General features: G+C 64.2%; 52 protein-coding genes and 3 pseudogenes (2 of these 55 only partly in view). 21 read left to right on the plus strand and 34 right to left on the minus strand.

Annotation, left to right across the window (positions count from 1 at the left end; all coding sequences use genetic code 11):
• The 4 genes from B0G73_RS16370 to ftrA form a co-directional block, all read right to left on the minus strand.
• Positions 1–1,106: the 5' portion of an ABC transporter substrate-binding protein gene (locus B0G73_RS16370; protein WP_106282361.1), read on the minus strand. Its footprint begins 133 nt before the window's first position; the window shows 1,106 of its 1,239 coding nt (coding positions 1–1,106); its start codon is at positions 1,104–1,106; its stop codon lies off the left edge, out of view.
• An 85-nt stretch (positions 1,107–1,191) separates the two neighbouring features.
• Positions 1,192–2,604 (minus strand): GH1 family beta-glucosidase, encoded by a 1,413-nt coding sequence (locus tag B0G73_RS16375; protein ID WP_106282362.1) that lies wholly within the window; start codon positions 2,602–2,604, stop codon positions 1,192–1,194.
• Between the two features lie 263 nt (positions 2,605–2,867).
• Positions 2,868–4,082: a DUF2252 domain-containing protein gene (locus B0G73_RS16380; protein ID WP_106282363.1), complete on the minus strand. Its 1,215-nt coding sequence runs from the start codon at positions 4,080–4,082 to the stop codon at positions 2,868–2,870.
• A 162-nt stretch (positions 4,083–4,244) separates the two neighbouring features.
• Positions 4,245–5,210 (minus strand): transcriptional regulator FtrA, encoded by a 966-nt coding sequence (ftrA, locus tag B0G73_RS16385; RefSeq protein WP_106282364.1) that lies wholly within the window; start codon positions 5,208–5,210, stop codon positions 4,245–4,247.
• Between the two features lie 133 nt (positions 5,211–5,343).
• On the opposite strand from ftrA, the gene B0G73_RS16390 reads away from it, so the two are divergent.
• The 3 genes from B0G73_RS16390 (at position 5,344) to B0G73_RS16400 (ending at position 8,827) form a co-directional block, all read left to right on the plus strand.
• Positions 5,344–5,778, plus strand: coding sequence for a rhodanese-like domain-containing protein (locus B0G73_RS16390; RefSeq protein WP_106282365.1), 435 nt, complete (start codon positions 5,344–5,346; stop codon positions 5,776–5,778).
• Between the two features lie 80 nt (positions 5,779–5,858).
• A complete protein-coding gene (locus B0G73_RS16395; protein WP_106282366.1) occupies positions 5,859–7,928 on the plus strand; it encodes a bifunctional diguanylate cyclase/phosphodiesterase in 2,070 nt (689 codons plus the stop codon).
• Positions 7,929–8,020: 92 nt separating this feature from the next.
• Complete coding sequence (locus B0G73_RS16400; RefSeq protein WP_106282367.1) at positions 8,021–8,827, plus strand: hypothetical protein; 807 nt, start codon at positions 8,021–8,023, stop codon at positions 8,825–8,827.
• A gap of 25 nt (positions 8,828–8,852) precedes the next feature.
• On the opposite strand, the gene B0G73_RS16405 is transcribed toward B0G73_RS16400, so the two are convergent.
• The 4 genes from B0G73_RS16405 to dapA all read right to left on the minus strand — a co-directional run bounded on the left by B0G73_RS16405 (position 8,853) and on the right by dapA (position 12,053).
• Positions 8,853–9,293, minus strand: a complete 441-nt coding sequence (locus B0G73_RS16405; RefSeq protein WP_106282368.1) for a polymer-forming cytoskeletal protein — start codon at positions 9,291–9,293, stop codon at positions 8,853–8,855.
• A 136-nt stretch (positions 9,294–9,429) separates the two neighbouring features.
• A complete protein-coding gene (locus B0G73_RS16410) occupies positions 9,430–9,741 on the minus strand; it encodes a hypothetical protein (protein WP_308706144.1) in 312 nt (103 codons plus the stop codon).
• 79 nt (positions 9,742–9,820) lie between these two features.
• Entirely contained in the window at positions 9,821–10,807 is a 987-nt protein-coding gene (locus B0G73_RS16415; protein ID WP_106282547.1) for a M23 family metallopeptidase, read from the minus strand.
• A gap of 322 nt (positions 10,808–11,129) precedes the next feature.
• Positions 11,130–12,053 (minus strand): 4-hydroxy-tetrahydrodipicolinate synthase, encoded by a 924-nt coding sequence (gene dapA, locus B0G73_RS16420; RefSeq protein ID WP_106282370.1) that lies wholly within the window; start codon positions 12,051–12,053, stop codon positions 11,130–11,132.
• 385 nt (positions 12,054–12,438) lie between these two features.
• On the opposite strand from dapA, the gene B0G73_RS16425 reads away from it, so the two are divergent.
• The gene (locus B0G73_RS16425; protein WP_106282371.1) at positions 12,439–13,731 is read left to right on the plus strand and encodes an aspartate carbamoyltransferase; all 1,293 of its coding nucleotides are present in this window, start codon (positions 12,439–12,441) and stop codon (positions 13,729–13,731) included.
• A gap of 54 nt (positions 13,732–13,785) precedes the next feature.
• On the opposite strand, the gene B0G73_RS16430 is transcribed toward B0G73_RS16425, so the two are convergent.
• Both B0G73_RS16430 and B0G73_RS16435 read right to left on the minus strand, forming a co-directional pair.
• Positions 13,786–14,637 carry an alpha/beta hydrolase family protein gene (locus tag B0G73_RS16430; RefSeq protein ID WP_106282372.1) on the minus strand — a complete coding sequence of 284 codons (852 nt, stop codon included), beginning with the start codon at positions 14,635–14,637 and terminating at the stop codon, positions 13,786–13,788.
• 238 nt (positions 14,638–14,875) lie between these two features.
• Positions 14,876–15,367 (minus strand): Lrp/AsnC family transcriptional regulator, encoded by a 492-nt coding sequence (locus B0G73_RS16435; protein ID WP_106282373.1) that lies wholly within the window; start codon positions 15,365–15,367, stop codon positions 14,876–14,878.
• A 339-nt stretch (positions 15,368–15,706) separates the two neighbouring features.
• Here B0G73_RS16435 and B0G73_RS16440 point away from each other — a divergent pair, with 339 nt between their 5' ends.
• The 5 genes from B0G73_RS16440 to B0G73_RS16460 all read left to right on the plus strand — a co-directional run bounded on the left by B0G73_RS16440 (position 15,707) and on the right by B0G73_RS16460 (position 21,343).
• Positions 15,707–16,375, plus strand: coding sequence for a haloacid dehalogenase type II (locus tag B0G73_RS16440; RefSeq protein WP_106282374.1), 669 nt, complete (start codon positions 15,707–15,709; stop codon positions 16,373–16,375).
• A 240-nt stretch (positions 16,376–16,615) separates the two neighbouring features.
• Entirely contained in the window at positions 16,616–17,614 is a 999-nt protein-coding gene (locus tag B0G73_RS16445) for a phosphotransferase (RefSeq protein WP_219907277.1), read from the plus strand.
• A 126-nt stretch (positions 17,615–17,740) separates the two neighbouring features.
• A complete protein-coding gene (locus B0G73_RS16450; RefSeq protein WP_181196569.1) occupies positions 17,741–19,057 on the plus strand; it encodes an aspartate aminotransferase family protein in 1,317 nt (438 codons plus the stop codon).
• Between the two features lie 223 nt (positions 19,058–19,280).
• Positions 19,281–20,015, plus strand: coding sequence for a cupin domain-containing protein (locus tag B0G73_RS16455; protein ID WP_106282548.1), 735 nt, complete (start codon positions 19,281–19,283; stop codon positions 20,013–20,015).
• A 2-nt stretch (positions 20,016–20,017) separates the two neighbouring features.
• Positions 20,018–21,343, plus strand: coding sequence for an FAD-binding oxidoreductase (locus B0G73_RS16460; RefSeq protein WP_106282377.1), 1,326 nt, complete (start codon positions 20,018–20,020; stop codon positions 21,341–21,343).
• A 79-nt stretch (positions 21,344–21,422) separates the two neighbouring features.
• On the opposite strand, the pseudogene B0G73_RS41885 reads toward B0G73_RS16460, so the two are convergent.
• Both B0G73_RS41885 and B0G73_RS16470 read right to left on the minus strand, forming a co-directional pair.
• A pseudogene (locus B0G73_RS41885) lies at positions 21,423–21,578 on the minus strand (FAD-dependent oxidoreductase); the annotation flags it as partial.
• Between the two features lie 40 nt (positions 21,579–21,618).
• Positions 21,619–21,816: pseudogene (locus tag B0G73_RS16470) on the minus strand (RidA family protein); the annotation flags it as partial.
• On the opposite strand from B0G73_RS16470, the pseudogene B0G73_RS41230 reads away from it, so the two are divergent.
• Positions 21,800–21,910, plus strand: a pseudogene (locus B0G73_RS41230) (LysR family transcriptional regulator); the annotation flags it as partial. The pseudogenes B0G73_RS16470 and B0G73_RS41230 sit on opposite strands and share 17 nt — an antisense overlap.
• Before the next feature lie 115 nt (positions 21,911–22,025).
• On the opposite strand, the gene B0G73_RS16480 reads toward B0G73_RS41230, so the two are convergent.
• Positions 22,026–22,904, minus strand: a complete 879-nt coding sequence (locus B0G73_RS16480; RefSeq protein WP_106282379.1) for an aldo/keto reductase family oxidoreductase — start codon at positions 22,902–22,904, stop codon at positions 22,026–22,028.
• A 104-nt stretch (positions 22,905–23,008) separates the two neighbouring features.
• Here B0G73_RS16480 and B0G73_RS16485 point away from each other — a divergent pair, with 104 nt between their 5' ends.
• The gene (locus B0G73_RS16485; protein WP_106282380.1) at positions 23,009–23,908 is read left to right on the plus strand and encodes a LysR family transcriptional regulator; all 900 of its coding nucleotides are present in this window, start codon (positions 23,009–23,011) and stop codon (positions 23,906–23,908) included.
• A gap of 102 nt (positions 23,909–24,010) precedes the next feature.
• Here the strand turns inward: B0G73_RS16485 and B0G73_RS16490 are convergent, their stop codons facing one another.
• Complete coding sequence (locus B0G73_RS16490) at positions 24,011–24,352, minus strand: PleD family two-component system response regulator (RefSeq protein ID WP_258193344.1); 342 nt, start codon at positions 24,350–24,352, stop codon at positions 24,011–24,013.
• Between the two features lie 300 nt (positions 24,353–24,652).
• Here B0G73_RS16490 and B0G73_RS16495 point away from each other — a divergent pair, with 300 nt between their 5' ends.
• The 3 genes from B0G73_RS16495 (at position 24,653) to B0G73_RS16505 (ending at position 28,700) form a co-directional block, all read left to right on the plus strand.
• A complete protein-coding gene (locus B0G73_RS16495) occupies positions 24,653–25,870 on the plus strand; it encodes a sensor histidine kinase (RefSeq protein ID WP_106282382.1) in 1,218 nt (405 codons plus the stop codon).
• A 512-nt stretch (positions 25,871–26,382) separates the two neighbouring features.
• The gene (locus B0G73_RS16500; RefSeq protein ID WP_106282383.1) at positions 26,383–28,224 is read left to right on the plus strand and encodes a peptidase S10; all 1,842 of its coding nucleotides are present in this window, start codon (positions 26,383–26,385) and stop codon (positions 28,222–28,224) included.
• 71 nt (positions 28,225–28,295) lie between these two features.
• Positions 28,296–28,700: a 2-oxoglutarate dehydrogenase gene (locus B0G73_RS16505; RefSeq protein WP_106282549.1), complete on the plus strand. Its 405-nt coding sequence runs from the start codon at positions 28,296–28,298 to the stop codon at positions 28,698–28,700.
• 492 nt (positions 28,701–29,192) lie between these two features.
• Here the strand turns inward: B0G73_RS16505 and B0G73_RS16515 are convergent, their stop codons facing one another.
• From B0G73_RS16515 to B0G73_RS16540, 6 genes are all read right to left on the minus strand, one after another.
• A complete protein-coding gene (locus B0G73_RS16515; protein WP_106282385.1) occupies positions 29,193–30,299 on the minus strand; it encodes a hypothetical protein in 1,107 nt (368 codons plus the stop codon).
• Positions 30,300–30,595: 296 nt separating this feature from the next.
• The gene (lipA, locus tag B0G73_RS16520) at positions 30,596–31,582 is read right to left on the minus strand and encodes a lipoyl synthase (RefSeq protein WP_106282386.1); all 987 of its coding nucleotides are present in this window, start codon (positions 31,580–31,582) and stop codon (positions 30,596–30,598) included.
• A 1-nt stretch (position 31,583) separates the two neighbouring features.
• A complete protein-coding gene (locus tag B0G73_RS16525) occupies positions 31,584–32,696 on the minus strand; it encodes an acetoin dehydrogenase dihydrolipoyllysine-residue acetyltransferase subunit (RefSeq protein ID WP_106282387.1) in 1,113 nt (370 codons plus the stop codon).
• Positions 32,697–32,699: 3 nt separating this feature from the next.
• Positions 32,700–33,704, minus strand: coding sequence for an alpha-ketoacid dehydrogenase subunit beta (locus B0G73_RS16530; protein ID WP_106282388.1), 1,005 nt, complete (start codon positions 33,702–33,704; stop codon positions 32,700–32,702).
• 39 nt (positions 33,705–33,743) lie between these two features.
• The gene (locus tag B0G73_RS16535) at positions 33,744–34,727 is read right to left on the minus strand and encodes a thiamine pyrophosphate-dependent dehydrogenase E1 component subunit alpha (RefSeq protein ID WP_106282389.1); all 984 of its coding nucleotides are present in this window, start codon (positions 34,725–34,727) and stop codon (positions 33,744–33,746) included.
• A 40-nt stretch (positions 34,728–34,767) separates the two neighbouring features.
• Positions 34,768–35,832 (minus strand): ATP-NAD kinase family protein, encoded by a 1,065-nt coding sequence (locus tag B0G73_RS16540; RefSeq protein WP_106282390.1) that lies wholly within the window; start codon positions 35,830–35,832, stop codon positions 34,768–34,770.
• A gap of 411 nt (positions 35,833–36,243) precedes the next feature.
• Between B0G73_RS16540 and B0G73_RS16545 the strand changes: the two genes are divergently transcribed.
• Both B0G73_RS16545 and B0G73_RS16550 read left to right on the plus strand, forming a co-directional pair.
• Positions 36,244–38,232, plus strand: a complete 1,989-nt coding sequence (locus tag B0G73_RS16545; RefSeq protein ID WP_106282391.1) for a sigma-54-dependent Fis family transcriptional regulator — start codon at positions 36,244–36,246, stop codon at positions 38,230–38,232.
• 344 nt (positions 38,233–38,576) lie between these two features.
• Positions 38,577–38,957, plus strand: a complete 381-nt coding sequence (locus B0G73_RS16550; protein WP_106282392.1) for a DUF2917 domain-containing protein — start codon at positions 38,577–38,579, stop codon at positions 38,955–38,957.
• 132 nt (positions 38,958–39,089) lie between these two features.
• On the opposite strand, the gene B0G73_RS16555 is transcribed toward B0G73_RS16550, so the two are convergent.
• The 9 genes from B0G73_RS16555 to B0G73_RS16595 all read right to left on the minus strand — a co-directional run bounded on the left by B0G73_RS16555 (position 39,090) and on the right by B0G73_RS16595 (position 48,672).
• Positions 39,090–39,662 (minus strand): hypothetical protein, encoded by a 573-nt coding sequence (locus B0G73_RS16555; RefSeq protein ID WP_106282393.1) that lies wholly within the window; start codon positions 39,660–39,662, stop codon positions 39,090–39,092.
• Positions 39,663–40,174: 512 nt separating this feature from the next.
• Positions 40,175–41,377: a 3-oxoadipyl-CoA thiolase gene (gene pcaF, locus B0G73_RS16560; protein WP_106282394.1), complete on the minus strand. Its 1,203-nt coding sequence runs from the start codon at positions 41,375–41,377 to the stop codon at positions 40,175–40,177.
• A 380-nt stretch (positions 41,378–41,757) separates the two neighbouring features.
• Positions 41,758–42,738: a D-erythronate dehydrogenase gene (gene denD, locus B0G73_RS16565; RefSeq protein WP_106282395.1), complete on the minus strand. Its 981-nt coding sequence runs from the start codon at positions 42,736–42,738 to the stop codon at positions 41,758–41,760.
• A gap of 16 nt (positions 42,739–42,754) precedes the next feature.
• A complete protein-coding gene (gene otnI / locus B0G73_RS16570; RefSeq protein WP_106282396.1) occupies positions 42,755–43,543 on the minus strand; it encodes a 2-oxo-tetronate isomerase in 789 nt (262 codons plus the stop codon).
• Positions 43,544–43,610: 67 nt separating this feature from the next.
• Entirely contained in the window at positions 43,611–44,948 is a 1,338-nt protein-coding gene (locus tag B0G73_RS16575) for an MFS transporter (protein ID WP_106282397.1), read from the minus strand.
• Positions 44,949–45,025: 77 nt separating this feature from the next.
• Complete coding sequence (locus B0G73_RS16580; protein ID WP_106282398.1) at positions 45,026–45,688, minus strand: aldolase; 663 nt, start codon at positions 45,686–45,688, stop codon at positions 45,026–45,028.
• Entirely contained in the window at positions 45,685–46,995 is a 1,311-nt protein-coding gene (otnK, locus tag B0G73_RS16585) for a 3-oxo-tetronate kinase (RefSeq protein ID WP_106282399.1), read from the minus strand. Before otnK ends, B0G73_RS16580 begins: the two co-directional genes overlap by 4 nt.
• A gap of 13 nt (positions 46,996–47,008) precedes the next feature.
• Positions 47,009–47,899, minus strand: a complete 891-nt coding sequence (ltnD, locus tag B0G73_RS16590) for an L-threonate dehydrogenase (protein WP_106282400.1) — start codon at positions 47,897–47,899, stop codon at positions 47,009–47,011.
• A 68-nt stretch (positions 47,900–47,967) separates the two neighbouring features.
• Positions 47,968–48,672, minus strand: coding sequence for a FadR/GntR family transcriptional regulator (locus B0G73_RS16595; protein WP_106282401.1), 705 nt, complete (start codon positions 48,670–48,672; stop codon positions 47,968–47,970).
• 204 nt (positions 48,673–48,876) lie between these two features.
• On the opposite strand from B0G73_RS16595, the gene B0G73_RS16600 reads away from it, so the two are divergent.
• Entirely contained in the window at positions 48,877–49,701 is an 825-nt protein-coding gene (locus B0G73_RS16600) for an IclR family transcriptional regulator (RefSeq protein WP_106282402.1), read from the plus strand.
• Positions 49,702–49,753: 52 nt separating this feature from the next.
• On the opposite strand, the gene B0G73_RS16605 is transcribed toward B0G73_RS16600, so the two are convergent.
• On the minus strand, positions 49,754–51,055 hold the full coding sequence (locus B0G73_RS16605) for an MFS transporter (protein WP_106282403.1): 1,302 nt from the start codon (positions 51,053–51,055) through the stop codon (positions 49,754–49,756).
• A 63-nt stretch (positions 51,056–51,118) separates the two neighbouring features.
• Positions 51,119–52,309: a M20 aminoacylase family protein gene (locus tag B0G73_RS16610; RefSeq protein ID WP_106282404.1), complete on the minus strand. Its 1,191-nt coding sequence runs from the start codon at positions 52,307–52,309 to the stop codon at positions 51,119–51,121.
• 134 nt (positions 52,310–52,443) lie between these two features.
• Here B0G73_RS16610 and B0G73_RS16615 point away from each other — a divergent pair, with 134 nt between their 5' ends.
• The gene (locus B0G73_RS16615; protein ID WP_106282405.1) at positions 52,444–53,352 is read left to right on the plus strand and encodes a LysR family transcriptional regulator; all 909 of its coding nucleotides are present in this window, start codon (positions 52,444–52,446) and stop codon (positions 53,350–53,352) included.
• 6 nt (positions 53,353–53,358) lie between these two features.
• On the opposite strand, the gene phnN is transcribed toward B0G73_RS16615, so the two are convergent.
• The 3 genes from phnN to phnF are packed head-to-tail and all read right to left on the minus strand — an operon-like array spanning position 53,359 to position 55,393.
• The gene (gene phnN, locus B0G73_RS16620; protein WP_106282406.1) at positions 53,359–53,913 is read right to left on the minus strand and encodes a phosphonate metabolism protein/1,5-bisphosphokinase (PRPP-forming) PhnN; all 555 of its coding nucleotides are present in this window, start codon (positions 53,911–53,913) and stop codon (positions 53,359–53,361) included.
• A 2-nt stretch (positions 53,914–53,915) separates the two neighbouring features.
• Complete coding sequence (locus tag B0G73_RS16625; RefSeq protein WP_106282407.1) at positions 53,916–54,638, minus strand: DUF1045 domain-containing protein; 723 nt, start codon at positions 54,636–54,638, stop codon at positions 53,916–53,918.
• Positions 54,635–55,393, minus strand: coding sequence for a phosphonate metabolism transcriptional regulator PhnF (phnF, locus tag B0G73_RS16630; RefSeq protein WP_106282408.1), 759 nt, complete (start codon positions 55,391–55,393; stop codon positions 54,635–54,637). Before phnF ends, B0G73_RS16625 begins: the two co-directional genes overlap by 4 nt.
• Positions 55,394–55,574: 181 nt before the next feature.
• On the opposite strand from phnF, the gene phnG reads away from it, so the two are divergent.
• The 3 genes in view from phnG to B0G73_RS16645 are tightly spaced (each overlapping or abutting the next) and all read left to right on the plus strand, a layout consistent with a single transcriptional unit that may run on beyond the window.
• Entirely contained in the window at positions 55,575–56,072 is a 498-nt protein-coding gene (gene phnG, locus B0G73_RS16635) for a phosphonate C-P lyase system protein PhnG (protein WP_106282409.1), read from the plus strand.
• Positions 56,072–56,683, plus strand: a complete 612-nt coding sequence (gene phnH, locus B0G73_RS16640; RefSeq protein WP_106282410.1) for a phosphonate C-P lyase system protein PhnH — start codon at positions 56,072–56,074, stop codon at positions 56,681–56,683. The genes phnG and phnH overlap by 1 nt, the downstream gene beginning before the upstream one ends.
• Positions 56,683–57,259, plus strand: partial view of a carbon-phosphorus lyase complex subunit PhnI gene (locus tag B0G73_RS16645; protein ID WP_106282411.1) — the 5' portion only. The gene runs 566 nt beyond the window's last position; the window shows 577 of its 1,143 coding nt (coding positions 1–577); it begins with the start codon at positions 56,683–56,685; the stop codon falls past the right edge of the window. The genes phnH and B0G73_RS16645 overlap by 1 nt, the downstream gene beginning before the upstream one ends.

Here is a 57,259-nt window from a genome sequence, read left to right on the forward strand (position 1 = left end):
TGACGCGACTTGTCCTTCATGATCGCAATGCCCTCCTTCGCGCAGATGTCGAGGCTGCCGGCGTCCACGTCGGGACGAATCGGAATCGAGCCTTTCTTCGCGCTGAATGCAACTTGCGCCGACGGCGAGGTCATCACCGTGGCAAGCAGATTCTGCGCCTTGATCGTGGTGGGATTGTCCGTTTTCGGGAACACGAACACGTCCCCCGCGACCAGATACGGCGAGTGCGGACCGAAACCCGGGAAGCAGCCGAAGTCCTTGCCCGCGCTCTGATTGGCCGCCGAGAATTCGCCCTTGGCCCAGTCGCCCATGATCTGCACGCCCGCCTTGCCGGAAATCACGAGCGCCGTGGCATCGTTCCAGTTGCGGCCGGGCGAACCCGGGTCGACGAAATCGTGCAGACGTTTGAACGACGCCAGCACTTTCTTGAACGCGTCCGACTTCACGGCGTTCATGTCGCGATCGCGGTACACCTTCATGTAGAGATCGGCGCCGCCCACGTCCGCCAGCACCGCGTCGAAGGTGATTTTCTCCTGCCAGGGCTGGCCGCCGAGCGCGAGCGGAATCACGCCCGCGGTTTTCAGCTTGCCGAGATCGGCGATGAACTCGTCATAGCTTTTCGGCTCGCCCGCAATGCCCGCTTTCTGGAACACCGGCTTCGAGTAGAAGAACCAGGCCGGCATATGGATATCGACTGGCGCGGCATAGTAATGCCCCTTCACCTTGATGCTGTCGAGAATCGATTGCGGGAACACGCCGTTCCAGTTCTCTTTCGCGGCGACGTCGTCGACATTGTTCAGCAGGCCCTGATCGATCAGGTCGTGAAACTGCTTGGACGTATTGAACTGCGCAGCCGTGGGTGGATCGCCGCCGACGATCCGGTTGATCGCCGTGGAGCGCGCCTGATCGGCGCCGGCCACCGCGTTGTCGACCCACTGGCCGCCGGCCTTGTTATACGCATCGGCGAACTGGCGGATCGCGGCCGACTCGCCGCCCGAGGTCCACCAGTGAATCACGTTGGCCTTCAAGGGCTCCGCCTGCGCGACGACGCCATACAACGCCAGTGCCGCAACCACGCCTCGCAAGACCAGTTTTTTGCTGTTCATTCCGTCTCCTCTCGATCATGCAACCGACTTGCGCCAAACCTTGGCACCCGTGTTTCAAGTCGACATACAAACCAGCTTTCACCTGCTATTGAGTCCGTGCCTTGCGCTCCTTCAGGAATTTCGACACCAGCTCCGCGCTGCGTTTGATCGTGCGTTTCTGGGTAGCGTAATCGACATGCACGATTCCAAAGCGACGCTCGTAGCCAAAGGCCCACTCGAAGTTGTCCATCAGCGACCAGAGAAAATAGCCGCGAATCTCCACGCCGGCCTTGATCGCCTGATCGACCGCGGCGAGATGGCGTTTGAGGAACGAGATACGCTGGCTGTCCTCCACCTGAGCGTCGATCACCTTGTCGTCCGAGGCCATGCCGTTTTCCGTGATGTAGACCGGCGGCAGGTTCGCGTAAGTGGCCTTGAATCCCGTCAACAGATCGCGCAGGCCGTCCGGATACACCTCCCAACCCATCTGCGTGCGCTCCACGCCTTCGAGCGGCACATCCTTGAAGCCGTGCGCGCCGTCGCTCGCGACATTGGTGCGGAAATAATAGTTGATGCCGAGGAAGTCCAGCGGCGCGGCGATGGTTTGCATGTCGCCGGCGAGCACCAGCGGCTCGGTGCCCGGCCACAACTCGAACAAGTCCTGCGGGTAGCTGCCCTTGAGCAGCGGATCGAGAATCCACGCATTGTGCTGGACTTCGAACAGATGCGCCGCGCGCTGGTCGGCGGCGCTCTCGCTGTTGGGCGTGCCGCGTCCGACGTTGGCGACGATGCCGACTTGCGCCGCCGGATCGTTGGCACGCAACACCGGCACCGCGAGACCGTGCGCCAGCAGCAGATGATGCATGGCCTGCGTGGCGTAGCGCGCGTCGGCGAGTCCCGGCGCGTGGTGGCCGTTGCCGTAGCCGAGATACGCCGAGCACCACGGCTCGTTGAGCGTCATCCACGCATCGACGCTGCCGGTCAGTTCGCGGCTCATCAGGTCGGCGTAATCGGCGAAACGGTAGGCCGTATCGCGATTGAGCCAGCCGCCGCGATCTTCCAGATGCTGCGGCAAGTCCCAGTGATACAGCGTGACGAAGGTCGTGATGCCCTTCTCTTTCAGCCGCGCCAACAGGCGTTGGTAGAAGTCGATACCTTTGCGGTTCGGCGCGCCGGCCGCGTCCATCACGCGCGGCCAGGCGATCGAGAGCCGGTAGGCTTCAAGGCCGAGGCCGGCCAGCAGGTCGATGTCGGCTTCCCAGCGATGATAGTGATCGCAGGCCACCGCGCCGGTGTCGCCGGCCAGCACTTTGCCGGGCTTCGCCGAGAACGTGTCCCAGATGGACGGCAGGCGGCCGTCTTCGTTCACCGCGCCTTCGATCTGATACGACGCGGTGGCCGCGCCCAGCAGGAAGTTCTTGCGCCACAGCGACGAGTCCGCGGGCGGCGTGAACGGATCGGCGAGCGATGACGAATGGGGAGGGAGAACGTCGGATACAGCGGATGTGTCATTTGCCACGGATTCCTCGCTGAGGTCGTTGAACCGGGTACGGTGGAAGCCGGAACGCCCATCCCCGGGACCTGGGGTGGAAGCGCTTCCACAACACCCGCGAACGATAGCAGCGGCGGATTCGACGCAGCAATCAGGGTTTGTCTGGAGCGATGGCTGGCACGCCCGGCGCGGCGATGCGCCGGGCATTGCAAGAGCCTTTATCGGCGGCAGCGGCAATCTGTTGCAAGCCTAGCGGGCGCAATCTCACTCGCCACCAGCGCGGTGCAATTTCACGGCTTTGCGGCCAGGTTGAACGCGCCGCTGTCATACGCTTCGCAGTAGGTTTTCCAGTCCGCCACCACCCGCGCCTCACACTGCGTCGCGCTTTCCACCAACGGCAACTGCCAGTCCCGGCGATTGCCGAACGCGATCAGATCGTCGGCGATCGACGACTTCTGCCGCCCGCCGCTACGCAGATGCGCCCACGCGCTCAACTCGGCCATGCTGCCAACCACCTCTTCGAGACGCGGCAGCTTGCCGTCCCAGTCGCTCAAGGCCACGCGATCTTCGGAAGGCTGCAAACTGCGCAGCACATACGAGCGCTGATTGAATTCGACCGCATGGAGGAACGCCTGCGAGACCGCCTGATTGCGCCGCTGGATTTCGACGACGCGTTGCGCTTCCGTCTGCCACGCCGGCTGCGGCGTGCTGACCTGCGGCGCCACGGAAGACGGCAGCGCCTCTTTCAGATCGATCAGATAGTTGCCATCCGGCGAGCCTTTGCCTTCGACGAGAATCACGTAACGATCCACGCCGAGGCTCCCCGTGCCGGCAATCCGCCGCGCCACGTCGAGAATGCGGAAGAAGTCGGGATTGGGCTCGCCCGCGGCGAACTTCTGCATGAACTGCGTGACGGCGGCACGCTGCGTGTCGCTGACCGCCAGCGCTTTCTTGCCGTCCACTTTCAGCGTGCGGGTCTTGCCCTTGAGCACCGTGCGCCGGTCGAGATGCGCCACCCGCGTGCGGCTGGCAAGCGCGACGAACAGATCGCGCACCATGCCGGTCGCGGTTTCCGCTTCGATCCAGCGTGATTTGCCATTCGCAAGCGCTGCGCCATATTTTTCCAGCGCGACCTGGCACAGCGCGAGCGCCTGCGCGCGGCTCAGCTTGAGATCGCTCGCGCCGACCAGCACGCTCGTCAACAGGCGCACCAGTTCGTAGAGGTTCGGCGCGAGGCAGGCCTCGTCGAAGTCGTTGTTGTCGAAGTAGATCAGCCGGTTGTCGGCCTTGTAGCTGCCGAAATTTTCCAGATGCATGTCACCGCAGATCCACACCGGCGGCGCGTCGTCGAACACCTTGGTTTGGGGCAGGCGTTCGTAAAACAGGTGACACGTGCCGCGCAAAAACACGAACGGCGACGTGCGCATGGCTTTGTATTTCATCGCGAGCCGTTCGGGATCACGACCGGCGTTAAAGCTGGCGATCGTCCTGGCAATATCGAGCATGAATTTCCTTTGAATGCGAGCATGTCGTGCATTGCGACGGCCGACGGCGTAGACCGTGCGGCGTGGCAACGACTGTTCGACAGTAGACCACACCGCGTTGCGCAAACACCCGGTTTTGGCATTCACCTTCGACAGCGCTTGCGCGTCGCGCGCGTCTGAACGCTAAGCCGTTTCCCGCGCACCGAACTTCTTGCGGTACGCGCCCGGACTCGTCAACGCAATGCGCCGGAAGTGCCGCCGCAACGATTCCTCGGAACCGAAGCCCGCCAGTTCCGCAATGCGCGCCATCGGCAGCGGCGCCTGCGCTTCGAGCAGATCGCGCGCGATGGCCACGCGTTCGCGCACGAGCCATTCATAAGGCGCCATGCCGGTGGCATCGTGAAACTGCCGCTGCAGTGTGCGCGGGCTCATTGCCGCCCGCTCGGCGAGCGAGCGCAACGTATGCGGCAAGGCTGGATGAGTGCGCACCCAGTCCATCAATCTGGACAGACGGCCGCTGTCGTCCTGCGGCATGGGGCGCGGCACGAACTGCGCCTGGCCGCCCTCGCGATGCGGCGGCACCACGAGCCGCTGCGCGACCCGGTTGGCCACCGCGCTGCCGTGATCGCGCCGCACCAGATGCAGCAGCATGTCGAGCCCTGCCGCCGAACCCGCCGACGTGATGATCTGCCCTTCGTCGACATACAGCGCGTCCGGCTGTACATGCAAGTGTGGATAGCGCTGCTGCAATTTGTCGGCATAGCGCCAGTGAGTCGTGACGGTCTTACCGTCGAGCACGCCCGCAGCCGCGAGGACGAACACGCCGGAGCAGATCGAACAGAGGCGCGCGCCGCGCGCGTAGGCGGCGCGGATTTTCTTCAGGAGCGGTTCGGGCGGCACTTCGTCGGCATCGCGCCATCCGGGAATGACGATGGTGTCGGCGCGCTCCAGCAGCTTGAGCGTATAAGGCGCCGCAAGCGTGATGCCGCCCGCCGCCCGGATCGGCCCCGGCTCGCTTGCGCAGACCGCGAAGCGATACCAGTCCACGCCGAGTTCAGGACGCTCGAGCGCGAACAGTTCGGTCACGCAGCCGAATTCGAAGGTGCAGAGCCGGTCGTAAGCGAGCGCGACGACGAGATGATTGTGCATGGCGTGATGTTACCGGATATTGACGATTCCGCCACTTATCCGGCATGGCGCGCGGCGCCACAATGAAGGCGTCTGAACCGCGATCGCCAGGCGACCCACACACCTACTACTCCTATCGGAAACTCACGTCACCATGCCGACCCTGAACGCCGTTATCCAAACTCCCGCCGCCGACAGCGCCGCCGCGCAAGCTCACTTCCAGGCCACGCTGCAATTCGAAACGGATTGCGCCGATGTCCACGGCGCGCTCGCGAGCGGCGCGCCCGGCTTTGTGCTGCTCGATGTGCGCGGCCCCGCGCTGTTCGCGCAGGGCCATGTGCCGGGCGCGCTCAATCTGCCGCACGGCAAGATCGTGGCCTCCAGGCTCGCCGACTATCCGCCGCAAACGCTCTTCGTCACGTACTGCGCGGGGCCGCATTGCAACGGCGCCGCGCGCGGCGCGCTGCGCCTCGCCCAGTTGGGGCGGCCCGTCAAGCTCATGAGCGGCGGCATCACCGGCTGGCTCGACGAAGGCTTCGCACTGACACAAACGGCGTCCGCCGGCGAGGTGGCCAAAGCCAATGGCTGACATATTGAGAATCGATTAAATAAAAGCCTCGTGCTGTCGATAACAAGTTCAGCCGCTTCCCCTTCGCGGTTGGACTGAACATGCAGAGCTCATATAATTTTTGGCTGGTCACCATCTCGTTCGCCGTTGCGACGCTGGCGTCGTACACGGCGCTCGACCTGACCGGCCGCATTTTCCTGCTGGCGTCGGCGCGGCTTCGGCGCGTCTGGCGGCTGGGCGGCGCTGCATCGCTCGGCTGCGGCATCTGGTCGATGCACTTCATCGCCATGCTCGCCTTCTCGCTGCCGATTCCGCTCGGCTACGACCTGGCGACGACCGCCGCGTCGCTCGGGCTCGCGATCGGCGCCTCCTATCTCGCCCTGTGCGTCACGACCCGCGAGCGGCTCACGGTGGGCCGCCTGCTGGCGGGCGGCGTGCTGATGGGCTTAGGGATCGCCGGCATGCACTACACCGGCATGGCGGCCTTGCAGATGGCGCCTGGCATCCGCTATCGGCCGGGGTGGTTCGCCGGTTCGCTCGCGATCGCGATCGGCGCGTCGACCGCCGCGCTGTGGATGGCCCGCGCGCTCAGCAACGACGACGCGCGCCACGTCGTGCGCAAGCGTGTGGCTGCGGCGCTGGTGATGGGCGTGGCAATCAGCGGCATGCATTACGCCGGCATGGCCGCCGCAGACTTCCTGCCGGGCGCCATCTGCGGCGCTGCCCAAGGCGTGAACGCCACCTGGCTCGCGACTTCGGTGATCCTGCTCACCTTCGCCGTACTGATCGTTACGTTGATGCTGTCGCGCTTCGATGCGCGCAACGCCCTTCTGACCGGCGCCGTGTCCAGGCTCAACGGTCAGATCGTGCGGCTCGCCACGCTCGACACCCTGACAGGACTGCCCAACCGCAGCACGCTGACCGAGCGCATCGAACGCGCTATCCTCGGCGCGCGGCGGCAGCGCACGCTGTTCGCGATCCTCTTCATGGACCTCGACGGCTTCAAGACCATCAACGATTCGCTCGGCCACTCGGCCGGCGACCAGGTTCTGACGGCGTTCGCGCAGCGCCTGCTGCAGTGCGTCCGCGAGACCGACACCGTCGCGCGGCTGGGCGGCGACGAATTCGTGGTGCTGGCCGAAAACCTCGGTTCGCGCGAGCATGCCGGCGCGCTCGCGGAAGGTGTGCTCGAACGCATGCGCGTCGGCGTGTCAATCGACTCGCAGCCGCTGCAGGTCATGCCGAGCATCGGCATCGCCCTCTATCCGCACGACGGCGACACCGTCGAAGCGCTGTTGAAGCACGCCGACGCGGCCATGTACGAGGCCAAACGCGCGGGCCGCAGCACCTATCGATTCTTCGAACGCCGCATGAACGAGGCCGCCACGCGCACGCTGCAGATTCAGAACGCGTTGCACGACGCGCTTGCCGCTGGTCATTTTTCGCTGCACTTCCAGCCCAAGTTCGAAGGCAGCGGCAACTCGCTGGCAGGCGCCGAAGCGCTGATCCGCCTGCATCACCCGCAACTCGGCACGTTGACGCCGCTCGAGTTCATTCCGATCGCCGAGCGTTCAGGGCAAATCGTTCAGATCGGCTACTGGGTCGTGCGCGAAACCTGCCGGCAGATTCGCCAATGGGTCTCGCAAGGCCTGCCGTCGATGAAAGTGGCGATCAACCTGTCGCCGCGCCAGTTGCTGCAGCCGAACCTCGTGGCGAGCATGCTTGAAATCGTCAACGCCGAAGGCGTGGCCTGCGAGCAGATCATGTTCGAGATCACCGAAACCGTGGCCATGCAGGACGCCCCCAAGACCATCGAAATGATCCGCGAATTCCAGGCGAGCGGCTTCGAGATCGCGATCGACGATTTCGGCACCGGCTATTCGAGCCTTGCCTACCTGCAGCGTTTTCGCGTCAAGCAACTGAAGATCGACCGCTTCTTCACCAATGGCCTCGACGCGCACGGCCCGGAGGGCAGCGCGATCGTGTCGGCGATCATCGCGCTTGCGCACTCGCTGGAAATGGATGTGGTGGCCGAGGGTGTGGAAACCGAATCGCAACTCCACATGCTCAAGACGATGAGGTGCGACGAGATGCAGGGCTTCCTGCTCGGCAAGCCGCTCAACGCCGACGACTTTGGCAACCTGCTGCGGGACAGAATGGTGGCCGCATGAACCTGACGACCGTCTGAAGCGCACGGCGCGGCCGGCGTTGGACTTCGTTTCACGAGCAAAAAATAACACGCAGGCCAGGTGTTGGAGACTTCATGAAATTCGATGTAGCGACGTTTACTTCGCTGTGGTTGACCACGTTCTTGTGCTGCGCCTTGCTCACGACCGCGCTGTCGCGCATGTTCGCGCGTGTGAGCGCATTCCGCTTCTGGGCCGTCGGGTTCTATCTGCTCGCCGCGTCGTCCGCCTGCTTCACCCTGCATCTCACCTGGCGTCACGACGTGCTGCTGATCGCCGCCGCGACGCTCGCGCTGCAAAGCCGCATGCTGATTTGGGCCGGCACACGCGAACTGTTCGGCGCGCCAGCACCGTGGCGCGCCGGTCTGGCCGTCACGGCCGTGTTCTGCGCGCTCTATGCCGGCGCGTTGATCTTCAAAGTGCCGACCGTGTTGCGCGCGGTTCTGCTCGCACTATTTTTTCTGCCGGTTCGCGCCGCCACGCTGTATGAAGTGTGCCGCCGGCGCCGTCCGCACCTCGGGCCGGCCCGTCTGATCGCGATGATCGGCGGCACGATCGTTACGCTCAACACCATTGTGCCGCTCGTGCTCGTGCTGCTCGACCGCACCAATCTTTCACTGCTGCTCGGCAATCCGCAGACCACGTCGGCGCTGTACGCCGTGGTGTTCGCGGGCGATCTGCTGCTGGCGAGCGGCTTGATCGTGCTGGCTTTCAAACTGCAGATCGTCGAGCGGGACATGCTCGCCACGCTCGAACGAGTCGCCATGGAACGGCTCGCCGCGAACCGGGAATTGCGTGCGGAGCGCAATGGGCGCCCCGTGCCCGGCGACCCGCTCGGCCACGACACGCCGGCGCCGCGCCAGCCGCTGCCGGGATCGATCTGATTCGCCGCGTGGGCGCTGCGGCGCCCTAGCCGGCCTTGCGTTCGTCGAAGGCGCTGTCGGCCACCGACACCAGATGCGGCGTCGCCCCCTGCGCCGCCTGCGCCGCGTCGCGTTTGGTGAGCTTGCCGTCCACCGCCGCGCCGCAATCCATCCGCAACTGCTGGTAGTAGATGTTGCCGGTCACATGCGCATTGCTCTGCAACTCGACGAAGTGATCGGCAATCACGTCGCCGACGATCCTGCCGTTCACCACGACGTCGTAGCCGTGCACGTTGCCTTCGATCGAGCCGCGATCGCTCAGGACCAGCAGCGTCTGGCCGCCCGGCTCGCCGCTGACGTTGCCCGTCACGTGGCCGTCCATGCGCAGGCCGTCGCTGAACTGCAGGTCGCCGGTGATTCGCACGTCGTGAGCGATCAGGGTGGCGAGCTTGGTTTGCTGGATGCCGGTGGTTTTCTTCTTGAACATAACAATTTCCTCGAAATGAAACGGGTCGTCGCGTGATGTTGGGCGTGGCGACGAGCCTGGGGGCGGCTGCTTTGCGTGCCTTGCGGTTTGCAGTTCGCGGTTCGCCTGGTTCGCCTGGTTCGCCTGGTTCGCGCGGTTAGCTGCGCGGCGCGGCGGTGGTTGTGGGAGAACGCCGCTTGCTCTGGCCTCGCAGAAACTGCAATTCCGCGCTGAGCCGCGCGACCTCGGCTGCGGCGCTGTCCGCCGCCTTCTGCACCGCGGCGCGCGCCGCCGTCTCTTGCTCCAGCGCCAGCCGCGTGCGGGCCAACTCGGTCTGCTTCGTTGCTTCGTCGACGGGCGCGGGGGTGCATTGCTCAGGCGGCAAGCCGGCGCGCCTCGCGTGCCAGGCCGTGAGCGCCGCCGCGCCTGCGCATGCGCACAGGACGCACACCACGGCCCACACCGTCATGCGAAACACCACCGAGCGCGTGGGCCGAAGCGTGTAAGCGCGGTGGGTGAGACTGCGCGCGTCGCGCGGAGAGTGCCGTTTAACCATGAGCCGCGGGCGCAAACAGCGCGAGGTAAGCCACCGGGTTGACCGGCGCGCCGTCGACGAGGACTTCGAAATGCAGATGCGGGCCGGTGGAACGGCCGGTCGAGCCGACATCGGCGATGTATTGCCGCGGCAGCACCAGATCGCCGACATGCACGACGATCCGCGACGCATGGCCGTAGCGAGTCATCAGCCCGTTGCCGTGATCGATTTCGACCGCGTTGCCATAGCCCGATTTCTCGCCGGCGAAGACCACGCGGCCGCCCGCCGCCGCCAGAATCGGCGTGCCGGTTTTAGCGACCAGATCGAGCCCCGGATGAAAGCTCAACCGATGCGTAAACGGATCGGTGCGATTGCCGAACGGCGACCCGAAGCGCGCGCCGTCGGCGGGCATGCGGCCCGGAAAGGCGGCGTAGGCGAGAGCGTGATCGGCGGTCTGCTGTTCGAGCGCCGAGAGGGTCGCGGCAAGGCAATCCAGATGCTCGCCCGTGCGCCCGGCATCCGCATGGCGGCCCAGCGACGGCGTGAGGTCGCTACAGCGGCGCGGCGGCAAGGCCGGGCCGCCCTCGCCTTCGCTGTCGGTGGCGGAGCTGTCGGCTTCGGACGCCGCGGACGCCGCAGCCGGTGCGGCGGGCACCGCTGATGCGCGCGGCGCGGGCCGAGGCGTGTTCAGGCGTGCTTCGAAATCGCGCAAGTCGCCGACCTGCGCCGTGAGTCGCGCGATGCGCGGTTCGATCTGCGCCACCGACGCGTTCAGCTTGCCAAGCTGGTCGATTGCATAGTCGTGCTCGACGCGGACCGACGCCTGATCGCCGGAACCGTTGCGCGCGAACCAGTGCGCGCCGATCGCGAAGCCCGCGGCAAGCGCCAGCACGGCCGCGCCGCCGGCCGCGCTCACGGCGAGCGTCAGCGCGGTACGGCGTGTGACGAAGCCGACCGAGCCGCTGGAAAGCTGGCTGCCGGCGCGAAACACGGACGCCATCAGCGGCTCCTCGCGCGTGCCGGGCCCGCGGCGCGCGCCCACCTGTGGGCGGCACGAAGCCGGCTCGAAACCGGCAACGCACAAGGCGCGCCGGCCGTGCGACGCGTGGCGGGCGATTGCAAACGGGACAGAAGATCAGCGAACGGGGCTAACTGCATACGGCATCGACCGGCTACGCGCCGGCCGCGATAATGACAGAGGGCGCCGATTATCCCCTGGCAGCACGAAGCATCATCTCAAATACAGGACGCCAGGACGATGTGCCGCGCGCGGCGCGGATGCCGGGCACTTCATGCCCCCCGTTTCGCCATGAACGCCCCCGTCAAACCGATACTCCGGTCTCCCGCGACTCGCTCCACTCCCGTTCAACCAGGGCTTCGAGCCGCTCGACCAGCGCACCGCTGGCGCGCGTCATCGGCATGCGCAGTTCGTCGCGTATCAGGCCTTGCGCAGCCAGCAAGGCCTTGACCGGAGCGGGATTCGGTTCGGCGAACAGCGCCTGGATCAACGGCACGAGCGCGTGAAAAATGCGCCGGCCTTCGGCGAGCCGCCCCGCCGCGAGCACGCGATACATCTCGACGAAGCGCTCGGGCCGCAGATGCGCGGACGCCGCGATCGCTCCGCTGCCGCCCAGGCACAAGGTACTGAAAATATTGATGTCCTCGCCGGCAAGCACCTGCAAGCGAGCGTCGCGGATCAGCGCAAGCGTGGTGTCCGGCGAACCGGCGCAATCCTTCACCGCCTGAATCCGCCGATGCGTCGCGAGCGTGAGCAGCGTGTCGAGTTCGAGCCGCACTCCCGTTCGAGATGGAATGTCGTACAGGACGACCGGCTTCTCGCTGGCATCGGCCAGCGCCATGAAGTGCGCGACGATGCCCTCCTGCGAAGGCCGGATGTAGTACGGCGCGGCCATCAGCACGCCGGCCACCGGCAGCGCGTTCAGTTGCTCGATGCGCTCGTGCATGCGCGCCGTGTGATTGCCGGACACGCCGGCCACCACGGGCAGCGCACGCCGATCCCGCGCCAGATGGGCGGCGGCCTGCGCTTCGTCGAGAATCGTCGCCAGCACGGCGTCCTGTTCGGCGGCGTCGAGCGCGGCGGGTTCGCCGGTCGTGCCGAGCGCCACCAGTCCGGCGATCCCCGCGCCGGCATAGCGCCGCACCAGCGCGCGCAACGCGGCGTGATCGACGGCGCCGTCGGCGAACGGCGTGATGAGCGGAACCCAGATACCCGAAAAAATAGACATGTCTTTACCTCGATGACGACCGTATTGATTCCGTCAGGCGGTGCGAGGGAGGAAAGACAGGAAAGTGCCCAGGCGGGCGTTGACCGGCTGTTCCGTCGCACATCTGACGGAACAGCAAGCTCCGGTCAGATGAGCGGCTGTTTTTTGGCTTTGGCGCCGGCGTTCGAACCCAACGCGCGTGCGGCAACCGCGCTCGCGAGAGCGAGACGTGCGGAGGTCGACGGGCGGAGTCTGAGCGTGGGGCCGGAATGCATGAGACGCAGTGTAACCGCGGGCGGCGTGGCTTGGCAAAGTACATCTCGAAATTGCTTGACATCTGCAGCAGGAAAACTAATATACGCACCGCGTACATCAGCCCGCCATTTCCTCTTCCGACAGGTGCCCCATGAGCGTCCCGCAACAAGCCTTCCTACGCGATGCCATGCGTCGCCTGAACATGACGCGCGACACTTTCGCGAGCCGCATCGGCGTGTCACGCCGGGCGCTCGACACGTGGCTGCTGCCGGACGACTCGCAGGAATCGCGGGCCATGCCGGAGATCGTCGAGCGCTTCGTGTCGGAAATCGTGGTGCACGGTGAGCCGGGCGAAAAATATACGCAAAGCGTAGACGCGCAATCGCTCGCCAGCCAGATGCTGTTCGAGGGCAAGCCGCAGTTGCTCTCGGTGGATCAGTTCTCGCGCGACTCGGTGGAAGCGCTGTTTCGCGTGGCCGACATCATGCAGCCGATCGCCCGGCGCCGCAAAATCTCCCGCGTGCTGGAAGGCGCGGTGCTCGGCAATCTGTTCTTCGAGGCGAGCACGCGCACCCGCGTGAGCTTCGGCGCGGCATTCTGCCGGCTGGGCGGCTCCGTTTGCGACACCACCGGCTTCACGTTTTCGTCGATGGCCAAGGGCGAGTCGATCTACGACACCAGCCGCGTGATGAGCGGCTACGTGGACGCGCTGGTGATCCGCCATCCCGAGCAAGGCTCGGTGGCCGAATTCGCGCGCGCCACCAACGTGCCGGTCATCAACGGCGGCGACGGTCCGGGCGAGCACCCGAGCCAGGCGCTGCTCGACCTCTACACGATCCAGCGCGAGTTCTCGCGCCTGGGCAAGATCGTCGACGGTGCGCATATCGCGCTGGTCGGCGACCTCAAATACGGGCGCACCGTGCACTCGCTGGTCAAGCTGCTGGCGCTGTACCGCGGCATCAAGTTCACGCTGATCTCGCCGCCCATGCTCGAAATGCCGAGCTATATCATCGAGCAGATCTCGCGTAACGATCACGTGATCGAGCAGACCACCGATCTGACCACCGGGCTGCGCGGCGCCGACGTGGTGTACGCCACGCGCATTCAGAAAGAGCGCTTCACCGACGAATCGTTCGAAGGCTACACGCCGGATTTCCAGATCAACCAGGCGCTGGTGGACAGCGTATGCGGCGCCGATACGCTGATCATGCACCCGCTGCCGCGCGACAGCCGGCCGGGCGCGAACGATCTGAGCGTCGACCTGAATCACGATTCACGGCTGGCGATTTTCCGGCAAACCGACAACGGCATTCCGGTGCGGATGGCGATTTTCGCGGTACTGCTGGGCGTCGAGAAACTGGTCCAGCATTCCATGCGCGATGCGGCATGGCGCCCGCCCGCCTATCTCGGCCCGGACGATGCGGTGTTTCACGGCATCGATTGATGGATCAGTGGGCGGCTTTTTTAACCGGTCCGCCGCACACCAGGCACAGTCTCATCAAGCCGCGGCGCTTGCCGCCATGGCCCCGTTGCGCTTGAATGCCCCGGCGAAAAACAGCACCTGATACTGCACCGCATTGGCCCAGTACTTCCAGGTGTGGCCGCCGGGCCGCTCCGCGTAGTCGTGCGGCACGCCGAGTTCGACCAGCCGCTGATGCAGCGTGCGGTTCGACTGCACCAGCGAATCGTTGACTCCGCAGTCGATGGTGAGCGCGATATGCGCGTTGCCGAAACTGCGCGCGTTCTCGACGATCGCCTCGTTGTTCCAGAAGTCGGCATGCCGCATCGGATCGCCAAATACCTGGTCGATGCCGGGCTCATCCTCGCAGCCACGCGGATCCACCGCGCCGCTGATGCTGCCCGCGGCGCCGAATTCGTCCGGCCGGTTCAGCGCGATATGCAAGGCGCCGAAGCCGCCCATGCTCAAGCCGGTAATGGCGCGCGCCTGACGTGTCGCGATCGTGCGGAAATGCGCGTCGACGTAACCCACCACCTCGGTGCCCACATAGGTTTCGTAACGGCTGTGAGGATCGACCGGGCTGTCGATATACCAGCTTTCGTGGCCACCGTCGGGCATCACGAGGATCACGTGATAGCGGTCGGCCAGCTTGCCGATCTGCGAATTCGTGGTCCAGTCGGTGTAGTCGCCGCCCGAGCCGTGCAGCAGATAGACGACCGGAAAGCGGTCGGCCGCCTTGCCGCGCGCATATTGATCGGGCAGCACGACCGTCGCTTCGAGCGACTTATGCATGGCCGCGCTCGGAATGACGATGACCCGCGACTGAAACGCCCACGCAGGCGCCGTAAAGAGCAGCGTCAGAATGAGCCAGAACGTACGAGCTTGATTCATGGTTTGTCGCTTTTCCCTTTCCAGAAGTCCGAAGAAAACTGTCCGGCATACGGCGGCAAAATTCTGTCGACGACTCTAGCAATGGCGACTTACAACCAAATTTCAGCGAAACATACGATCTCGTCAGCTTGGCTTCGCGAGCGAGCGATCGTGCGATCGCGATCCGCTGCTGCTAGCCGCCCAGTTCGATACGATCTTCAAAATCGAGGGCGTGACCGCATGATGGGCGACGACAGCCTCACTTCGCGGTAAAGAGGGCCTCGAGACGACCGCGCTTCCTGACGATGGGCGATTCGACGATCACGTAGCTGAAGTACGTCTGGATCCCGATGTCGCGCTCGAGCAGCCCCTCGATCACGCTGTGGTAGTGCGCGATGTCGCGCGTCACGAACTTGAGCAGATAGTCGTAGCCGCCCGTCGCGTGATGGCACTCCAGGATCTCGTCGATGTCGCGAATGGCGTCGATAAAACGCACGAAGTCTTCGCGGCGATGATCCGCGAGTGTGATCTTGGCGAACACGATCTGAACATCGCCGAGCTTCTCGATCTTCAACAGCGCGCCGTAACCCGCGATGAAGCCGGCCGTCTCGAGCCGTTTGACGCGCGTGAGGCATGGGCTGGGCGACAGTCCAACAGCGTCGGACAGTTCCACGTTGGTCATGCGGCCGCGCATTTGCAACTCGGCGAGAATGCGCAAGTCCAGCCGGTCGAGTGTGCAATCCGTTTTCATCCCCGCCCTGCCTCCTTTCCGTCAGGCGCCTCCATACGAGCGCCTCGGCGTACTCCACGAACTCAATAGTAGCCCGGCACGCCCGCCCGACGATAAGACGATCCTGCTATTTGTTCCTGATTTTCCATCGCGTCACACCTCGCCGCAGGAACTGCCGTGAATCCCATCAACAACGGGTAAAAACCTGTTTTTTTCCGTCCTTAATTCGGTTTAGTAGCGAAGTCATTCCCGTTTAAATTTCATCTACCGACATTTCCATCGGTGCTTGCCTGAACTGGTGTGCGGCAAGCCCTTCATTCAAGAGTCCCTTGGGATTCGTCACTCATCGAGACTGAAGACATGATCGACTTCGAGCCGAAATTCATCACGTTCGACTGCTACGGCACCCTGGTCAACTTTCGCATGGCCGACACGGCGCGCGAAATCTACGGGAACCGCCTCCACGGCGACGCGCTGGAAAACTTCGTCAAGCTGTTCGCCGCCTATCGCCGCGACGAAGTGCTCGGCGCCTGGAAACCCTACCGCCAGGTCGTCCTGAACGCCGTGCGCCGCACCTGCGAACGCACGGGCGTGCCGTTCGCCGAAAGCGAGGCCGAAAAGTTCTACCTGGCAGTGCCGACGTGGGGCCCGCATCCAGACGTGCCGGAAGGTCTCTCGCGCCTCGCGAAGAAATACAGGCTGGTAGGCCTGACCAACGCGGACAACGCGCAGATCGCGAGCAACATCGAAAAGCTCGGGGCTCCGTTTCACGCCGTCATCACGGCCGAAGATGCCCAGGCCTACAAGCCGCGTATGCAAGGCTTCGAATACATGTTCAAGAAGCTCGACGTGCAGCCTCACGAAATCCTGCACGTCTCGTCGAGTCCGCGCTACGACCTGATGACCGCGCACGATCTCGGCATCGTGCACAAGGCGCACGTGCTGCGCGGCCATGAACCGGAAGCGCCGGAATACGGTTATACGGCGGTCAGGAGCATCGTCGAATTGGCCGAGCAGCTTGGCCTGTAAGCGATTTGCGCCTCCTTGACCGCCGTGTTCGACGGCGGCCGGGGATTCGCATCGCGCGACCGATCCGACGTCTGTCCCCAGGTCGACAGCGCGTCGGAAACGTCCTGCTCCACTGCAGTCCACCCTTCTCGCGCCGCATTGCCCATGTTCACGCCCAGCATTTCCGCAAGCTTATGCGCAACGTCCGCCGTTGCGCTCGATACCCTGTTGGGGAGCGGCCTATCGGTCAGCTTCCCACGCTTGAATACATTCGATGCGCTCGCGATCACGCGCCGCGTGTACGGCATCGACGGCGCGGCTACACGGTTTGCGACCGAGAAAGACGACACGTTCCGCATCGACGCAAGCGACGGCGCGCGATACGTGCTGAAAATCTCGAACCCCGGCGAGACGCCCGAAGAACTTGACTTGCAGGTCGCCGCGATGCGCCATGTTGCCGCCGTCGCGCCCGACTTGCCGGTGCCGCGCGTGCTGCCGGGTATCGACGGGCAATTCGTCGTACCCGTGGCGTCGCCCCCGCAGCCGTATCGTACGGCGAGGCTCTACAGCTACCTCGAAGGCATGCCGCTGGACGCGCTGCGCGGGAGCGCGGTCGATCACTACGAGATCGGTGAGATGCTGGCGCGACTGCAAGCGGCCATGGCCGGTTTCCGCCATCCGCACCAGCACCGCGTACTCGCTTGGGACGTCAAGCATCTGGCGAGTCTGACGGGGCTGCAAACACATATCGCCGATCCTTCGCATCGCGCCTTCATCAGGGAGGCGTTCGCACGCTTCGCCGCGATCGAGCCGGCCCTGCGGCACTGTCCCGCGCAGGTCGTACACAACGACTTCAACCGCTCGAACATCGTCGCCAACCCGGGCGGCCGGAGCTTCGTCAGCGGAATCATCGACTTCGGCGACACCGTGCACACCGCGGTAGCGATCGACGTCGCCACGGCGGTAATGAACCAGTTTCCGCTCGACTTCGATGCCGACGGCCCGCACGACCTGTTCGCCAACGCGCGCGACCTGCTGCGCGGCTATCTCGCGCGTGCCGAACTCAGCCGCGACGAACTGCTCCTGATCCCGCACCTGGCCATGGCGCGCGTCGCGGCGCGAGCGTTGCTGACTTCATGGCGCGCCATGCTGTTCCCGGAAAACGAAGCCTACATCCTGCGTTTCACCCGGCCGGGATGGGAGCATTTGCGCTGGTTCATGCAGCGCGACCCTGAGACTGTTTCCAACGCCTTGCTCTAGTTCTTCCATCGCACCGCTCACCTCTCCGATTCTGACCTCCCTATGAACACTACCAGCACGTCGCAGCCGGCCGCCCAAACCGAGGCCGCCGGTAGCGGCAAACCCCACGACGCACTGCGCGGCGACATGCCGAACGGCTTCAATCCGTCGTCGCTCGACCACCTCGACGCCGGCACGCAACGGCACATCACGCGCCGCTTACGGCTGCTCAGTCCGTCGTATCGATTGTTCTACGCCGAGCCCGTCAAAATCGTGCGCGGCGATAAGGTCTATCTGTACGACGACCACGGCAACGACTATCTCGATGCCTACAACAATGTCGTCTGCGTCGGGCACGCCAATCCGCGCATCGTCGATGCCGTCACCCGCCAGCTCTCGACGCTCTGCACGCATACCCGCTACATGCAGGAGCCGATCCTCGACTACGCCGAGGACCTGCTCTCGACCTTCAACACGTCGATCCGCGCGGGCCAGATGATGTTCACCTGCACCGGCTCCGAGGCCAACGACCTGGCCACGCGCATCGCGATGCAGTACACCGGCAAGACCGGCGTGATCGTGACCAGCGAGGCCTATCACGGCAACTCGCATCTCACTTCGAGCTTTTCGCCGTCGCTGGGCCGCAGGGCCTTGCTGGGTCCCTACGTGCGCACGGTGCCGGCTCCCGACTCGTACCGGATGACGCCGTCGGAGATCGGTCAGCGCATGGCCGGACAGGTCGAGTTGCAGATCGAGGACATTCGCCGTCACGGTGGCGGTCTGGCGGCGTTCATCGCCGATTCATTCTTCTCGTCGGATGGCGTGTTCGCCCACCCGACCGATGTCCTCGCGCCGGTAGCCGAGGTGGTGCGCCGCGCCGGCGGGCTGTTCATCGCGGACGAGGTGCAGTCCGGCTTCGGGCGCAGCGGTACGCATATGTGGGGGCATGAGCGCCATGGCGTCGTGCCCGACATCGTTACGCTCGGCAAACCAATGGGCAACGGCTATCCGGTGGCGGGCCTGGTCGTGCGCCCCGAAGTGGTCGCAGGCTTCGGGCAGGACATGCGCTACTTCAATACCTTCGGCGGCAATTCGGTTGCGATCGCGGCCGCGCAGGCCACGCTCGACGTGCTGCGCGACGAGCACGTGCTCGACAACGCGCAGCGGGTCGGCACGATCCTGCTTGAGGGCTTGAACGCACTGGCAAGGAAATACGAATGCATCGGCGACGTGCGCGGCACGGGCCTGTATTTCGGCGTCGAGATCGTGCGCGATCGCGCGAAGAAGGACACCGACATCGCGACGGCGCTCAAGATCGTCAACGGCTTGCGCCAGCGGCGCGTGCTGATTTCCGCGACCGGGCCGGACGCGAGTGTGCTGAAGATCCGCCCGCCGCTGGTCTTTGGCGCTAACGATGCCGACCGCCTGTTGACGGAGTTGGGTACGGTGCTTGCCGCACTGTGATCGCCGATGACCGGCCACGCGAACGTGTCCGGTTCATCGGCAAACGGCCTGATGCGAGCACGTTGGCCGCGCAGACGTGCCGGCAGTCCACCAGGCCCCCGACAAGCGTTTCTGCATTAACCGGCACTTAACGTCCGCTTGTTGGAGGGTTAATCATCCGGAGATGCTCGCGCCGCATCATTGCATGCACGAATCATCATCCGCGCAATTCATAGGAGCAGAAGTGACCACAGCATTCGTATTGCACCGCGCCGAAGGTGCGCCTGATTCGACCGCCTTCCGGAGGGGAGGTCTCGGCCAGAACGATCCATTCGTACGCCATCGCGAGATCGCGTGGGAAGGACCCGACTCGATGGCCGCGGGTCGTGTCAGCTTCATCGGCGAGCTCGACGTGGCGAGTTTTCCCCACATCGAAACCATCGTCGTCATGGAGGGTTCGCTCACGCTCGAAGCGGCCGGCATGGCGCCGCAGGTGCTGGGCCCGCAAGAGGGTGCGGTGATCGGCAGGGGTACCGCGCTTCGCTTCAGGGCGCAATCGCGCGCGCTTTTCGTGTTCTGCGCCGCGGCTAGCGAGAAGCCGACGAAGACAGGCCTCGTCCCGTTGCGCGCGCAAGCCGACTTCAAGCCATCCGCAACGCTTCCAGCAGAGGCACTACTGGGCCCGGCTCCCGAATGTCGCAGCGACAATGTGTTCACCGACGACGACGCGCAGTACAAAGCGGGTACGTGGGATTCGACGCCTTACCATCGGATCGTTCGCCCGCATCGCGTCAATGAGTTCATGCATCTCCTCGCCGGCGGCGTGCGATTCGCCGCGCCTGACGGCAGCGTGCTGTCGCTCGGCGCCGGCGACGCGCTCTTCGTGCCGCAGGGTGTGTCGATCGGATGGGAAAGCAGCGAACGCGTGGCGAAGTTCTACGTTACGCAAACTGTCCAGGCTCAAGTCGAACGAAATTGATCATGTCCCCTCCGCTGACTCACATTCAAACTTCGCCCACGCTGCCTGCCGTCGCCGACGTGGTCGTGATCGGAGGCGGCATCATCGGTGTCTTTGCTGCCTATTACATGGCCCAGCGCGGCGTTTCAGTCGCCTTGGTCGAAAAGGGAAGGATTGGCGCCGAGCAGTCGAGCCGCAATTGGGGCTGGTGCCGACAGCAAAACCGCGACGAGCGTGAATTGCCGATCGCAACCAAGAGCCTTGACCTGTGGGAACGATTTGCCGTCGAATCCGGTGAGGACACGGGGTTTCATCGCTGCGGGCTGTTGTATCTGAGCAATGACGACGCGGAGCTGGCCCGTTGGGCGAGTTGGGGCGACTTTGCGAAGACGGCGGGCGTGACGACCTACTTGCTCGACAGCAAGCAAGCCGCCGAGCGTGGGAAGGCGACCGGGCGAGCCTGGAAAGGCGGCGTCTTCTCGCCCAGTGACGGCACGGCGGACCCCGCGAAAGCCGCGCCCGCCGTGGCAACCGCACTCATGAAGCTAGGCGGCAGCGTTACGCAACACTGCGCGGCACGCGGAATCGAGTTGGAGGGCGGCCGAGTCTGCGGCGTCGTCACGGAAGCCGGAGTCATCAAGACCCGGACAGTCGTGCTTGCCGGCGGCGCGTGGGCGTCCGCATTCTGCCGCCAGCTCGGCATCCGCTTTCCCCAGGCATCGATCCGCCAATCTATCCTTAGCGTCTCGCCTGTCGAGCATCCCTTGCCGGATGCGTTGTTCACCTCCGGCGTATCGATCACCCGCCGAAACGACGGGCGCTACGCACTCGCGATCAGCGGACGGGCGCGCGTGGACGTGACGCCGCAGTTTCTGCGATTCGCCCCGCAATTCGTGCCCATGTTCGCCAAGCGTTGGCGCAACCTTCTTCCGGGCGGACTGGAAGGCGTGCGCGGCGGTCATGAGACGCTCAAGCGGTGGCGGCTCGACGCGCCCACACCCATGGAGCGGGTACGCATCCTGGATCCGAAACCCGATCTGCCTACCGTGAAGGAAACGCACCGCCGCGCCATCGAACTGTTGCCCGAACTTGGCAAAGCGAAAATCACACACGCGTGGGCAGGCTTCGTCGACAGCACACCCGACGGCGTGCCGGGTATCGGCGAAGTGCCGGGCGTACCCGGATTGATCCTGGCTGCGGGCTTTTCCGGTCACGGGTTCGGGATCGGGCCCGGCGCTGGACATCTGATCGCGGATTTGGCCACCGGTGCGACGCCGATCGTCGACCCTATCCCGTATCGGCCCGCCCGGTTTGCCCACTCGGCATGGGGCAAGGTCGCTGACTTTTAGAAGGGCGGGAGGGCGCGGTTACTGCAACAAGCGCCGTGCTACCGGGAGGATGGGCACGGCGCTCTTTTCGGATTACGCGGATTACGCGGTTCGAAGCAACGCTGCGCCAAAGCGGCCCGATACTGCCCGTGATCCCGCCGCCCACCACGACCACGTCGCAGCGTCCGCCATGCAGATCAGGCGAATTGCCGACAAATGGCTCGGACGTATCCAGCCAGTAAGAACTGAAACGCATTGCACTCTCCAACGCTCGCGCACCGATTCGATCGGACCGACTACACCCAGGCCACCGCTTCGACCTCGATCTTCAGACCGAAATGCAGCGCGGGAACCGGAACCACCGCGCGAGCGGGTCTCGCCGCTCCAGCCCAACGCGCATAGATCTCATTGAACGTCGCCCAATACTCGATATCGACGATATAAACACGAACCTGGACCAGTTTCGTGACGTCGCTGCCCGCGCCGGCCAGCGCCCTCACGCCCACGCGGCAGGGGCTGACGATCCGTCAGCGCGTGTTTCTGGAAGCCGCGAAACAAGCCTTCGATCCAGCGCCCTGGCGGAAATGATCACTCGATTGATACCGGTGAGACATCAATCGTCCGGAACATGGCAGTTATAGCCCCCGGCGGCTCGCTTTAGTTCTGCCGCGCCGGGGATAACAGGTCGAGCATGACGCCGCGACTAGAACCGTGTGGCACCGCCGATCGCGTCCAGTTCCGCGCACACCTCGGCGGACAATTTCAATTGCGACGCCTGCAGGTTTTCACGTAGATGCCCGACGCTGGACGTGCCGGGGATCAGCAGAATGTTAGGTGCCCGCTGCAACAGCCATGCGAGCGCCACTTGCATCGGCGTCGCGCCGAGTGTTTGTGCAATCTCCGAGAGCGCGGACGACTGGATCGGCGTGAACCCGCCCAGCGGAAAAAACGGCACATACGCGATGCCCTTGCGCGCGAGTTGGTCGATCAGCGCGTCGTCCTCCCGGTGAACCAGGTTGTAGTGGTTCTGCACGCAGACGATCTCCGCGATGTGCCGCGCCTCCTCGATCTGCGTCGCCGTCACGTTGCTCAAGCCGATGTGGCGCACGAGTCCACGTTGTTGCAGTTCGGCCAGCGCCGTGACCTGCTTTTCGATCGACCCTTCGGCGGGCGCGTGAATGTCGCCCATGTTCCGCATGTTGACGACCTCCAGCGCGTCGAGCCCGAGATTGCGCAGATTGTCGTGCACGCCGCGCTCGATATCGTCGGGTTCGAGCGCCGCCAGCCACGCGCCGTCGCTGCCGCGCACCGCGCCCACCTTGGTGACGATCACGAGGTCGGCGGGATAAGGATGCAGCGCTTCACGGATCAACTGGTTGGTAATGTGCGGCCCGTAAAAGTCGCTCGTATCGATGTGGTTGACGCCCGACGCCACCGCTTCGCGCAGCACCGCGAGCGCCGCGTCGCGATCCTTCGGCGGCCCGAAAACGCCGGGGCCGGCCAGTTGCATGGCGCCGTAGCCCATGCGGTGCACCGGGCGGCCGGCGAGCGGAAAGGTGTCCGTGGTGCTGAGATTCGACATGATGCGCTCCGTGGTGAGTGGTTGAACGCAAGTATGGACGCGGTTGCGCTGTTGAACAAAGCCGTCTAACGTGTACGGGTTGTTAAAAATTCTGCACAATCGTCATGGAATTAAATGATCTGGCTGCTTTCGTCTCGGTCAGCCGCGCGGGCGGCTTTCGCGACGCGGCGCGTATCAGCGGCGTATCGGCGTCGAGTTTGAGCATCGCCGTGCGCCGTCTGGAGGCCAAGCTCGGCCTGCGCCTGCTCAACCGCACCACGCGCAGCGTGGCGCCGACCGAGGCCGGTTTGCGGCTCATCGAGAAGCTGTCGCCGCTCTTCAGCGAAATGGAAGCGGCGCTGGACGTGCTGAACGTATTCCGGGACAAACCGGCCGGCACGCTCAAGCTCAACGTGCCGTCGAGCGCTGCTCGCCTCGTCTTGCCGGGCATCATCGCCGCGTTTCTGAAAACGTATCCCGACATCCGCGTCGAGGTCGTGGTCGAGGATGGTTTCGTCGACGTGCTGTCGATCGGCTGCGACGCCGGGATTCGCTATGACGAGAGGCTCGAGCAGGACATGATCGCGATTCCGATCGGGCCGCGCGTGCAACGCTTCGCCACGGCGGCGGCGCCGGGCTATCTGGACACGCACGGGCGCCCCGATCATCCCAGCGAGTTGCTTTCGCACGCCTGCCTGCGCGGTCAGTTCGCCGGCGGCGCCATGCCGATCTGGTATTTCGAGCGCGACGGCGAAGTGCTGCAGTTGAATCCATCGGGGCCGCTGCTGGTGCGGCCGGGCGCGGCGATCGATCTCGCCGTCAGCGCGGCCATCGCCGGCGTGGGTGTCGTTCACCTGTTTGAAGACATGCTGCGCCCGCATCTCGACAGCGGCGCACTGGAGCCGATTCTGGAGCCGTGGTGGCAGCGTTTTTCAGGCCCGTTCCTTTACTATCCGGGGCGTCGTCATTTGCCGGCGCCGTTGCGCGCGTTCGTCGATTTTTTGAAGGTGATCAATTCTGACTGATGCAGCGACGCGGAATAGGCAGGGCAATATTGCCGACCATCCAAAGAAACGGCACGCGCGCATCGGCAGAAATCGCCCGGTGTACCGCGCGTCCATTAGGGTTCACGGCCTCGGTTTGCACAGTTGCGCGACCGTCGTTAGAAAAAGCGTCGCGCCCACCGGCTTTCTCAAGCAGATATCCCAGTTCTTGCCCGCACTTTCGTTTGGCGGAACGGCGGTATGCACCATAATCGGAACGTTGGCGAGCGCCGGCATCGCTTTCAGCCGACGGCACAATTCGGCGCCGTCCATGAGCGGCATCATCCAGTCGGTGATGATCAGGGCGGGCACATGGGCCGCGACGCGCGCGACCGCCTCCACGCCGTTGCTCGCGCAAGCAACTTCGTAACCTTCGTTCTCGAGTATCAGGCGCCACGCCGCGAGGATTTCCGGCTCGTCGTCCACCAGCAAGATTGAGTGCATCGGGGGCCGCCGGGTTGAACGTCCGGTTGGACGTTGTTGTTACCTTCCGACAGCCCCGCAAGGGGTGTTCCACTATCCGTACCTACACCTATAAAAGATGCGAATATTCGGCTGCCACCACGTTTTCGGAGCCCGTGATGGCGGAACGCTTGCCGGCCCGGCCTATCGGTCACGGCGGCCCGGAGTATAGGCCTGCCGGACACACCATGCGCGTCCGGCCGGACGCGTCCGAATGCTGCCAGCCTTTTGTCACTTGTAGAAACTTCCTCCCACTGCGCCATCATGACCGATACACGCGTTAGCCCTTTGCGCAATTTTGCCGACTTCGTCCGCGCGGAGCGGACCCGACTGACCGAGCAATGGATGAATGCCGTCTTCGGCGACACCGATCTCGTCGAAGCGGACAAACTCACTTATCAGCAACTCGCCGATCATCTGCCGGAAATTCTCGAAGGACTATGCGTGGCGCTCGATGTCGAAGATCTCGAACGGGTCGAGACAGCCATCGAGCGCGATGCGAGAAAGCATGGCAAGGTGCGCTGGCGCCAGGGCTATCGCATCGAGGAACTGGTGCGCGAACTCGATCTCTTCCATCAGGTGCTGGCCGCGGCGCTCGAGGAATTCGCCGGTCTCGACAGCACCTTCACGCGCCGCCATGAGAGCCGGGCGCGGCGCCTGATCGCCGAAACGTTCAGCATGGTTACGCTCACGTCGATCAAGGAGGTAGTGAGTGAACGGGATCGCAAGATCGACGAGTACACCGGCCAGCTCGAACGCGCCAATCACGAACTGGTGCTGAAGCAGCGGCTGGTGAGCGACCTGTACGAGTCGCGCATGCAGATCACACGCAGCGTGGTGCACGATCTGCGCAACTTTCTGAATGCGTTTTCCATGGCGTTGCAACTGATCGCGCGCGCGCCGGCAAAAGCCGAAATGGCGTTGACGCTGGCGAACCGTCAGGCCGCCGACATGAAAGAGCTCGTCGAGCAGATGGTCGAGTACTCCGTGGTGCTCGGCGACGGCGCCCCGCTCACACTCGAACAGGTCGAGCCGCGCGAGCTATTCGATGAACTCGTCGCCTCGTCGCGTCCTTCGACCGAAGCAAAAGGACTCACGTTGCGCGCGGTGTGCGACCCCGCGTTGACCGCCGTCATTTCCAATCGTCTCAAGCTCAAACAGATTGCCGTCAATCTGCTCTCCAACGCAATCAAATACACGAAGTCGGGGCAAATCGAATTGAGCTTCGCGATGGCCGGTGCGGAGCATTGGTCGATTCGCGTCGCGGATACCGGCGTGGGTATCGCGCCATCGGATGCGGAGCGCGTGTTCGGCGAATTCGAGCGCGCCGCGGGCGACGAGATTCCCGGCACAGGCCTCGGTCTCGCTATCGTCAAGGAATTGTGCCGCGTGTTGAACGGGCAGATCGACTTTGTCTCGCGCGAAGGGGTGGGCACCCGGTTCGAGATACGCTTCCCGCTGGTGCTGGTGGAACCGCAATAGCACCATACGACCGACGAACCCCCATGGCCCACCCGATCACCCCTGCCGAATTCCCGCAGTGATCGAGCAATGCCACGCCGATTATTTATTACATTTAACAAACACAAACTTCCACTTTGTAATAATAATCGGCGAATTGAATTAATTGCGATGTAAAGACCGTGCGCACCCACCTGGCGTATGAATCCACGCACGGCTTTCCTAAGCCGTCATTACGGAAATTCGTCGCGTCCTTGACAAAAGACTACGGCGTCACCTATTTTTTATCTGCCGCCAATATACGAATATTCGATTGCGGAAAAACATGCCGGAGATAACCGGAAATTCCAATCACGATAGTTAGTCATTCTACGCATTTCGCATAGGCGGTAAATGGCTATGCATTTTTAATGCAAGTTGGTCTCCACCGCCATGTTGCGGCGATGCGTCCATAATAATTCGAACTCCGATGCATCTTCATCCGCTCTGGCGGCCTTTGTGAAAAGGTATCTGATCCACCACCGAGGATAGAGATGAAACGAGACGAGCGTCTTCGAGGCAATCGCCCTTTCCGTCAGCGCACGCTGCCGGCTCCGGGAACTCTGGCAATGGCATTCGCGGCAACGGTCATGCTGCTCGCCGGCTGTGGCGGCGGGGACGGCGGCTCGTCCTCCGGCACGGCGGTCAGCATGCAGCAGACCGCTGCGAATCAGCAACTCAGCGCGCAGGCGGCCTCGCAGGCGCCGACCGTCAATCAGACCTATATCGACCTGGTCGCGTATTCCGCCAAGGCCAACGACGGCCTCGCGCCCGCGCAGGCCTCGGAGAAAGCAGCGGTCATGCACTACCAGTGGACGTTCGGCAGAACACCGATCAACTACACGACCACCACGGGCCATCTGACGGCGGCCGACGCGAACGGCAACCCCGAGGCGAGCATGTCGTATGTGGCGTACACCGCGCCGGCCGCCAACGGTGCGGCGCGCCCCGTCACGTTCGTCTATAACGGCGGCCCGGGCTCGTCGTCGATCTGGCTGCGGCTCGGCTCGTTCGCGCCGACGCGCGTGGCCACGCCCGATCCCGTGTTCGGCAACTGGCCGAACTATCCGCTCGTCGATAACAAGGAGAGCCTGATCGACACCACGGACATGGTCTTCATCGACCCGCCCGGCACCGGACTCTCGGAAGCGATTTTGCCGAACAGGAACAAGCAGTACTGGACGACCGACGCGGACGTCAACATCATGCGCGACTTCATCCAGCGCTATCTGACGGTCAACAATCGCAGCGGTTCCCCGATCTATCTGTATGGCGAGTCGTACGGCACACCGCGCACCGACATGCTGGCGCTGGCGCTCGAATCCGCCGGCGTGCATCTGACCGGCATCGTCCTGCAATCTGCAATCCTGAACTATTTCTCCGATGCGATCGAGGCCGTCGCCATTACAGGCTCGTCGGAGGAGCTTGCGCTCGATACCGATACGCTGGCGGGCTATTTCCCCGGCTACGCGGCGGTCGCGGCGTACTACAACCAGGCCTCGCCGGCGCCGCTCAATCCGGATCTCTACGCGTTGCAGACAAGCCTGTTCGTCACGGCGGAATACAAGAAGTTCAGGCGCTACTCGCAGTCGTGGGTGCTCAGCCAACTCGGCATACCCGGCGCGTTGGGCAAGCCCGTCTTCCCCAATGCGAAAACACTCGAGTCGTGGACCCTGCCGTCGGGTTTGACCGTGCAGGCCTTGCAGGGCTATTTCAACCGCGATCCATTCTCGACGAGCCTTCTGCCCGGCACGACGATCGGCCGCTACGACGGGCGCGTGTCGCTGCCGAATTCGGACCCGCGTCTGCAAAGCGATTCCGATCCGTCCGACATCCTGATCTCGCAGCCGTTCACCACGGCACTCGCGACGCAGATGCCGGACTATCTCGGCTACACGGCGCCGAACGCGACCTACATGCCGCTAAACGACAGCATTATCGAGCTGTGGGATTTTTCGCATGACGGCCAGGCTTTGCCCGACACGATTCCCGATCTGCTCGCCGCGCTGACGCTTAATCCGCAACTCCGGGTGCTCTCGGAAAACGGCTTTCACGACCTGGCCACGCCGTTCTTCAATACCGAGAAGCAGTTGGCGCGACTGCAGACCGTGCCCGGCCTGAACCCTGATTTGCAGGTCAATTTCTTCCAGGGTGGTCACATGATCTATCTCGACGACGTCGCCCGTCCGCTGATGAAGCGCGATCTCGTACGTTTCTATCGCGGCACGCCGCTGCCCGATGCGCTCGCGCTGTGGACGCTGCCGGCCCCATGGCCCGACGAAAGTCCCGCCAGCGAGCCGACCGCCACCGCCACGGCGCAAGTGACGGCGCCCTGATGGAGCCTTCATGGAACCTGCGCGAAGCCGGTCGGATGGACCTCGTTCGCGTTATCCTATTTACTCAATCCATGCGAGTCATCATGACTTTTATCGATAAGTTACGGCGTGTCTCCCCGTTGATTGCGCTCGGCTGCCTGGTCGGCAGTGCGTATGCGTTGCCGCCGCAAGCGGTGGCGCCCGCGACGCCGCCTAACGGCGCACGCGGCGTCGACGGTCCGTTCTTTCCGCAAAACCGTGCGGCGCCGATCGCGCCGTCGACCGGCGCGGCCTTGCAGCAGCAGGCGCAACAGCGGCTCGAAGCGCGTCTTGGGGCAAACTCCGCGCTCAGCAATGGCGCGTCAGTCACCAAAGCACAGGCGCAAACCCAGGGTCTCGGCTTTGTGGCGAAGCATTTCGATCAGATCGACACGAGCCATAAAGGCAGCGTGACACTGAGCGACGTCAGGCAGTATTTGCAGCAGCAAGGGCGCTAGGCTGGAGGGTTACTACGCCGCGCGTGACAAAGAGCGCTTCGGTTCTGCCACCGGGAGCGCTCTTTTTTGCAGTGGGCGTGTCGTGCGTGGCGTAGCGCGAGTGCTGTCGGTGCCGTGAGCGCAGTAAGCGACGCGAGCGGCAATCACAACGCTATTCCGCCCTGGCACCGCCCATCGACAAACATTCGCTCATCGCGCCGCCTCTGTCGCTCAGCCCTCGCACGACCACCTCCGATGATTTGCCATCGCGTCTCGCCAACTCCGCAAGATCGAGCAACGCGGCGTAGCGAGCGGAGCATTCTTGCGACGGTTCACTCGCTCCACGTGTATCCACCGGCACGGCGAAGCGGCTCATCGCAAGCGCCGCTCCCGCGGCCACGACAACCGCTGCCAACGCGCCTGCTTTATAGAACCGCCGTGCCGGTGAATCATTGAGCGACGCTCGGCGCGCCGCAACTGTTACCCGGGATTTGACTCGCATGGCGGCACCCATCAGGACCAGTGCGCCGGCACCCAGACACGCCCGATCCAGTGGCCTGGCACCCACACGACCGGACGCGGCGCCGGCGCGACATAGACGACGCGCGGAGCGACATACACGGCATGCGGCGGGGGCGGCGGTGCGTAGACGACCGGCGGCCGCACATAAGCAACGAGCGGCGCGACCACCACTGGTGCAGGCGTCACGACAACCGGCTTCGGCGCAACCACGACAGGAGCCGGCGTCACCACAACCGGAGGCGGGGGCGGCGCAACCACCACCGGTGCAGGCGTCACCACGACCGGAGGCGGCGGCACATAGACAACCGGCGGAGCGACCACGACCGGCTTCGGCGCCACCACCACCGTCGTGCCGCCCGTCGCGACAACACCCGTGGTCGCCACCACCGTTCCACTCGACGTCACTGTGTTGCCGTGCGTGCCCGTCACGCTCGTCGAGGTCGTCACGACGCCCGGTGCGACACGCGTGGCCGAACCCGAGTGATTGACGGTGCCGCCATCCGAACCCGTCACGGTGCCCGAACGCGAGCATGTCGAGCCGGCGCAATTCGTCGACGCCGAATGGTTGACCGTGTTACCGTTAGAGCCAGTCACGGACCCCGACGACGAATACTGTCCCGGGCCGTTCTTCGTGACATCGCCGGACGTGGTCGCCGTCTTGCCGTCGGGTCCGGTAAGCGTGCCGGTATGCGAGCATGTGCCGCCGGCGCAATTGGTATCGCCTGCATGCTGGACGGAGTTGCCGTAGCGTCCCGTGGCGGTGCCCGAATTCGAGAACTGGCCCGGCGCGTTGCGCGTCACCGTGCCGGTGTTGGTCGCAAGACCGCCGTAAGGGCCGGCCACGCCGCCCGCATGCGAGCAGCTGCCACCGCCGCACGAGCCGTAGCGCGCGCCGTTATAGGTGCCGCGCGACGTGTAGGCCGTGCCGTGTTGCGACCAGGCGAATGCCGATGCGCTGCCGAGCGCGAGCACGGCGACCGTGGCGGAGAGCACGAGCTTGCGCAGCGCGCCGCGAGCGGATGAAGGGGTCGTCAAGGAGGCGGAAGCACAGACAGATGCAGCGGCGGTGGCCGGGACGACGAACGAACGATTTTTCACGATATGTCCTTCTGGGATTCGGGCCACTTCTGTCACTGCTGCGTGGCGACGAAACGGACTATAGAAGGACACGCCGACATAATCGACCGGGAAGATATGTCACCCTGTTTCACCACGAGCAAAGCCCGTGCGACAAGGGTTTGCGGACGTTTTTCGCGCCGCACGACATATTTCGACATAGATTGTTGCAGGCGAAACGGCGGACCGCGCCTGCTTTTAGAAACGGCGATTGGCGCTCCTCGCTTGTCGTGCGCGACGACAAGCGAGGCTGCCAACCCTTCTAACCGTTCTTCATATCATTGCGTTGCGCGCGCCATGGCGATATCGGCAACCTGGTCGGCCTGATAGGACGAGCGCACCAGCGGCCCCGCCACGACTTCGCGAAAACCCATCGCCAATCCCGCCTCGCGCCAGGCGTCGAACTGTTGCGGCGTCACATACCGCCGCACCGGCATATGAAAACGCGACGGCGCGAGATACTGCCCGATCGTCAGGATGTCCACGTGATGTGCACGCAGATCGCGCATCGCGTCGAGCAGGTCTTCGTCGGATTCCCCTAATCCGGCCATCAAGCCTGATTTGGTCAGCATCGCCGCGTTCGCCTGCTTGACGCGCGCGAGCAGTTGCAGCGAGCCCCGATAGTCCGAGCCCGCACGCGCGGCACGATACAAGGCAGGCACCGTCTCGAGGTTGTGATTGAACACATCGGGCCACGCGTCTGAAAACGCCTGCAACGCTCGCTCGACACGTCCGCGAAAATCCGGTGTCAGCACTTCGACCCGAATGCCCGGCACGCGCTCGCGCAGCAACGCGACGCAGCGCGCAAAATGCGCCGCGCCGCCGTCGCGCAGATCATCGCGATCCACAGACGTCACCACGACATAGCGCAGGCCGAGCGCCGCCACGGCATCGGCGAGCCGCTCGGGCTCCGCTTCGTCGAGCGGCGCGGGGCGCCCGTGCGCGACGTCGCAGAACGCACAGCGCCGCGTGCAGATACCCCCCATGATCATGAACGTCGCGGTGCGCCGCGCAAAACATTCGCCGATGTTCGGACACATGGCCTCCTCGCAGACCGAATGCAACCGGTGCTCGCGCAGGATCGCCGCAATGCCGGCGACCGTCTCGCTCATCATCGGCTTCGCGCGCAGCCACGGCGGCTTCGGCAAGACCTCGCCGTCCGCGGCCGGCACGATTTTCACCGGAATCCGCGCGAGCTTGTCAGCGCTGCGCTTGCCGTGCTGACCGAGCGCGGTGACGCTGTCGCCATGCAATGCGGCGTCCATTTCAGCGCCCCAGAAAATCGTTGAGCAGACGATTCACTTCGGACGCCGCTTCCATCTGCACCATATGCCCTTTGCCTTCGAGCACGTGAACCCGGATGTCGCCCGGCAGGCCCTGCGCATGCGCGGCCGGGATGATCTGATCGCCGGCGCCCCAGATCACGAGACTGCGCGGCGCGAGTTCCGCGAGCCGGTCCCGATAGCTCGTGCGTTGCGCGTTGCCGTCGAAGGCCGACGCCGATATCTTGCGCAGCGCCTCGGGCACGCCTTCGAGCCGCTTGTACTTGACGATGTCCTCCACCAGTTGACGCGTCACGAGACCCGGGTCGGCGAAGAGTTTGGCCAGTTGCGGCTTGAGCGCATTGCGATTGCTGCCTTCAGTGAAACCGTTGATGTAGTCGCCGTTGATTTCCGTGCCCAGTCCCGCGGCCGAAATCAACGCGAGCGACGTCACACGCCCCGGCGCTTTCGCCGCCACGGTCATTGCGATGAGTGCGCCCATCGAGTGGCCGATCAGATGCGCTTTGGCGATGCCGCGATCGTCCATAAAGGCGATCACGCTGTCCGCGAGCTCGTCGGCACTGCCGGTCTCCAGTGTCTTGCCGGATTCGCCGTGACCCGGCAGATCCAGCGCCCACACTGCCCGATGCGCGGCGAGGTCAGCGTGATTGAACAGCCAGTTGTTCAGATCGCCGCCAAAACCGTGAATCAGCAGCGCGGGCGTGCCGCCCTCGCCGAGTTTCAGATACCGCACCGTGCGCCCGCCGATTTGCGCTTTCTCCGGCTGCGGCCCACTGTCGCCATCCGCCGATGTGGGCGGCACGAAGTCGCGCTGAAATGCTTCGACTTCGGCGTCGATCTGCGCGTCCGGCGTTTCGGCGTCCGCCACCACGGCCAGCAATGCACCGATGGGCAGCGTGTCGCCCTCCTGCGCGATCTGCCGGCGTAAGATGCCCTCGAACGCACACTCGACGCCCGACGAAATCTTGTCCGTTTCCACGTCCAGAATTTCGTCACCCTTTACTACCTTGTCGCCGATGGCCTTAAGCCAACCGTTGACCTGTCCCTGCTCCATCGACAAGCCCCATTTGGGCATCGTGATCATATGGATCGGCATCGCTCAAGCCCTCACTTTCAGTACGGCCTCGGCGATCTGCGCAGCCGACGGGATATACATGTCTTCGAGCACGCCGGCAAACGGCGTGGGCGTATGCGGCGCGGTCACCATTTCGATCGGCGCCTTGAGCGAGTGGAACGCACGCTGCGCGATCAACGCGGAAATGTCGGTGGCGATCGAGCAGCGCGGATTCGCTTCGTCGACCACGACCACGCGTCCGGTGCGGTTCGCGCTCTCCAGAATCGTTTCTTCGTCGAGCGGCGAGGTTGTCCGCAAGTCGATCACCTCCACCTGGATGCCGTCCTTTGCGAGCTTTTCAGCGGCTTCGGTCGCGTAATGCACCATGCGTCCGTAGGTGACGATCGTGGCGTCGTCGCCGTCGCGCACCACGTTCGCTTCGCCGAACGGAATCGCATACGACTCTTCGGGCACCTCGCCTTCGCGGCCATATAGCAACTTGTGCTCGCAGAAAATCACCGGATCGTTGTCACGGATCGCCTGAATCAGCAGACCCTTCGCGTCATACGGCGTCGACGGGCAGACCACTTTCAGTCCGGGAATGTGCGTGAACAACGAAGTCAGCATCTGCGAATGCTGGGCCGCCGCGCGCAAGCCCGCGCCCTGCATTGCGCGAATCACGACCGGCGTCACCGCCTTGCCGCCGAACATGTAGCGGAACTTGGCGGCCTGGTTGAAAATCTGGTCGAAACACACGCCCATGAAATCGATGAACATCAACTCCGCGACCGGCCGCATGCCGCAGGCCGCCGCGCCGACCGCCGCGCCGACATAGCCGCCTTCGGAAAGCGGCGTGTCCAGCACGCGGCCCGGATACTTGTGAAAGAGTCCCTTCGTGACGCCGAGAACACCGCCCCACGCGTCCTGTTCACCAGGCGAGCCGGCCCCGCCCGCGTTGTCCTCGCCCATCACGATGACGGTTTCGTCGCGGGCCATTTCCTGACTCAGGGCTTCGTTGATGGCCTGAGAGAATGTGATCTTGCGTGCCATGTCTGTCTCCAGAATCGTTTAGATGTGCAATGCCGTGCGTTACGGATAAGACACGTAGACGTCGCTCAACAAATCTTCAGCAGTCGGCAGCGGCGCAGCCTTGGCTTCGGTCACCGCACTGTCGATCAGACTCTTGACCTCGGCATCCACGCCGCGCAACTGATCCGCGCTCAGCATTTCGGCGCGCACCACGCGCTCCTCGAAACGCTTCAGGCAATCCTTCTCGTCGCGCAGTTTCTGCACTTCGCCGGGCGCACGATAGGTTTGCGCGTCGCCTTCGAAATGGCCGAAATAACGTGAGAATTTCACTTCGACGAGCGTCGGCCCGCCGCCATGACGCGCGCGTTCGATCGCTTCACCGAGCGCTTCATGCACCGCAAAGAAATCAAAGCCGTCGACGATCACGCCCGGCATGCCAAAGCCGCTCGCGCGATCCGCGATGTTGTCGGTTGCCACCGACCACGTCGACGATGTCGCTTCCGCGTAGCCGTTGTTCTCCGCCACGAAAATCGCCGGCAGCCGCCATACCGAAGCCAGATTCAACGACTCGAAAATCACGCCCTGATTCGAAGCACCGTCGCCGAAAAAGCACACGCCCACGCCGCCCGATTTCTTATACTTCGCCGCCAGCGCTGCGCCGCAAATCAACGGCCCACCCGCGCCGACGATACCGTTCGCGCCCAACATCCCTTTCGACAGGTCGGCGATATGCATCGAGCCGCCTTTGCCATGGCACACGCCGGTCTTGCGGCCGTAGATCTCGGCCATCATGCCGCGCACGTCCACGCCCTTGGCGATGCAATGGCCGTGACCGCGGTGCGTGGTCGCCACATAATCGGCGTCGTTCAGATGCAGCATCGTGCCGACGGCGGACGCCTCTTCGCCCGCGTACAGATGCACGAAGCCGGGAATCTCGCCGGTCGCGAATTCCACGTGCAGACGCTCCTCGAACTCGCGGATCGTGCGCATCATGCGATACGCCTTCAGTAGTTCTTCCTTGCTCAACTCAGTTGAAACCGACATGGTGTGTCTCCTTGGAATGAATGCACTGCCTGCCTACAACCTACTTGTGATGCGCAACCACGTTCGCCACTTCCCGCACCAGTTGACGTGACGCCGCGAAACGCAGCGTGCGTTCGACATCGACCGTCAACGGCCCTTCCCAGTCCAGCGCGATCTCATAGCGGTCGCCGCGCTCCAGTTCGATTTCGCGCTCGCCATCGAAAGCGAGCGTGCCGTGCTCGGTGTCGAGCGGCCGCCACACGCCGACTTCGACGCGTTCGCACGTGCGCATCAGCACGCGCTCCACGCGGCCCGGCGCAATTGGCGCCACCAGCGGCACGCCGGATTCACCGGGCGTGGCGAAACGCAGATGCAAACCGTGCGGCGCGGTGCGCTCCACGGGCGCCCACGCTCCGCCGATCGACGAGAGGCCGATGCCGTCGGGCGAGGCAAACGTGAGAAAGAGTTCTTCGATATCGGCCGGATCGGACACGGCCCGCGCGCCGACAAAGCGCTGGCGGCTCGCGCAGACATCGACCAGCGCGATCTCCTCGCGGCCGCGATTCGGCCCGGCCGTACAGCGCACCACGAGCCGCTTGTTGCGCATCAGCGCCGCGTCCGGCGGCACCGCGCCCGACGCGACAAGCGCGCCCGCAAGGCCGGCCACGGTCGCTTCGCGCAAATCCGGAAAGGCGTTGTTGGTGCCGGTGGACAAGGTCAGCAGCGGCACTCTCCCGCAATGTGCCGCGACGGCGCGATGCGTACCGTCGCCGCCCAGTACGGCGATCAGTTCGACACCCGCCTTCAGCATCGCGGCGACCCCGGCGTGGGTATCGGCGACGCTGTCGGTGATCGGCTGCTCGATGAACTCGACGTCGGGCCAGCGCTGTTGCGCGGCGACGGCATCGTGCGTGTCGAGCGCGCGCAGCAGTAGCGCCGCCACGCCGGTCCGGTCGCGCAAACACAGCACGCGGGTCACGCCGAGCACACCAAGCCCGGCCAGCAGGCGCACCACCATGTTGGCTTTTTCGGAGGTCGGAAACACCGACGCGTAGGAAGTAAGACGACGAATGTCGCGACCCGACGCCGGGTTCGCGATCACGCCGACGGTGATGGGCGATGGCACTGTGCTTGTCTCCTTTCTACGCCGTCGTCGAACGGCGGCGCTTTGTCATGCGCAGGACACTGCAAAGGGTGTGCCAATTTGCCGAATAATCGTGACGCCACACGAAAGTGCCGTGTTTAAAGGGCTCTGCGCATTGCCATGCGGGCGAGACATCGAACCACCGCCGCGCGATGCAGCGTCGCTCGCGTCTCATGCCGACCGCTTGCGACGTTCGCAACCGGCGCGACGAAACCGAACACGCAGCGCAAACCCTTCACCCGCCTTGATCCGCGCGGCAAGGCTCCACGTCTCACCTGAGACTGAGACAAACGTCTCACGCGTCTCGCGTGCTGCATTGCAGTGTGATTCATCAAGCGGGATGTGATACAAGAAGCCCTGATCTCACTGTGTGTCGCTCGCCTGGAGCCGACCATGCCTTACCTCTCGCAGACCCAGCACATCGACCGCGTGCGTGGCGCCATTGAAGGACGCCTGCCCGCGCCTGCCGATTCTCCGCGGCTCGTCTCGTCGTGGCAGCGTTCGTTCGAACAGTACCGGCTCGACCCTGGCGCCGTGATCGGACCGCGCGTGCTGACGTCCGCCGAATTGCGCGAAGTGCAGGGCAAGGAAGAGGACTTTCTGCGTGCGTCCGGGCAATGTCTGTCACGTCTGCACGACATGATTCGCGTCGCCGACTATTGCGTGATGCTCACCGACGCGCACGGCGTCACCATCGATTACCGGATCGACCGCGAACGCCGCAGCGATTTCAAGCATGCAGGGTTGTATATCGGTTCGTGCTGGTCCGAGCGCGAGGAAGGCACCTGCGGCGTGGCGAATGTGCTGACCGACCTCGCGCCGATCACCGTGCACAAGACCGACCATTTCCGCGCTGCGTTTACCACGCTCACCTGCAGCGCGGCGCCGATCTTCGCGCCGACCGGCGAGATGATCGGCGTGCTCGATGCGTCCGCCGTGCAGTCGCCGGATAACCGCGACAGTCAGCGGCTCGTGTTCCAACTCGTGCGGCAAAGCGCCGGTCTGATCGAAGACGGTTACTTCCTCAATCAAACCAGCCAGCACTGGGTTCTGTTCGGCCATTCGAGCCGCAACTTCGTCGAGGCGCAACCCGAAGTACTGATCGCCTTCGACGAATGCGGCAATCTCGTCGCCGCCAATCGCAAGGCGCGCGAGTGCATTCCGGCGCTCAACGGTCCGCGCCACATCGACGACGTATTCGACACGTCGGGCTCGCATCTGCACGACGTCGCGCGCACGGATGCGATTATCGGCTTGCGCCTGCGCGCAACCGGGACGACGCTGTATGCGCGGATTCGCGCGCCGCTCAGGCGCGTCTCGCGCTCGGCGTCCACGATGAACGGCAGCGCCGCACGGTCGTCGCAAAGCGCGTCGCAAGACGATCTGCACCTGGGTGCGCTCGGGCGTTTTCTGCACAGCGCGGAGCCGCAGATCGCGCACAACGCGGCCGTGGCGTTGCGCGTGATGGGCAAGCGTCTGCCGATTCTGATTCTCGGCGAGACCGGCGTCGGCAAGGAAGTGTTCGCGCATGCAGTGCACGATTCGGGCGCACGGCGTGCGAGGCCGTTTATCGCCGTGAATTGCGGCGCGATTCCCGAATCTCTGATCGAAAGCGAATTGTTCGGCTACGCGCCCGGCGCCTTCACCGGCGCACGCAGTCGCGGCGCGCGCGGCAAGATTGCGCAGGCACATACAGGTACGCTGTTTCTCGATGAAATCGGCGACATGCCGCTCGATCTGCAAACGCGTCTGCTGCGCGTGCTGGCCGAAGGTGAAGTGACACCGCTCGGCGGCGATGCGCCCATGCGCGTGGATATCGACGTGATTTGCGCCACGCACCGCGATCTCGCGCAGATGGTCGCGGCCGGCACGTTCCGCGAAGACCTGTATTACCGGCTGAGCGGCGCATGTTTGCCGATGCCGCCGCTACGCGAGCGCGCGGATATCCGCGACGTGATCGACGCGGTCTTCGACGAAGAAGCGCAAATGGCCGGCCACGTGCTCACGCTGGATCCACAACTCGCCGAACGTCTTGCAGGGTTCGCATGGCCGGGCAACATTCGCCAGTTGCGCAACGTGATGCGGTACGCGTGCGCGATCTGCGACAGCGCACGCGTGGAATTGCGCCATGTCGCGCCGGATATAGCGGCGTTGCTCGCGCCCGAGGCCGTGCACAAACCGGCGTTATTGCGGATCGATCCGCATGACGGCCGGCGACGCGACGCGCGGCAGGATCCGCGCGAGGAGCGTGCCCGCATTATCGACGCACTCACCCGCCATCAATGGCGGCCGAACGCGGCGGCGCAAGCGCTCGGCATGTCGCGCGCCACTTTGTATCGGCGTATTGCGTCGTTGGGCATCGTCGCGCCGCATCGACGTTGAAGCGCTCATTGTCAGTGTGATGCGCCACCGCGCGCAAAACGCCCGAGTCGCCATCGCCACTACGCGTTTTCGTATTCCATTTCACGTACCCGTTTGTATGGATTGCGATCTTTTCGATTGACAAGACCTGCGGCAAAACGGCACACTCGATCTCATGTTGACGCACATCTCCATCGCGAATGCGATTACACACCCGAAGCGAGCCATCATCGGCTGGCCATTGGGAGTACGTGCGCGTTAGCAGTCTGAATCTGCGTAACACATCCCCAAGGCCCCGCCGGTAACGGAAGGGGCCTTTTGGTTTGTGGGCACCTCCGTCAGCCGGCTTGATGACGGAGAACGAGATGGATCAGGCAAGCCCGCAGTGCATGGATGATGACTCGAGTCTGGTGGCGTATCGGCAGGACGAGCGTCTGCCGAGGCTGGTGCTGCATTTTTCAGTGACGCCAGGCGCGACGCTGACCTGGCGTGTGGAGGCCGATAGCACGCTCGCCGTGCAGGGCGCGCGCCTCTGGCTCACACGCGTCAGTTCACCTTACGATCATTGGCTCGATCCGGGCCACACATTTCAACTCCAACGCGGCGAGCGTGTGTGGCTGAGTACCGACGGCGAATGCGTCGCGCGCGTGTCGTTGAGCTATGCGTTGCCGGCGCGAGGCGGTCTGCTCAGACGCTGGCTGGGACGACTCGCGTGGTTGAGTCTGGGACCGCCTGCGCCACGTTAGCCGAGTTCGTGACAGCGCGGCTCCGCGAGGCGTCACACGCGGCGGGAAAACACAAACACCCCTGCAAACGAGGGGTGTTTGCTCGCACGCTCTTTTGCATGAACGCGCGATGGCGCAAGACTGTTTATATGCTTATTTCGGCGTCACCTGCACAGCCGCCGCTGAAACGAATACCGCGTGGATCGTATCGCCGACCTTGACGTCTTTCAGATCGACGTCCGGACCGGCTTCGAGGGTTTGCGTCTGATACGCGCCGCGCAGCGTGACCAACCGCTTCTTGCGATCGATCTTCTGCACGGTGGCGAGCACTTCGATCTGGCGCGCCGATTCGAAGCCGCCCGAAGCCGGGGCATACACCTGCGTGTCGACACGCGCGCGAATGCCCTTGTCCTTGCCGGTGACCTTCTCGGCCTTCACGAGCAGCGCATTCTTGTAGAGCACGTCCACCTGATCACCCACTTTCAGGTTGTCGAAACCCTCCACCTGCTGGCTTACGAGCACGACCACCACGTTGCCGCCCGACCCCTTGAGCGTGAGCGTACGTGTGCCTGGATCGATACCGACGATCTGCGCCCGCACATGCACCGGCTCCACCGCGCTGACGACGCCTTGCGCGGCACTGGCCATGGCATCTTGCGCCCAGGCCGGCTGGGCTGCGGCCAACGCCGCGAACACCAACGCTGCTCCAATGGTCGTTGCCTTCATATGCATGCTCCTCGAGAAATTGTTTGATGCAGCGTGACGGCGATCCGAAACCGCGAGATGCCGATTGATAACTCCATGAGTGCCTGTGTGTCTTCAGGATGATAGTTTTCAAAAGGTACGGCGCAAATGATTTTACATGCCTTACAACGGCCTGCAATTGATTGAATTGTGATTTTCAAATAAATGCACGCAGCCCTGTAATGTGCCGCGACGTGGCGTCGCAGCGGCGTCCTGCCAGACGACAACGACGCGAGATTGCCACCGCCATTCAAAATGAACGACAGGTTTTAAATGCACCCAGCATTAAGCGGATACTGCATGGTTGTCGAATCGGCAATCAATATTTTTTGGGGATTCAAGCATTATCGGGCGTGTCACTAGATCGGATTAGATGCTGATTCGATATGCGCCCCAGGCGCGTTGAGCACAAAAAGAAACAGCCTCGTCGCGTGAGCGACGAGGCTGTTTCATCCGGCAGCTTCAACCGTGACGCGGACTAAGCCGCTAAACGATCACACCCGCTCGATCGCGATCGCAATGCCCTGGCCGACGCCGATACACATCGTGCACAGCGCAAAACGGCCTTGCGTGCGATGCAGTTGATACATCGCCGTGGTCACAAGACGCGCGCCGCTCATGCCGAGCGGATGGCCCAATGCGATCGCGCCGCCGTTCGGATTGACGCGGGCGTCGTCGTCGGCCACGCCGAGTGCGCGCAGCACCGCAATGCCTTGCGAAGCGAACGCCTCGTTCAGTTCGATCACGTCGAATTGATCGATGGTCATGTTCAGACGCGCCAGCAGTTTCTGCGTGGCGGGCGCCGGGCCGATCCCCATCACGCGCGGTGCGACGCCGGCCGTGGCGATACCCAGCACGCGAGCGCGCGGCGTCAAGCCGAAGCGCTTCGCGGTCTCTTCATTCGCGAGCAGCAGGGCCGCCGCGCCGTCGTTCACGCCCGACGCGTTGCCTGCCGTAACGGTGCCGTCCGGACGCACTACGCCCTTGAGCTTGGCGAGGGTTTCGAGGCTCGTCTCACGCGGATGTTCGTCTTGCAGCACCGTGATCGGGTCGCCCTTCTTCTGCGCGATCGTCACGCCGACGATTTCCTGCGCGAGCGTGCCGTCGCGTTGCGCGCGCGCCGCTTTCTGCTGGCTGCGCACCGCGAAAGCGTCTTGATCCGCGCGGCTGATGTTGTAATCCGTGGCGACGTTCTCGCCCGTTTCCGGCATCGAATCGACGCCGTACAGTTTCTTCATCAGCGGGTTGACGAAACGCCAGCCGATGGTCGTGTCATGGATTTCGGCCTGGCGCGAGAACGCCGTGGGCGCCTTGCCCATCACGAACGGCGCGCGGCTCATGCTTTCCACGCCGCCCGCCACCATCAACGCGGCCTCACCGGATTTGATGGCGCGCGCCGCGATGCCGACCGCGTCCATGCCCGAACCGCACAGGCGGTTCACCGTCGTGCCCGGCACGCCCTGCGGCAAGCCCGCCAGCAACAGCGACATGCGCGCGACGTTGCGGTTGTCCTCGCCGGCCTGGTTTGCACAGCCGTAGATCACGTCGTCGATTGCGTTCCAGTCGACGTCCTTGTTGCGCTCCATCAGCGCCTTGAGCGGCACGGCGCCCAGATCGTCGGCGCGTACCGACGACAGCGAACCCGCATAGCGGCCGATGGGGGTGCGAATCGCGTCGCACAGGAATGCTTCGGTCATGTGATGTCTCCAGTTGATGTGCTGCGTGCGCCGCGCCGCGGCCGGAACTCAGGCCCGGCGCAAACCGGACGCGCAAAAAAGCGCGCCGGAAAGCGGCTGCCGGGCAGCGGCGGCGTCAATTCAGCTTAGCGCAGGATGATGAACGGTGGGCTCGAGAATGTCGCAATATGTTCTTGATACGAACAGACGGTCATATATCGAACAACCAGACACGATAATAGGCGCGCGGCCGAAACCATGTCAAGCGCGGCCAGGCCCGCACCAGGGAATACGTGCAGGCCGCGTGCGTTTTTTCGAAGGATCAGACGAATCATGCGCCCCTGCCGGCGGCCCGTTTTCCAGGTGCCGGCACGGGGCCGGAGACTGCGTGGCGCGTGTGTCTAGCGGAGCTGGATATGCTCGTCCTCGATATAGCTGCGGATTACATCGGCAAAATTGCGCTCGCCGCTCAACCCCAGCCCTTCGGCACGCGACGTATCCCACCGTCCCGGCCAGCTACCCACGATTTTTTCGACGCGCGCATCCGGCTCGAACACGATCCGTGCGGTAGCCGCGTCGCCCGCGACCTCGCGCAGCGCGGCGACCATCTCGTCGACGCTCACCGAAATACCCGGCAAATTCAACACGCGCTGGTTACCGAGCGCGGCGGAATCGAGTTCGAGTCCGGCGATCAGGCTCTCGATCGCCTTGCGCGGCGACAGCAGCCACAGGCGCGTCGAGCCCGCGACGGGGCATACCGCCGCTTCGCCGTTCAGCGGTTCGCGAATGATGCCGCTCGCGAACGACGACGCCGCCGCATTCGGCTTGCCCGGCCGCACGCTGATGGTGGGCAGGCGCAGCACGCGGCCGTCGACGAATCCGCGCCGCGCGTAATCGTTGAGCAGCAACTCCGCGATCGCCTTCTGCGCGCCATAGGACGACTGCGGATTCAGCGCGGTGTCGTTCTGCACGACGTCGGGCAATTCGCCGCCGTACACGGCGACGGAACTCGTGAACAGCACGCGCGGCCGGTGGCCACATTGCCGGCAAACTTCGAGCAGCAGCCGCGATGCATCCAGATTGATGCGCATGCCGAGATCGAAATCCGCTTCGGCCTGGCCGCTCACGACCGCGGCCAGATGGAAGATCGCCGAAGTCTGGGCGTCGATCACGCGCTCGAGCACGCTGCGCTTGGCGATGTCGCCTACTTCCGCGCGCACGCGCTTATCGCCGAAATTGTTGGCTTGCACGACGTCGAGCAGCACCAGTTCGGTGATCGCTTGCGGCGCGCCTTGCGGGTCTTTCAGGGAACCCCGCGCGAGCAGTTCGCGCGCGAGACGCTGGCCGAGAAAACCCGCACCGCCGGTAATGAGTACTTTCATGATGTGTTCGTCCTTGTTAGCGGGTCGCGTTCAGATACGGTTTGAGCCAGCCGAGACCGGCCGACGTGCCCGCGCGCGGCCGGTATTCGCAGCCGATATAACCGTCGTAGCCGAGCGAGTTGATCAATTCGAGCAGGTACGGGTAGTTCAGTTCGCCCGTATCGGGCTCATGGCGCTCGGGCACGCCGGCGATCTGAATGTGGCCGATGCCGGCCATATCGCGCTTGAGTTTCACCGCAAGGTCGCCTTCAACGATCTGGCAGTGGTAGCAGTCGAATTGCACCTTAAGATTTTCTGCGCCGACTTCCGCGCAGATCGCTTGCGCTTCGTCCTGACGGGTCAGAAAGAAGCCCGGCATGTCGCGCGTATTGATCGGCTCGATCACGACGGTGATGCCCTCGGCCTGCGCCGCCTTGGCGGCATGCGCGAGATTGCTCAGGTACACCTCGCGATGTTTCGCGCGCGGCTGATCCGCGCCGATCAGGCCGGCCATCACATGCAGTTTGTGATTGCCGAGCACGCGCGCGTAGTCGAGCGCGGTATCGATGCCGCGGCGAAATTCATCTTCGCGGCCCGGCAGCGAGGCAATCCCACGTTCACCGCCGGCCCAGTCGCCGGGCGGCGCGTTGAAAAGCGCTTGCGTCAGACCGCTCGCGTCGAGGCGCGCCTTGATCTCGTTGGCGGGGAAATCGTACGGGAACAGAAACTCGACCGCTTCGAAGCCGTCTTGCGCGGCGGCGGCGAAACGATCGAGGAAAGCGTGCTCGTTGTACATCATCGAGAGATTGGCGGCGAAGCGAGGCATGGCAGCGACTCCTTGAAAACGTTGATGCGGCGCGCGGCAGCAACGCATGCCGCGCGAGCGTGTCGATTTATCGGTTGACCAGTTTGGCCGGCGTGAACCACGTGGCGATCGCGCCGATCACGAGCATGCCCGCCAGCACATACATGCCGGTTTGCGTGCTATGCGTGAGATCCTTCAGATAGCCGATCATGTACGGGCTCGCGAATCCCGCGAGATTGCCGATCGAATTGATGATCGCGATACCGGCCGCGGCGGTCGCGCCCGACATGAACGCGGTGGGCAGCGACCAGAAGAGCGGCGCGCAGGTCAGCACGCCGGCAGCGGCGAGCGAAAGAAACGCGATCGACACCACCGTGTTGTCCGCGAACGAAGCCGCGACCGTGAAGCCGATTGCACCGAACAGCGCCGGCACGATCAGATGCCAGCGGCGCTCACGGCGCTTGTCGGCACTGTGTCCCATCAGATTCATCACGACGATTGCGCACAGGAACGGAATCGCGCTCAGCAGACCGATATTGAACGCGCCGGTCACACCCGTCGATTTGACAAGCGTCGGCATCCAGAACGTCAGGCCGTATTGCCCGGTGACGAACGCGAAATAGATCAGCGACATCCACCACGTGCGCGGATCGCGGAACACCGCGCCGAGCGAGTGCGCCTGGGCCTTTTCCTTCGGCTGCGCGGCGGCGATTTCATCGGTGAGCAGGCGCTTTTCGCGTTCGTTCAGCCACTTCGCGCTGGCGATGCCGTTGTCGAGATACAGGATCGTGGCGATGCCGATCGCAATGGCGGGGATCGCTTCGATCAGAAACATCCATTGCCAGCCCGCGAAACCGGAGCTGTTGTGGAACGTCTGCATGATCCAGCCGGACAGCGGATTGCCGAAGATGCCCGACACCGGAATCGCCGACATGAACACCGCAATGATCTTCGCGCGCCGATGCGACGGAAACCAGTAGGTCAGGTACAGGATCACGCCGGGATAGAAACCGGCTTCGGCGAGGCCGAGAAGAAAGCGCAAGATGTAGAACTGCATCGGCGTCTTTACGAACACGAACACAGCCGAGAGCAAGCCCCACGTAATCATGATCCGTGCGATCCAGATGCGCGCGCCGAGCTTGTGCATCAGAATGTTGCTCGGCAACTCGAACAGAAAATAGCCGATGAAGAACACGCCCGCGCCAAGACCGAACACCGTTTCGCTGAATGCCAGGTCTTGCGACATCTGCAATTTGGCAAAGCCGACATTCACGCGGTCCAGATAGGCGACCACATAGCAGAGCATCAGAAACGGCACGATGCGCCAGAATACTTTCTTATAGGTGCGCTCCACTTCAGCGGCGCCCGGTTGTCCCGCGGCGGCTGCTGAAATCGGCTGGCTCGAGGTGGCCTGATACGAACTCATGCATTGTCTCCTTCAGTGGATGGCCCGCTGCGTCATGTGGAGCGCAACGTGGCCTGGCTGTGTTTTGTCGGCTGCGACTACCAGCTAGCGCCGAATACGGTGCGAAGTTCTTCGAGTGCGGCTTCGTCGAGCGGCGCGGGCCGCGGGTTCGTCATCAACCACAAACGCGCGGTCTCTTCGAGTTCTTCGAGCGCATAGGAGGCTTGCGCCACGGAACGCTCCCACACCACCGGCCCCAGACGTTCGAGCAGTACCGCGCGAACGCTGTCCGCCAGCGCGGCGATCTGTTCGGCGACTTGCGGATCGCCGGGCCGCTTGTAACGAATCAGGGGGACGTGGCCCACTTTCATTACGTAGTACGGCGTGATGGGCGGCAGCACGTCGGTCTCGCGCCAGACGCCCGCTAGAGTCAGCGCGACCAGATGCGTCGAATGCGTGTGGACGATGCCGCGCGCCGCGCCGTTGCGCGCGTAGATGCCGCGATGCAAGGCCAGCGTTTTCGAGGGGCGGCCGCCGGACACCGCGTTGCCGTCGAGATCGACTTTGGCGATATCGGCGGGATCGAGCCGGCCGAGACAGGCATCGGTCGGCGTGATCAGCCAGCCGTCGTCGAGCCGCGCACTGATGTTGCCGGCGGTGCCGACCGTGTAGCCGCGTTGATAGAGACTCGCGCCGGTTACGCAGATTTCCTCGCGAACGCGTGCTTCGTCCGTTGTGTGAAGTGCGGGCGCGCCGGTCATTGCGCGGCTCCGTTCAGATGACGCAGCGCTTTTTCGAAGAAGTCGGTCGTGCCGAAGTTGCCGGATTTCAGTGCGAGCGCGAGCGGTTCGGCGTCGGTCGTGGCGGTGGCCGGCACGCCGGGATCGATCTGCGCGCCGATGCGCAGCGTGTGCACGTCGAGCGCCTGCACCACTGCGCCCGAGGTCTCGCCGCCCGCCACCACGAACTTGCGCACGCCGCGTTCGTGCAGACCGCGCGCGATCGACGCCAACGTGCTTTCAACCAGATGCCCTGCTTCATTCACGCCGAGCTGGCGTTGTACCGCCTTGACTTCGTCGGGCGTGGCGGTGGCATAGATCAACATGGGCTCGGCTTTGTCGAGGTACGGCTGGGCGAAAGCCAGCGCCTGCTCGACGACGTTCTCGCCGCGCGCAGCCGCGAGCGGATCGACACGGAACGCAGGCCGTGTCGCGCGCCATTGCGCGACCTGCGCGTTGGTCGCTTTGGATGCGCTGCCGGCCAGCACCGCCGACAATCCGCTCACCTGAGGCAACTGCGCGGCATCGCCCTGCTCGTTCAGCAAACCCGCGCGGCGGAAGTTGGCCGGCAATCCCAGTGCGATACCTGAGCCGCCTGTGATCAACGTAAGATCGGCACACGCTTCGCCGAGTACGTAGAGGTCGGCATCGGACACCGCATCGGCAATCGCCATGCGCACGCCTTCGTTACGCAACCTGTCGAAAGAGTCGCGCACGGCCGACACGCCTTGCGCCACGGCGTCATAACGCACGAGCCCGACTTTCGACTGCGTCTGCCGCTGCAGCACGCTCACGAGGTTCGCATCGCGCATCGGCGTGAGCGGATGGTTCTCCATGCCCGACACGTTGAGCAACGTGTCGCCGACGAACAGGTGGCCGCGAAAGATCGTGCGGCCGTTCTCGGGAAATGCCGGACAGGCGATCGTGAATGCGCCAGCGCTGCCGTCGCCGGACAATGCGTCGAGCAACGCGTCCGTGACCGGGCCGATATTGCCCACGTCCGTCGAATCGAAAGTCGAGCAGTATTTGAAAAAGAACTGCCGGCAGCCTTGTGCGCGCAACCAGTCGAGCGCGGCGAGCGATTGCGCGACCGCATCGGCGGCGGGAATGGTGCGCGATTTCAGCGCGACCACCAGCGCGTCGGCCTCCACCGTTTCATTCGATGCGGGCACGCCGATGGTCTGCACCGTGCGCATGCCGCCGCGCACCAGCATGTTGGCGAGATCGGTGGCGCCGGTGAAGTCGTCGGCGATGCAGCCGAGCAGCGCGCGTTTCGTTGTAGCCGTCATGACGCTGACCTCCTCACTTCGCCGCCGGCACGTCGATGCCGGGGAAAATCTTGATCACCGCGGAATCGTCCTCGCCGCCGTGACCGGCCGTGGACGCCATCATGAACATCTGATGCGCCGCCGCCGACAGCGGCAACGGGAATTTCGAGCGGCGCGCGGTATCGAGCACGAGGCCGAGATCCTTGACGAAAATATCGACGGCCGAGAGCGGCGTGTAGTCGCCATTCAGAATGTGCGGCACGCGGTTTTCGAACATCCACGAATTGCCCGCGCTGTGCGTGATGACTTCGTACAGCGCATCCGGATCGACGCCTTCGCGCAAGCCGAGCGCCATGGCTTCCGCGGCCACTGCGATATGCACGCCCGCCAGCAGCTGATTGATGATCTTCACCTTCGAGCCTGCGCCGTGTTCTGAGCCGAGGCGATACACCTTGCCCGCCATTGCGGCCAGCACGTCCTCGCATGCAGCGTAGGCCGCAGCGGGACCGGACGTCATCATGGTCATCTCGCCGGAGGCCGCGCGCGCCGCGCCGCCGGAGACCGGCGCGTCGAGCATCTGCAAACCGGCCGCCTCGATCCGCTTGCCGAGTTCGATCGCGAAGTCCGGCGCCACGGTCGCGCTGGCGATCACCACGCCGCCCGGTTTCATCGCCGCGACCGCGCCCTGCTCGCCGAACAGCACGGCTTCGGTTTGCGCGGCATTCACGACCAGCGTGACGACCACCTCGCACTGCGCGCCGAGTTCGGCGGGCGTTGCCCACCCCACGCCGCCTTCCGCGACGAATGCATTCAGGACCTCGCTGCGCAGATCGCACGCATGGACCCGCAGACCCGCGCGCAACAAGGAGCGCGCGACACCCAGGCCCATTGCGCCAAGACCGATGACACCGACATTTCTGGACATGCTTGACCTCTATGAATTCGTTGGACGCTCGCGCGTAACACTGGGCGTTTCAAGCTCGGCAGCAAAGCTCAGCAGATCCCCGCTTCCGCGAGACGCCGTGCCGCGTTGTACATATGCGTTCGCGCCGCATTGCGCGCCGCCATCGGATCGCCCGCGCGAATCGCGGCGGCGATCGCCGCATGCTCTTCGCGCACCTGACGCGAAAAGTCCTCGCGCAACGCTTCGTTGCGGCGCGTGACGACCGTGCCGGCTTCGAGGTATTGATTCAGGAACGTGAGGGTTTTGAGGAAATACGGATTGCCGGTGGCGGCCGCAATCGCGCGATGGAACGCGACGTCTTCAGCCACGCCGTCCTCGCCTTCGGCCACCGCCTCGTCGATCTTCGCGAGCGCCGCGTCGATCGACATCATGTCGGCGTCGCTGCGGCGCATGGCGGCTTCCGAGGCGACTTCCGCCTCGATGGCCCGCCGCAGCGCGAGTATCTGCACCACCGAGCCGGGCTCGACCGCTTCCGCGTAGTCGATCCGCAGCGGCCGCACCGTGCCGTGCGCGGCGACGAACACGCCGCTGCCCTGGCGCGGCTCGACCACGCCCTCGTTCTTCAGCCGCGAAATCGCCTCGCGGATCACCGTGCGGCTCACGCCGAACTGCTGCGCCAGCACGGCCTCGGTCGGCAGCTTGCCGCCGCGTTCGAAAGTGCCTTTGTCGATCTGCTTGAGCAGCTGTTGCGCGACCGTGTCGCTCAACGCTCTCGCAGGAATCTTCTCGAACATCGATGCCTCGATTGATCATGTTGTCGGGTCATCATACAAATTTTAGATGCGGGCTGCATCCATGCAAACCCTGGGATTTTTGTTCATCAGGCGGCAAAGTTGGCGAAACAGAAGGCTTAAGCTATCGTCACGCCTTTAGCGCGCCGCGCGGGGAATCCAAGTGCCGCGCGGGTCCGCAGTTCTTCGAACGCATCTTCAAGGTCCATGAGCAAAGCCCTGCCGCCGTCTTCCGCCGTTCCCGTCAGCGCCGAACCGGCCCCGGACAAACCGGGCGACTCGTATGTGCAGTCGTTCGCGCGCGGGCTCGCGGTGATCCGTGCGTTCGACGCCACGCGCCCCGAACAGACGCTGACCGACGTCGCCGCCGCCACCGGCCTCACGCGCGCCGGCGCACGCCGTATTTTGCTGACCCTGCAGACGCTCGGTTATGTGGAGGCCGAAGGCCGCCTGTTCCGCCTCACGCCGAAGATCCTCGATCTGGGCTTCGCGTATCTGACCTCCATGCCGTTCTGGAACCTCGCCGAGCCGGTGATGGAACAACTGTCCGCGCAGGTTCACGAGAGCGTCTCGGCTGCCGTGCTCGATCGCACCGAGATCGTCTACGTGCTGCGCGTGCCGACCCACAAGATCATGACGATCAACCTGTCGATCGGCAGCCGCTTGCCGGCCTACTGCACGTCGATGGGCCGCGTGCTGCTGGCCTCGCTCGACGACGAAGCGCTCGACGCGACGCTGGGCTCGACGCCGCTCTACGCGCACACGCCGCGCACGGTCACCGACAAGGAAGAGTTGAAGAAACTGATCGCGCAGGTGCGCCGCCAGGGCTGGGCGATCGTCGATCAGGAACTGGAAGGCGGTTTGATTTCGCTGTCCGCGCCGATCCGCAATCGCCAGGGACGCGTGATCGCCGCGATGAATATCAGCGGCAATGCGCAGCGCAATTCCGGCAAGCAGATGGTGAAGGCGTTTCTGGAACCGTTGCAGCAGGCCGCGCAAACCGTCTCGGAGATGGTGGCGCGGCGCGGGTAAGCGCGGCGGCGGCGGGCGTCGCGCCATGGCGGCGCCCTGTTCGAGCAAGCAATCAATCGATCGGCTTGTCCGCGGTTTCCTTCAGCATCGAGACCGCGATCAGCGACACCACGACGCACGCCGCCACATAACCGGCCGGCGCCAGCTTGCTGCCGGTCAGCTTGATCAGCCACGTGGCGACGAGTTGCGCGGTCCCGCCGAACACGCACACGCTCAACGCATACGCGATCGAAATGCCGGTGGCGCGCACGCGCCGCGGAAACGACTCGCACATCAAGGCGAATTCCGACGCCGAACCCATGGAGTAAAACAGCAGCATCAGCGCGGTCAGCGACATGATGACGGGCAACTGCGGAAAGCGGTTGATCAGCATGAAGGCCGGAAACAGCAGCAGCACCAGCACGCCGCGTCCGAACAGGATCGGCCGCTTTCGGCTGCCGATGCGATCCGACAGCATGCCGAATAGCGGACACGTGATCAGCATCACGAAACCCGAGGCGACGCCGACCAGCATCGACAGCGACATCGGCAGGCCGAGCGTGTGGATTGCGTAGGTCGGCATGTAGAAGGTCAGGATGTAGGTCGAGACCGTGCCGCCCATCACCGTCAGCGTGATCAGGATGAGCGGGCGCACATGCCTGGTGAAGAGTTCGTGCAGCACGCCGCGTTCGATCGCGTGGCCGTGCGCGCTGGCGGCGTCGTCAGCCAGACGGCGGCGCAGATACATGCCGACCGGCGCGATCAGCACGCCGAGCAGGAACGGAATGCGCCAACCCCAGCTTTCCAGCGAGTCTTTCGGCAACGCGCCGGACAGCGCCGCCGCGATGCCCGAGCCCATCAGCGCCGCGCCGCCCTGCGTGGCCAGTTGCCAGCTTGCGCGAAAACCGCGCCGCGTGCCGCCGCCCTGTTCGAGCAGCGTGGAAGTGGCCGCGCCGAACTCTCCGCCTTGCGAGAAACCTTGCACGAGCCGCGCGAACACGATCAGCAAAGGTGCGGCCAAACCGATCTGCGCATAGGTCGGCGCGATTGCGATCAGGCCGGTGCTCACCGCCATCAGCATGATGGTCAGATTGAGCGCGGCTTTGCGGCCCTTGCGGTCCGCGTACACGCCGAGCATGACGCTGCCGAGCGGCCGCGTGATGAAGCCCGCCGCGAACGTCGCCACCGACAACAGCAACGACGTGGTCGGATCCGCCGACGGGAAGTACAGCTTACCGATGATCACGGCAAAAAAACCGTACACGGTGAAGTCGAAGAACTCAAGCCAGTTGCCGATCACGGCGGCAGCGATCGCGCCTCGGCTGGTGGTCCGGCTCGCCGCCGCGGCATGGCTCGCATCGGTCGTGGTACTCATCGCGTGGTCTTCCTCGTTGTTATGGTTGTAAGGCTTGACTAGGGCGCGGCTCGCCGCGGCGGATCACTGGCCCAGATAGCGCTCCACCAGCCGCGTCCAGAACGCCGCGCCGACCGGCAGATTGCGGTCGTTGAAGTCGTAGTGCGGGTTGTGCACCATGCAGCCGTCTTCCCCTGCGCCGTTGCCGATGCGCAGAAACGTGCCCGGCCGCTTCTGCAGCATGAAGGCGAAGTCTTCGCTACCCATCAGGATCTCGGTTTGCGCGACCACCTTGTCGTCGCCGACCAGTTCGCGCGCCACTTCCACCGCGAAATCCGTTTCGGCATCCGAATTGACCACCACCGGATAGCCTTCGATATATTCCACGATCGCCTTGCCGCCATAGCTCGCGGCCTGCGATTCAGCGAGTTCGATAATTCGCTTCTTCAGCAGCGCGCGCACCTCGGGACTGAACGAACGCACGCTCAGTTCCAGCTTCGCACTGCTCGAAATCACGTTGTTCGCGGTGCCCGCATGCATCGAGCCGACCGTCACCACCGCCGGCTGCGACGGATCGACGTTGCGCGCGACGATCGTCTGCAATGCCATCACGATGCTCGCCGCCACCACGACCGGATCGACCGTCAGATGCGGACGCGCGGCGTGGCCGCCGACGCCTTCGATCGTGATGATCGCCTTGTCGCCCGCCGACATGAACGGCCCTTTACGGAACAACAGCACGCCCGGCTCCTCGCCGGGATGGTTGTGCACGCCGAACACGGCGTCGCAGGGAAAGCGCTCGAACAGGCCGTCGTTGATCATCTTCAGCGCGCCGCTGTCGATGCCGCTCTCCTCGGCCGGTTGAAAGTACAGATGCACCGTACCCGAAAAATTGCGCGTGGCCGCGAGGCGTTGCGCGGCGCCGAGCAGCATCGTCGTGTGGCCGTCGTGGCCGCATGCGTGCATCTTGCCGTGCGTGCCGCTCGCATACGGCAGGCCCGTCTGCTCGATGATCGGCAGCGCGTCCATGTCGGCGCGAATGCCGATACTGCGCTTGCCGTCGCCCACTTTCAGCGTGCCCACCACACCCGTCTGGCCGACGCCGCGCGTGACCTGCCAGCCCCATTGCTCGAGCTTGTCCGCGACCAGCGCGCTCGTCTGGTGTTCCTCGTAGGCCAGTTCCGGATGATGGTGAATATGATGGCGAATCTCGCGCAGGCTTTCGGCGGCGGGCGCCAGGTCGGACACTTCGGTAAAACGCGCGGCTTCGCTCATCTCCAGGGCTCCAAGGATTCATGGCCGCATCAAAACGCGGCAAACAGGCGAGCACTATAGCCACGCCGTTTTGTTCGAATAAGATGCTGTTTTTTTCACCCCGATTAACAAGCGTTATATACGGGATTACCCCAATGAAACCGCAGCAGTTGCAAGCGTTCGTGGCCGCCGCCCATCACCGCAGTCTGCGCGCCGCCGCGCGCGAGCTCGGCGTGACGCAACCGGCCGTCACGCATACGATCCGCGAGCTCGAAAGCGCGTTGAATGCCGAGCTGATGGTGCGCAGCGTACGCGGCATCGAATTGACGGCATGCGGGCTCGCGCTGCTGCCGCGCGCCGAGCAGTTGCTCGGCGACATGCGGCGTACGGTCGAAGCGGTCGAACAGGTCAAGGGAGAACTGGCCGGCAGGGTCAGCGTGGGCACCATGCCGTCGATCGCGCTCACAGCGCTGCCGCACGCGGTCTCGAAGTTTCGCCTCGCGATGCCGCTGGTCAATCTGCACCTGGAGGAGGTGACGATCCCGGCCGCCGTCGCGCGTTTGCGCAACGGCGCGCTGGATATCGCGGCGATCCATCATGTGCAGGCGCTGGACAGCGATCTGGTGCAGGCGCCGCTGTACTCGACGCAGTTCGTCGTCGCCATGCGCGCCGGACATCCGCTGGCCAATGTGACGCGCCTGCATGAGTTGCTCGACGCGGAGTGGATCGTGACCGTGGGTGCCGATCACTTCCCGCACAGCGTGATGATGGCCATGTTTGCCGCGCACGGCTTGCCGGTGCCGAAGCGGCTGGTACGTGCGCCGTCGTCGTTCGCGGTGACTCTAGGACTGGTGTCGCAAACCGACGTGATCGGCTGCTTCACGCGGCCGCTTGCGCAGATGGTCGCGCCGCTCGGCATCCGCGTCGCGCAGATCGAAGAGGCGCTGCCGAACTACGATCTCAGCATCATTTCGCGGCGCGGCCTGCTGCCGACGCCGGCCGTGCTGCAGTTCGTGTCGTGCCTGCAGGATGCGACACGGGAGAACATGGCGACAGCAGGATAGTACGGCTTACTGAACGTCGGCTTCCGCCTTTAAAAACGCAATCAACTCATGTCCCGCTTCGTCGAGCGCGCCGGAATTGTCGATCGTGGTGCAGCGCACGCCGTCCGGCAACGAGAACGGCGCGCGGCGCGCGAGCCGCGCCGCGACCTGTTCCGCCGACTCACGCGCCCGCGCGCCGAGGCGGGCTTCGAGAATGTGAGGCGCGGCGTCCACGTGCACCACTTCTGTGTGCGGATAGCGCGCCAGCACGTGCTGCAAATGCTGCCGTGAGCCGTTGACGACCACCGTGCAGCCGCGTGCAAGCCACGCATCGAGTTCGACACCGATGCCATAGCGCAGCGAATGGCTCGACCATTCGAGCGCGAACAGGCCGAGCACGGAACGCGCCGCGAACTCTTCGACGCTCAATGCCACATGCGCCTCGCCGTTGCCGCTCGGCCGCGTGATGTAGCGATGCGCGAACAGAATCGGCTCGCCCATCAGGTGCTTGCGCGCGAACTCCAGCAACGAATCCTTGCCCGCGCCGGACGGCCCCATTACGTAGATCAAGCGACCTGTCATTGTTATTTCACCTCGCCGGTCTGAAACGGCACGCGCTGCCACAACACGAACGGTTCACCAGGCGCCGGTTCGACGAAGAGCGCCGCCTGATCGACCAGCAGCGGTCCGAGCGCGGGCGTTCGCGCTCGCCACCATGCGACCAGCGTGGCGCGCTCCTCGGCATCGGCGAGTGAACTGGAGAGCGTCATATGAAAACGGAATTCGTCGAACACGTATGGATAACCCCATTCGATCAGCAACGCACGTTGCCGTTCGCTCAATGGGGCCGCGAGACGCCGCGCCAGATCGACGGCGGACTGCGGCGCGCGCAAGCTGCCGAGCGTTTGCAACGCGCTCGCGGCCACGGCGCGGATGCCGGCCTCACCTTGCGCATCGGCCGGCCGCAACGCAACAAAGTCGCCGAGCGTCGCGGCTTCCACCGGCAACGCAAATGCGCCTTGCGTCCGTGCCCACTCACGCGTGGCTTGCAATACATGTGCCTGCGTCACGCCGTCGGCGAGTCGAAACGGCGCGACCAGTGTGCCGTGCCAGCCGTACCGGCGCGGTGCTTCGGTCAGCTCGACGAGTGGACGTGCGAGATCCGACGGTTGCGGCACCTCGCACCGTTCGCCGCTTTCCGCGTCGCGCGCGAGCCATTCCGACCCGGCCCGCCACCACGCCGATTCGCGCGACGGGGCGTAGTACACGGCAAAACGAGCCTCGGCGCTCCATTGCACGCCGCTCATAGGTCGTGCTCCACCAGCAGTTGCACGCGATCCGCGGCGAAGTGCGTGAAGCCGTATTTGACGGGCGTGCCTTGCAGATCGACATCGACGTTCTCGACCCACAGCACCGGTTGCTGGCGGTTGATATTCAACCGCCGCGCCACCTCCGGTTCGGGCAGCACACTGCCGATGCGGCTCCACTTGCGCAAATAATCGTTCACGCCGAATTCCGCCATGGCCTTGGTGATGCCGCCGGTGCGCTCCAGCACTTGCGGCAGGTCAGCGAAACGCGCCGCGGGATACCAGTTGCGCGCGAACGTGAGCGGCACGCCGTCGGATTCATGCAGCGATTCGATCCGGTAGACCGATGCACCGGCTCGCAGACTCAACGCCTTCGCGACGCTCGGCTCGGCCTTCACGCGCGCGGCCGACAACATCGTGCCCGCCGCCGCGTGATGCTGCTGGCGCAAGTTTTCTGTAAACCGCGTGCGGCGGCCAATCGTGTAGTCGATGGCGCCGGGTTGCACGAAGGTGCCGCGCCCCTGCTCGACGCTGACGAGGCCCAATGCGGCAAGACCCAGCATGGCCCGGCGCACGGTATGCCGGTTCACGTCGAAGCGTTTGGCCAGTTCGCCCTCGCTCGGCAGGCGCCCTTCTTCGCCAAATCCGCTGGCGGCGATTTCCGCCGCCAGGATCTGCTCGATCTGTCGCCAGACGGCAACGCCCGCGCCGCGTTCGAGCATCGTGCCCGGCGTCGCGTTGTCGGTCGATGTCATGGTGCTGTCATTCCCCTGGGTTCAAATATTCGCTATCACGTGCATTGTAGTGCGCAAGCCGTGATGGAAATATGAAACGGCTTTTATGCGCTACACGGCTCGACAAGCATACCCCTAAACGTCTAGACGTTTAGATGAATAGATGGTCAAATGTCTACTCGCTGGATCAACAGGAATTTCGATGAGTGCCACTTCCGCCTCGCCTGCTTCCGCTCCGCCATCGGCTGTCCGGCGCGCATGGATGGCCGTGCTGGCGCGCACGCCGCGCGCCGATCTCGAAGCCGCGCTCGAACGCGCACTTCGGGACATCCCCACTCCCACGTATGACTGGCTGCGCCCGCCCGAGATCGGCCTCGCAATGGTGCGTGGGCGCGTCGGCGGCAGCGGCGATCCGTTCAATCTCGGCGAAGCCACGGTCACGCGCGCCACCTTGCGCCTGCGTGCTTCGGGCGACGCGGCCGCCGCCGTCGGCGTGGCATGTCATCTCGGCCGTGACCGCCGGCGCGCCGAACTGGCTGCGCTAGCAGACGCGCTCCTGCAAATGCCGGAGCATCACGCCGTCTTGCATAAGCAACTGATCGAGCCGTTTGCCGCGCAGGTGGCCGTGAAACGCGCCGGGCGGCAACAGGACGCCGCGGCCACGCGCGTCGAATTCTTCACGATGGTCCGGGGCGACTGATGGAAAACTCACAGATTGCATTGTCCGCTTTGACGCCGGGTTTCGCCGACCCGGTGCATGACACCCAGGCGGTGTTCCGCACCCTGCTCAACGCGCTGTCGCGGCCAGGCACGGTCGGTGTAGTCGAGAACGTGCTGCCCGAAGTGCGGGCCACGCGCGCAGAGCTTGCCGCCTTCGCGGCGTTGCTCGCACTCTGCGACTACGCGACGCCCGTGTGGCTTGCGCAACGCGATACGGCCTTGGCCTCGGCACTGCGCTTTCATACGGGCGCGCCGCTCGTCGACGAACCGGGACACGCCGCATTCGCTTATATCCACGATGCCGGCGCGTTGCCGCCGTTGGACTGCTTCGCGCTCGGCGCGGCGGAATCGCCCGAGCAATCGGTCACTCTGCTGATTCGCGTCGAAGCGCTGACGGGCGGCGCGCCAGTCGTGCTGAGCGGCCCCGGCATCCAGCACACGGCCACGATCGAGCCGGTCGGCCTGCCCGAGCGTTTCTGGCGCGAACGCGCCACCCTCGCGCCGCTGTTTCCTTGTGGCGTGGACTGTTATCTCGTCTGCGGCGCGCGTCTGATCGGCCTGCCGCGCACAACTGAAGCGAAGGTGAACTGATGTACGTTGCCGTCAAGGGTGGAGAACGCGCGATCGAAGCGTCGTGGCGTCTGCTCGACAAGGCACGCCGCGGCGACATGCGGCTGGCCGAACTCAGCGTCGCGCAAATTCGCGAACAATTGCGCCTCGCGGTGGCGCGCGTGATGACCGAAGGCTCGGTCTACGACGAAGAACTCGCCGCGCTCGCCATCAAGCAGGCCGCCGGCGATCTGGTCGAAGCGATCTTCCTGCTGCGTGCATATCGCACCACACTGCCGCGCTTCGGCTACACGCGGCCGATCGATACCGAAGCGATGCAAACCGAGCGTCGCATTTCGGCGACCTTCAAGGACGTGCCCGGCGGCCAGCTGCTCGGCGCGACTTACGATTACACGCAGCGTCTGCTGGATTTCGCGTTGCTTGCTGAAGGCGATGCGGTAGCAAGCGTGGCTCCGTCGCCTTCGAATCAAGCCGCCGCAGTGCAAACAGAACCCATGCCGCGCGTCGTCAGCCTGCTCGACAAGGAAGGCTTGATCGAACAGGAACGTCCCACGCCGAACGCGCCGGAACCTGGCGACCTGTCGCGTGAGCCGCTCG

The sequence above is a fragment of the Paraburkholderia sp. BL25I1N1 genome (assembly GCF_003002025.1).
Classification (GTDB): Bacteria; Pseudomonadota; Gammaproteobacteria; order Burkholderiales; family Burkholderiaceae; genus Paraburkholderia.

Coding starts and splice junctions, on each gene's coding strand:
- B0G73_RS16495 (WP_106282382.1), top strand. CDS start 24,653: ATGACCGATACACGCGTTAGCCCTTTGCGCAATTTTGCCGACTTCGTC.
- otnK (WP_106282399.1), bottom strand. CDS start 46,995: ATGACGGCTACAACGAAACGCGCGCTGCTCGGCTGCATCGCCGACGAC.
- B0G73_RS16580 (WP_106282398.1), bottom strand. CDS start 45,688: ATGACCGGCGCGCCCGCACTTCACACAACGGACGAAGCACGCGTTCGC.
- dapA (WP_106282370.1), bottom strand. CDS start 12,053: ATGTCTATTTTTTCGGGTATCTGGGTTCCGCTCATCACGCCGTTCGCC.
- B0G73_RS16440 (WP_106282374.1), top strand. CDS start 15,707: ATGATCGACTTCGAGCCGAAATTCATCACGTTCGACTGCTACGGCACC.
- B0G73_RS16450 (WP_181196569.1), top strand. CDS start 17,741: ATGCCGAACGGCTTCAATCCGTCGTCGCTCGACCACCTCGACGCCGGC.
- ltnD (WP_106282400.1), bottom strand. CDS start 47,899: ATGTCCAGAAATGTCGGTGTCATCGGTCTTGGCGCAATGGGCCTGGGT.
- B0G73_RS16555 (WP_106282393.1), bottom strand. CDS start 39,662: ATGAAGGCAACGACCATTGGAGCAGCGTTGGTGTTCGCGGCGTTGGCC.
- B0G73_RS16535 (WP_106282389.1), bottom strand. CDS start 34,727: ATGTCGGTTTCAACTGAGTTGAGCAAGGAAGAACTACTGAAGGCGTAT.
- B0G73_RS16525 (WP_106282387.1), bottom strand. CDS start 32,696: ATGCCGATCCATATGATCACGATGCCCAAATGGGGCTTGTCGATGGAG.
- B0G73_RS16400 (WP_106282367.1), top strand. CDS start 8,021: ATGAAATTCGATGTAGCGACGTTTACTTCGCTGTGGTTGACCACGTTC.
- B0G73_RS16550 (WP_106282392.1), top strand. CDS start 38,577: ATGGATCAGGCAAGCCCGCAGTGCATGGATGATGACTCGAGTCTGGTG.
- B0G73_RS16600 (WP_106282402.1), top strand. CDS start 48,877: ATGAGCAAAGCCCTGCCGCCGTCTTCCGCCGTTCCCGTCAGCGCCGAA.
- denD (WP_106282395.1), bottom strand. CDS start 42,738: ATGAAAGTACTCATTACCGGCGGTGCGGGTTTTCTCGGCCAGCGTCTC.
- B0G73_RS16395 (WP_106282366.1), top strand. CDS start 5,859: ATGCAGAGCTCATATAATTTTTGGCTGGTCACCATCTCGTTCGCCGTT.
- B0G73_RS16425 (WP_106282371.1), top strand. CDS start 12,439: ATGAGCGTCCCGCAACAAGCCTTCCTACGCGATGCCATGCGTCGCCTG.
- B0G73_RS16480 (WP_106282379.1), bottom strand. CDS start 22,904: ATGTCGAATCTCAGCACCACGGACACCTTTCCGCTCGCCGGCCGCCCG.
- B0G73_RS16605 (WP_106282403.1), bottom strand. CDS start 51,055: ATGAGTACCACGACCGATGCGAGCCATGCCGCGGCGGCGAGCCGGACC.
- B0G73_RS16430 (WP_106282372.1), bottom strand. CDS start 14,637: ATGAATCAAGCTCGTACGTTCTGGCTCATTCTGACGCTGCTCTTTACG.
- lipA (WP_106282386.1), bottom strand. CDS start 31,582: ATGGACGCCGCATTGCATGGCGACAGCGTCACCGCGCTCGGTCAGCAC.
- phnN (WP_106282406.1), bottom strand. CDS start 53,913: ATGACAGGTCGCTTGATCTACGTAATGGGGCCGTCCGGCGCGGGCAAG.
- B0G73_RS16545 (WP_106282391.1), top strand. CDS start 36,244: ATGCCTTACCTCTCGCAGACCCAGCACATCGACCGCGTGCGTGGCGCC.
- phnH (WP_106282410.1), top strand. CDS start 56,072: ATGGAAAACTCACAGATTGCATTGTCCGCTTTGACGCCGGGTTTCGCC.
- B0G73_RS16615 (WP_106282405.1), top strand. CDS start 52,444: ATGAAACCGCAGCAGTTGCAAGCGTTCGTGGCCGCCGCCCATCACCGC.
- B0G73_RS16530 (WP_106282388.1), bottom strand. CDS start 33,704: ATGGCACGCAAGATCACATTCTCTCAGGCCATCAACGAAGCCCTGAGT.
- B0G73_RS16505 (WP_106282549.1), top strand. CDS start 28,296: ATGCGAGTCATCATGACTTTTATCGATAAGTTACGGCGTGTCTCCCCG.
- B0G73_RS16610 (WP_106282404.1), bottom strand. CDS start 52,309: ATGAGCGAAGCCGCGCGTTTTACCGAAGTGTCCGACCTGGCGCCCGCC.
- B0G73_RS16410 (WP_308706144.1), bottom strand. CDS start 9,741: ATGACGGTGTGGGCCGTGGTGTGCGTCCTGTGCGCATGCGCAGGCGCG.
- B0G73_RS16415 (WP_106282547.1), bottom strand. CDS start 10,807: ATGGCGTCCGTGTTTCGCGCCGGCAGCCAGCTTTCCAGCGGCTCGGTC.
- B0G73_RS16625 (WP_106282407.1), bottom strand. CDS start 54,638: ATGAGCGGCGTGCAATGGAGCGCCGAGGCTCGTTTTGCCGTGTACTAC.
- B0G73_RS16485 (WP_106282380.1), top strand. CDS start 23,009: ATGGAATTAAATGATCTGGCTGCTTTCGTCTCGGTCAGCCGCGCGGGC.
- B0G73_RS16460 (WP_106282377.1), top strand. CDS start 20,018: ATGTCCCCTCCGCTGACTCACATTCAAACTTCGCCCACGCTGCCTGCC.
- B0G73_RS16500 (WP_106282383.1), top strand. CDS start 26,383: ATGAAACGAGACGAGCGTCTTCGAGGCAATCGCCCTTTCCGTCAGCGC.
- ftrA (WP_106282364.1), bottom strand. CDS start 5,210: ATGCACAATCATCTCGTCGTCGCGCTCGCTTACGACCGGCTCTGCACC.
- B0G73_RS16405 (WP_106282368.1), bottom strand. CDS start 9,293: ATGTTCAAGAAGAAAACCACCGGCATCCAGCAAACCAAGCTCGCCACC.
- B0G73_RS16435 (WP_106282373.1), bottom strand. CDS start 15,367: ATGAAAACGGATTGCACACTCGACCGGCTGGACTTGCGCATTCTCGCC.
- B0G73_RS16380 (WP_106282363.1), bottom strand. CDS start 4,082: ATGCTCGATATTGCCAGGACGATCGCCAGCTTTAACGCCGGTCGTGAT.
- phnG (WP_106282409.1), top strand. CDS start 55,575: ATGAGTGCCACTTCCGCCTCGCCTGCTTCCGCTCCGCCATCGGCTGTC.
- otnI (WP_106282396.1), bottom strand. CDS start 43,543: ATGCCTCGCTTCGCCGCCAATCTCTCGATGATGTACAACGAGCACGCT.
- B0G73_RS16595 (WP_106282401.1), bottom strand. CDS start 48,672: ATGTTCGAGAAGATTCCTGCGAGAGCGTTGAGCGACACGGTCGCGCAA.
- phnF (WP_106282408.1), bottom strand. CDS start 55,393: ATGACATCGACCGACAACGCGACGCCGGGCACGATGCTCGAACGCGGC.
- B0G73_RS16575 (WP_106282397.1), bottom strand. CDS start 44,948: ATGAGTTCGTATCAGGCCACCTCGAGCCAGCCGATTTCAGCAGCCGCC.
- pcaF (WP_106282394.1), bottom strand. CDS start 41,377: ATGACCGAAGCATTCCTGTGCGACGCGATTCGCACCCCCATCGGCCGC.
- B0G73_RS16390 (WP_106282365.1), top strand. CDS start 5,344: ATGCCGACCCTGAACGCCGTTATCCAAACTCCCGCCGCCGACAGCGCC.